This window comes from Kitasatospora cystarginea, assembly GCF_039533515.1.
GTDB lineage: Bacteria > Actinomycetota > Actinomycetes > Streptomycetales > Streptomycetaceae > Kitasatospora > Kitasatospora cystarginea.
On sequence record NZ_BAAATR010000049.1, the window covers coordinates 1 to 40645 of the forward strand.

General features: G+C 69.3%; 32 protein-coding genes and 7 pseudogenes. 24 read left to right on the forward strand and 15 right to left on the reverse strand.

The window, feature by feature from the left end; genetic code table 11:
• The first annotated feature begins 67 nt into the window (after window positions 1-67).
• The gene (locus tag ABD369_RS41310; protein WP_425557838.1) at window positions 68-427 is read left to right on the forward strand and encodes an integrase core domain-containing protein; all 360 of its coding nucleotides are present in this window, start codon (window positions 68-70) and stop codon (window positions 425-427) included.
• A pseudogene (locus tag ABD369_RS34745) lies at window positions 424-1057 on the forward strand (transposase); the annotation flags it as partial. The gene ABD369_RS41310 and the pseudogene ABD369_RS34745, both read left to right, overlap by 4 nt.
• 156 nt (window positions 1058-1213) lie before the next feature.
• Here ABD369_RS34745 and ABD369_RS34750 read toward each other — a convergent pair.
• The 3 genes and pseudogenes from ABD369_RS34750 to ABD369_RS34760 form a co-directional block, all read right to left on the reverse strand.
• Window positions 1214-1633: pseudogene (locus tag ABD369_RS34750) on the reverse strand (transposase); the annotation flags it as partial.
• 331 nt (window positions 1634-1964) lie between these two features.
• Entirely contained in the window at window positions 1965-3197 is a 1233-nt protein-coding gene (locus tag ABD369_RS34755; protein WP_344640623.1) for an acyltransferase family protein, read from the reverse strand.
• Between the two features lie 178 nt (window positions 3198-3375).
• Window positions 3376-3648: a hypothetical protein gene (locus tag ABD369_RS34760; RefSeq protein ID WP_344640624.1), complete on the reverse strand. Its 273-nt coding sequence runs from the start codon at window positions 3646-3648 to the stop codon at window positions 3376-3378.
• A gap of 748 nt (window positions 3649-4396) precedes the next feature.
• On the opposite strand from ABD369_RS34760, the gene ABD369_RS34765 reads away from it, so the two are divergent.
• Both ABD369_RS34765 and ABD369_RS34770 read left to right on the forward strand, forming a co-directional pair.
• A complete protein-coding gene (locus ABD369_RS34765) occupies window positions 4397-4552 on the forward strand; it encodes a hypothetical protein (RefSeq protein WP_344640625.1) in 156 nt (51 codons plus the stop codon).
• Window positions 4553-4916: 364 nt separating this feature from the next.
• Entirely contained in the window at window positions 4917-6296 is a 1380-nt protein-coding gene (locus tag ABD369_RS34770) for an ISL3 family transposase (RefSeq protein ID WP_344640664.1), read from the forward strand.
• Here the strand turns inward: ABD369_RS34770 and ABD369_RS34775 are convergent.
• The 3 genes and pseudogenes from ABD369_RS34775 to ABD369_RS34785 all read right to left on the reverse strand — a co-directional run.
• Window positions 6297-6461: pseudogene (locus ABD369_RS34775) on the reverse strand (NAD(P)-binding protein); the annotation flags it as partial.
• A gap of 180 nt (window positions 6462-6641) precedes the next feature.
• Window positions 6642-7001 (reverse strand): DoxX family protein, encoded by a 360-nt coding sequence (locus ABD369_RS34780; RefSeq protein ID WP_344640626.1) that lies wholly within the window; start codon window positions 6999-7001, stop codon window positions 6642-6644.
• 183 nt (window positions 7002-7184) lie between these two features.
• The gene (locus ABD369_RS34785) at window positions 7185-7679 is read right to left on the reverse strand and encodes a cupin domain-containing protein (RefSeq protein WP_344640627.1); all 495 of its coding nucleotides are present in this window, start codon (window positions 7677-7679) and stop codon (window positions 7185-7187) included.
• An 81-nt stretch (window positions 7680-7760) separates the two neighbouring features.
• Between ABD369_RS34785 and ABD369_RS34790 the strand changes: the two genes are divergently transcribed.
• The 9 genes from ABD369_RS34790 (at window position 7761) to ABD369_RS34830 (ending at window position 16385) form a co-directional block, all read left to right on the forward strand.
• A complete protein-coding gene (locus ABD369_RS34790; protein ID WP_344640628.1) occupies window positions 7761-8612 on the forward strand; it encodes a LysR family transcriptional regulator in 852 nt (283 codons plus the stop codon).
• 132 nt (window positions 8613-8744) lie between these two features.
• Complete coding sequence (locus ABD369_RS34795; protein WP_344640629.1) at window positions 8745-9371, forward strand: helicase associated domain-containing protein; 627 nt, start codon at window positions 8745-8747, stop codon at window positions 9369-9371.
• A gap of 564 nt (window positions 9372-9935) precedes the next feature.
• Window positions 9936-10481 (forward strand): TetR/AcrR family transcriptional regulator, encoded by a 546-nt coding sequence (locus ABD369_RS34800; protein ID WP_344640630.1) that lies wholly within the window; start codon window positions 9936-9938, stop codon window positions 10479-10481.
• A gap of 92 nt (window positions 10482-10573) precedes the next feature.
• On the forward strand, window positions 10574-12043 hold the full coding sequence (locus tag ABD369_RS34805; protein WP_425557840.1) for a DHA2 family efflux MFS transporter permease subunit: 1470 nt from the start codon (window positions 10574-10576) through the stop codon (window positions 12041-12043).
• Between the two features lie 284 nt (window positions 12044-12327).
• Window positions 12328-12759 carry a hypothetical protein gene (locus ABD369_RS34810; RefSeq protein ID WP_344640632.1) on the forward strand — a complete coding sequence of 144 codons (432 nt, stop codon included), beginning with the start codon at window positions 12328-12330 and terminating at the stop codon, window positions 12757-12759.
• Between the two features lie 492 nt (window positions 12760-13251).
• The gene (locus tag ABD369_RS34815; RefSeq protein ID WP_344640633.1) at window positions 13252-14307 is read left to right on the forward strand and encodes a YncE family protein; all 1056 of its coding nucleotides are present in this window, start codon (window positions 13252-13254) and stop codon (window positions 14305-14307) included.
• A 245-nt stretch (window positions 14308-14552) separates the two neighbouring features.
• On the forward strand, window positions 14553-14927 hold the full coding sequence (locus ABD369_RS34820) for a VOC family protein (protein WP_344640634.1): 375 nt from the start codon (window positions 14553-14555) through the stop codon (window positions 14925-14927).
• A gap of 367 nt (window positions 14928-15294) precedes the next feature.
• Window positions 15295-15741 carry a DUF4158 domain-containing protein gene (locus ABD369_RS34825; RefSeq protein WP_344640635.1) on the forward strand — a complete coding sequence of 149 codons (447 nt, stop codon included), beginning with the start codon at window positions 15295-15297 and terminating at the stop codon, window positions 15739-15741.
• A gap of 77 nt (window positions 15742-15818) precedes the next feature.
• Window positions 15819-16385 carry a hypothetical protein gene (locus ABD369_RS34830; protein ID WP_344640636.1) on the forward strand — a complete coding sequence of 189 codons (567 nt, stop codon included), beginning with the start codon at window positions 15819-15821 and terminating at the stop codon, window positions 16383-16385.
• Between the two features lie 100 nt (window positions 16386-16485).
• Here ABD369_RS34830 and ABD369_RS34835 read toward each other — a convergent pair whose 3' ends face one another.
• Both ABD369_RS34835 and ABD369_RS41315 read right to left on the reverse strand, forming a co-directional pair.
• Window positions 16486-17121, reverse strand: a complete 636-nt coding sequence (locus tag ABD369_RS34835) for a ribonuclease FAU-1 family protein (RefSeq protein ID WP_344640637.1) — start codon at window positions 17119-17121, stop codon at window positions 16486-16488.
• 362 nt (window positions 17122-17483) lie between these two features.
• Window positions 17484-18212, reverse strand: a pseudogene (locus tag ABD369_RS41315) (IS3 family transposase); the annotation flags it as partial.
• 217 nt (window positions 18213-18429) lie between these two features.
• On the opposite strand from ABD369_RS41315, the gene ABD369_RS34840 reads away from it, so the two are divergent.
• Window positions 18430-20493: a multicopper oxidase family protein gene (locus tag ABD369_RS34840; protein ID WP_344640638.1), complete on the forward strand. Its 2064-nt coding sequence runs from the start codon at window positions 18430-18432 to the stop codon at window positions 20491-20493.
• Window positions 20494-20604: 111 nt separating this feature from the next.
• Here the strand turns inward: ABD369_RS34840 and ABD369_RS34845 are convergent, their stop codons facing one another.
• On the reverse strand, window positions 20605-21693 hold the full coding sequence (locus tag ABD369_RS34845) for an integrase core domain-containing protein (protein ID WP_344640639.1): 1089 nt from the start codon (window positions 21691-21693) through the stop codon (window positions 20605-20607).
• Between the two features lie 81 nt (window positions 21694-21774).
• Between ABD369_RS34845 and ABD369_RS34850 the strand changes: the two are divergent.
• The 3 genes and pseudogenes from ABD369_RS34850 to ABD369_RS34860 all read left to right on the forward strand — a co-directional run.
• Window positions 21775-22272, forward strand: a pseudogene (locus tag ABD369_RS34850) (transposase); the annotation flags it as partial.
• A gap of 490 nt (window positions 22273-22762) precedes the next feature.
• Complete coding sequence (locus ABD369_RS34855) at window positions 22763-22948, forward strand: hypothetical protein (RefSeq protein ID WP_344640640.1); 186 nt, start codon at window positions 22763-22765, stop codon at window positions 22946-22948.
• A 474-nt stretch (window positions 22949-23422) separates the two neighbouring features.
• On the forward strand, window positions 23423-25207 hold the full coding sequence (locus tag ABD369_RS34860; RefSeq protein WP_344640641.1) for a hypothetical protein: 1785 nt from the start codon (window positions 23423-23425) through the stop codon (window positions 25205-25207).
• Window positions 25208-25409: 202 nt separating this feature from the next.
• On the opposite strand, the gene ABD369_RS34865 is transcribed toward ABD369_RS34860, so the two are convergent.
• Together ABD369_RS34865 and ABD369_RS34870 are read right to left on the reverse strand one after the other, a co-directional pair.
• Window positions 25410-26450 carry an alpha/beta hydrolase gene (locus ABD369_RS34865; RefSeq protein WP_344640642.1) on the reverse strand — a complete coding sequence of 347 codons (1041 nt, stop codon included), beginning with the start codon at window positions 26448-26450 and terminating at the stop codon, window positions 25410-25412.
• A 149-nt stretch (window positions 26451-26599) separates the two neighbouring features.
• Complete coding sequence (locus ABD369_RS34870; protein WP_344640643.1) at window positions 26600-27772, reverse strand: alpha/beta hydrolase; 1173 nt, start codon at window positions 27770-27772, stop codon at window positions 26600-26602.
• 146 nt (window positions 27773-27918) lie between these two features.
• On the opposite strand from ABD369_RS34870, the gene ABD369_RS34875 reads away from it, so the two are divergent.
• Window positions 27919-28290, forward strand: coding sequence for a Rossmann-fold NAD(P)-binding domain-containing protein (locus ABD369_RS34875; RefSeq protein ID WP_344640644.1), 372 nt, complete (start codon window positions 27919-27921; stop codon window positions 28288-28290).
• A gap of 200 nt (window positions 28291-28490) precedes the next feature.
• Here ABD369_RS34875 and ABD369_RS34880 read toward each other — a convergent pair whose 3' ends face one another.
• From ABD369_RS34880 to ABD369_RS34890, 3 genes are all read right to left on the reverse strand, one after another.
• Window positions 28491-29282, reverse strand: a complete 792-nt coding sequence (locus ABD369_RS34880; protein WP_344640645.1) for a hypothetical protein — start codon at window positions 29280-29282, stop codon at window positions 28491-28493.
• The gene (locus tag ABD369_RS34885; RefSeq protein WP_344640646.1) at window positions 29279-29911 is read right to left on the reverse strand and encodes an RNA polymerase sigma factor; all 633 of its coding nucleotides are present in this window, start codon (window positions 29909-29911) and stop codon (window positions 29279-29281) included. Before ABD369_RS34885 ends, ABD369_RS34880 begins: the two co-directional genes overlap by 4 nt.
• Window positions 29912-30384: 473 nt before the next feature.
• Window positions 30385-31890 (reverse strand): FAD-dependent oxidoreductase, encoded by a 1506-nt coding sequence (locus tag ABD369_RS34890; protein ID WP_344640647.1) that lies wholly within the window; start codon window positions 31888-31890, stop codon window positions 30385-30387.
• A 141-nt stretch (window positions 31891-32031) separates the two neighbouring features.
• Here ABD369_RS34890 and ABD369_RS34895 point away from each other — a divergent pair, with 141 nt between their 5' ends.
• The 3 genes and pseudogenes from ABD369_RS34895 (at window position 32032) to ABD369_RS34905 (ending at window position 35166) form a co-directional block, all read left to right on the forward strand.
• Complete coding sequence (locus ABD369_RS34895) at window positions 32032-32820, forward strand: NAD(P)H-binding protein (protein ID WP_344640648.1); 789 nt, start codon at window positions 32032-32034, stop codon at window positions 32818-32820.
• 677 nt (window positions 32821-33497) lie between these two features.
• Window positions 33498-33683 (forward strand): annotated as a pseudogene (locus ABD369_RS34900) (hypothetical protein); the annotation flags it as partial.
• 364 nt (window positions 33684-34047) lie between these two features.
• Window positions 34048-35166 carry a YVTN family beta-propeller repeat protein gene (locus ABD369_RS34905; RefSeq protein WP_344640649.1) on the forward strand — a complete coding sequence of 373 codons (1119 nt, stop codon included), beginning with the start codon at window positions 34048-34050 and terminating at the stop codon, window positions 35164-35166.
• A gap of 223 nt (window positions 35167-35389) precedes the next feature.
• Here the strand turns inward: ABD369_RS34905 and ABD369_RS34910 are convergent, their stop codons facing one another.
• Window positions 35390-36040: a hypothetical protein gene (locus ABD369_RS34910; protein WP_344640650.1), complete on the reverse strand. Its 651-nt coding sequence runs from the start codon at window positions 36038-36040 to the stop codon at window positions 35390-35392.
• Between the two features lie 463 nt (window positions 36041-36503).
• Between ABD369_RS34910 and ABD369_RS34915 the strand changes: the two genes are divergently transcribed.
• From ABD369_RS34915 to ABD369_RS34925, 3 genes and pseudogenes are all read left to right on the forward strand, one after another.
• Window positions 36504-37643, forward strand: coding sequence for a YVTN family beta-propeller repeat protein (locus ABD369_RS34915; RefSeq protein ID WP_344640651.1), 1140 nt, complete (start codon window positions 36504-36506; stop codon window positions 37641-37643).
• 1273 nt (window positions 37644-38916) lie between these two features.
• A pseudogene (locus tag ABD369_RS34920) lies at window positions 38917-39681 on the forward strand (IS1634 family transposase); the annotation flags it as partial.
• A gap of 626 nt (window positions 39682-40307) precedes the next feature.
• Window positions 40308-40645: YncE family protein (locus ABD369_RS34925; protein WP_344640653.1), on the forward strand; the 338-nt coding region annotated here is incomplete at its 3' end.

Here is a 40645-nt window from a genome sequence, read left to right on the forward strand (position 1 = left end):
AAGACCCTGGGGTGGAGGACACCCGCCGAAGTCTTCAACGAGCAGCTACTGTTGATCCAACAGGACGGTGTTGTTGCAACGACGGGTTGAACCTGGGCAATACAGTTCAGCGGCGTTCGCGAACGTCCGCGGCCGGTACGGGATACGTCGCAGCACGGGCCGAGTCGGCTCCAGCTACGACAACGCCCAGGCCGAGAGCCTGTGGCGGAGCCTCAAACGCGAAGCCCCGTACAAGACGCTCTTCTCCACGATGGAGCAGGCCCGACTGACGATCCTCCGGTGGCTCACGTACTACAACGCGCGCCGCCACAGCACCTGGCTTACCTGTCCCCGATGGAGTTCGAACAGCGGCAACGTACGACAGCTACACTCTCACTCGCGGCGTAAACCCCTGTGTCCACATTCCGGGGGGCACCTCAGCCCCTAAACACCGTCAAGCGGTACGCCCGCATGAAGGAGCCCACCGGCGACCGCCGCGCACCCTGCTACAAACCCACGCTCGTCGACCCCTACCGCGACCACCTGCGCGCCCGCCGCGCGGAAGACCCGGCCGCCCCCGTCATCCAACTCTTCCGGGAGATCAAGGAGTTGGGCTATACCGGTAGCCTCAACCTGCTCTACCGCTACATCACCCAGCGTCGTGCCGAGGGCGACAAGCCGGTCACCACCCCGCAGTGCTTCGCCCGCCTCCTGCTCTCCCACCCCGAGAACCTGCGCGACAAGGACACCGCGCTACTGCGGGAACTCACCGAAGCCTGCCCTGAGATAACCGAACTCACCCGCCTCACCGGCGAGTTCGCTCAGCTATTGACCCCAGTGGAGGCAACAACGCCAAGCTCACCGACTGGATCACCACGGTTCGAGCCGCCGACCTGCCCCCCTGCACTCCTTCGCGAACGGCCTCGAACTCGACCGCGCCGCCGTCGATGCCGGACTCACCCTCCCCTACCACAACGGCCGCACCGAGGGCGTCAACACGCGAACCAAGCGGATCATGAGGCAGATGCACGGCCGAGCCGGGTTCCCCCTACTCCGCCACCGCATCCTCCTCCAGTGACCACTACACAGCGCTACTACCGACTACGGGACAGAGCCGAATTCATGACACTCCCGCGCCGCCCGCAAGGCCCACTGGGGCGAGGGCCTGCGGGCCCGGTGGACGGTCACTGTCGGGCCGGAGCGTGGCTACGTTGCCGTTACTGACCTCGGCGCTTCAAGGTGGCACGGGTGGGAGGTCGAAAGAGAGTCCTGTCCCGGTGAGGAAGCCGTCGAGGATGTCGGAGCGGTACTGCAGTTGCTTGAGGCGGTTGCGGACGAGGGTCTCGAGTCGGTCAAGGGCGACGTTGGCGAGGTCCGCCAGACTGCGTTTGACGTGGGCCCACAGGTACTCGACCGCGTTCAGCTCGGGTGCGTATGCGGGCAGGGCGAATACCGTCAGCCAGTCCTGCGCGTCGATCAGGTCGCGCATGGCATGGGAGACGTGGGTGTTCAGTCGGTCCCACACCAGCACGATCGGCGCTTTGACCAGCTGGTGGACCCCGTCTGTCAATCCGATGTAGTCGCGCTCGGACAGGCTGCGGCGCTCGCCCTTGCGGCCGGTGCGGCGTCGCAGCCGGTGACACAGCCGGGTAAGGCCGGGCAGGGCGCGCTCGACCCAGCCGACCTGGTGGCCTTCGCCGAGTACGAGGAACACGTTCGGGTTGACGGTCCAGCCTGCCAGCGACCAGTGATCGCGACTGCCGACTCCGGTGACGGGCCGTCCGCCGTCGGCTCCGCCACCAGCGCTCTCTTCGCCGCGGTCCCACCAGTGACCGTCCGCACGGTGCGGAGAATACGCGCGAGACGCTGACAACCACTCGGACGTGGTAGCCATGACTCGCTCCCCCACAAGGTGCGGTCGGCGGCATCAGGAGTGGGACGCCAGGCTCGGCACAATCGACCTGGCAATCCCCCAGGGTCCGCTCTTACGAGCTTCCTGCCAGGATCGGCGCGGTCGCGTCGTCGGACCGTTCCCGATTTCGCGGCCCTGGCAGATCAGTGCCAGCGTTCTTGCTGCCTTGCCGCTTCGACTTCGGCTTCGGCTTCGGCTTCGGGCTGAGCAGCTTGACGAATGGTTTCTCCACCATGTCGTGCAGCATCGTGGCGAGAACCAGCGCCACCGAGAAGCAGGCGATGGTGAGGGCCAGCGCCTGCACGGTGGGAAGTCGCGGCGGGCCGTTGAACAGCTTCATCGCAGTGAAGATCACCAATTCGTGGACAAGGTAGAAGGCGAAGGAGATCTCGCCCAGACGCACCATCCGGGGGTTCCGCCAGATCGACGCGGTGCCCTCCACGTCGGCACGCGCCGCCGCCGGGATCAGCAGCACACAGCCGATGATGCCGGTCGCCGAGGCGGATATCAGCGGCTTCTCCGCCCAGAGCACGAGCTTCTGTGTGAGGAGCAGCCCGGTGACGAGCACCACTGCCGACACGGTCATGTTGGGCCCGCGCCAGCGACCGTTCCTGACCAGCAGCGCGAGAGCGATGCCGATGAGGAACTCCAACAGCCGCACCGGCGGGAACTGGTACACCAGGAACAGCGGCTGGATACCGGTCTTCTCGCCGACCCAGTCCATCAGGAAGGGCATCGCGATGACGAGTCCGGGGCCGACCGCGACGATGGCCCACCAGGCGCGGGCCCCCATCCGCGTGATCGGCGGCACCAGGAACGGAAACATGAAGTAGAAGAAGAACTCGACGCTCAGCGACCAGGAAACGCCGTTGTAGCCGTACCAGTACCGAGGGGCGAAGGCGAACCAGGACTGCGTGAGCGTCAGGTTCGCCGCCGCGACCCGGCCGCTGAGGTGCAGCCCTTCCCAGCTGAACAGGGCGACGGCGCCCAGGAAGGTGAGGAAGTGACTCGGGTAGATCCGAGCGAAGCGGCGGCGCCAGAAGGAGACGACTCGGTCCTTGGGGCGCGCCGACCACGTCAGAACGAATCCTGAAAGGACGTAGAAGAACGAGACGCCCGATCTACCACCGCAAAAGAGCCACCACATGGTGCTCTGAGCGCGCTCCTGACCGAAGAACCCTGACTCGATCATGACGTGGAAGCAGAAGATCATCATGGCCGCCGCCCACCGCATCCCGGTCAGCGACGGTAACCGCGATGTGTGGTCCGGAGAAACGCCGGCCGCACGGACGGTAGCAGTACTCATTTCGTTCGTTCCCTCCCTAGGAGCTGACGCAGCGTAGCAGCGGCCCTTCGCGGGCGAAGAGGCGGGTCGTCCTCGAATCACCTCGAAAAGCCGAAGTCAGTAGGGACGACGGACTGCAGGTGCGGGCGTGGGCCGCGCTGCCACGGCCCTGGAGTATGAGCTGGCCGCCTGGAGCGCATCACCTGACGGCATCCGCGTGGGCTACCTCACCGAACCCCCGACGCGACTTCCCGAGCAGCTCGGTATGACCGAGTCCGAACTGTGGCAGCTCCCCTCGGCGCAGGACGGCGACTACGAGGAGTTCGAACGGATCTGCGCGGACTTCGAGGCCGGTGGCCACGCCGACCAGGTCGCCAAGGCGCTCGTCGGCCTGGCCCAGGAACTGACGAGGGAGGAAGTCGAGCGGTTCTTCGCCGAGCGCGTCGCCTCCCTGAACGCTTCCGCTCCGCAACTGCCGGAGCTGGACGCGTTTCCGGTCCGCAGCGCCGACCCGTACACCTACGCCTGCGCCCACACCTGGGTCGCCCCGCGGGAGATCGTGCGAACCCCCGACCACGAGGCATGGGGAACGATCGACCGCGACGGGCCCCGCGCCGGCCATGTCTGGATCCCTGCGGCGATCCACGAGTGGATCGACCTGCCAGTCGACGATGCCCCGGCCAAGCTCCGCGAGAGCCTCCTGACCGGCGCCATCGCACTCCGCCGCTTCCCGGGCCGGCCGGCCGCTCTACGAGGTTTCCAGCAACGGCTGTCATCGCACCCATCTCTGGCGCGTCCTCGACCTGCCGAAGCTCTTCGCCTGCGTCGACGGCATCCCGCTGCCCGGCACGCTCAGCCCCTTCCACGTCCGCACCGGCGAAGTCGGACCCGACGAGGAGCAGCAGGCCGTCGCCGTCTGGAAGGGTCTGCCGGCCAAGGGCATCATCCACGGCGCCCTCGACGACCCCGACGCCATCTTCCCCAACCTGGAGATCCACCACGTGCCCGCCATGTGGCTGCTCTACCCACCGCACCTCGCCTCCGCATGGGGCCAGCGCTATGCCGAGGTCTATCCGGGGGCCTGGGAGGCCGTGGGCAGCCCGTCGGAGGTCTCGCCTCAGCGGAAAGGTGGCTGGCCTGGGCGACCGGCGAGGCAGCGAATTGAGCCTGACGTTGCCCACTCAGTTCGGCTTCACGTCCCAGCGAGCCGGGTTCCCAGCATGACCGACCGGGGGAACGGCTGGTCCGCCAACGGTGGAGTACTCGTTCACCACAAGGTTTCCTGGTGGGCTGTCATCGGCCAGATCGGCGCATTCGGCGGGGGCGGGCAGGCCCGGATCGCGGCAGCGGGCCGGGTCAGGGCCGAGGCGAGCTGATCAGCAAGCGCGTGCGCGCGGCGCTGCCCACCCGAGGTATAGGAACGTGCTCGGGCGCGGACGCTCGCAGGCCAGGGCAGCAGTGTCATCAGGTGATCGAGGACCAGACTCGTTGCCGTGAACGGGTCGGCCAGCAACGGCACGGTGATGTCACCCGCCCTGGTGAGTTCCAGCGGCTCTTCACGGTATCAGCGTTCGTGTGAAAGTGGCTCTGGCAAGATTTTCGTAGCCGGAGATCATCCCGGGCCAACGGTCGACTGGTTTGCCAGCGGGCAACCTCTGACTGTGTTCTGTTGAACTAGCCATACTGTTACCGCAGTTGGCCAATGTGCTGGTTGTCTCGGTCGATGTTTCCGATGCTGTCGTGGCAGTCCGCGCCCGCACACGGTCCGGTGTTCCAGCAGCGTGTACGGGATGCGGCCAGCTGACCGAGTGGTGCGACAGCCGCTATGTGCGGCATCTCGCCGATGTCGCGCTCGGCGGCCGGCCTCTCCGAATCGACTTATCCGTACGCCGCTTGTACTGCGAGAACTCGGCCTGCCCGAAGGTGACCCTCGCCGAGCAGGTGCCGGGACTGACCGTGCGCTACCAGCGGCGCACCCCGCTGTTGCAGCACCTGGTCGAGGCCGTCGGCGTGGTGCTGGCCGGCCGGGGTGGCGCCCGGGTGCTGCGCGTCCTCAACGTCGCGCTCTCGCGGCGCACCGTGCTCTCCCAGCTGATGCGGGTGCCACTGCCCCCGCTGGTCGCACCCCGGGTACTGGGGGTAGATGACTTCGCGCTCTACGGCGACACCTACGGCACCCTCCTGGTCGACGCCACCACCCGTCTCCCGCTGACGCTCTGGGAGGGCAGGGACGCCGAACAGCTGAGCCGATGGCTCCGCGGGCATCCCGGTGTCGAGATCGCCTGCCGCGACGGCTCGCTCACCTACCGGCAGGGCATTGCCGACGGTGCCCCCGATACTGTCCAGGTCAGCGACCGCTTCCATTTGTGGCAGGGCCTGTCCCGGCGCGTTCAGGAAGTCGCTGCATCCCACCGCGGTTGCCTGCCCGCCGCGCTCCCCGCCCCCGATCCTGCCGGGCCGGAGCCCGCTGAGGCAGTGGGCGCCGATTCCGAGCCGGTGGACACTCCCGTCGGCCGACACGTACGGCGGCTGTTCGAAGCCGTGCACGCACTGACCGATGCCGGTCGTCCTTACAACGCCGCAGCCCGTGAGCTCGGCCTGGACCGCCGCACGGTACGCAAGTACGCCCGGGCCCGCACCTGGCACGAGGTCATGCGCCGCGCTCCCCGACGCCCATCCACCCTGGATCCCTACCTCGACTACCTGCAGCAACGCTGGGACAAGGGCGAACACAACGCGAAGATCCTTCATCAGGAACTCCTGGGCAAGGGCTACCTGGGGCACTACCAGCGCGTGAAGATGGCCCTCGCACCCCTCAGGCGTGGCCTGCCCCTGGACGAGCCCCGCGAACGACCGCCTTCCCCACGCGAAGCCGCACGCTGGATCATCACCGCCCCCGACCGGCACGGCCCGCAAACCGCTGAGCGTCTGCGCCGGCTGCTCGAACACTGCCCAGCACTCCGGCGCACCCACGACCTGGTCCGCGAGTTTGCCGCGATGCTCGACACCCGCGATCCCACACCGCTGCCGGACTGGCTCGGACAACTCGCCAACAGCGGGCTGGCGCCCCTCGCCGGTATCGCCACCGCCCTACGCGAAGACCAACACCAGTCCTGCTAAGAGTTGCCCGTTGTAGTCGTGGATGTCGAGCAGCCCGCCCTGTGTGCGCTCCGTCGGGGAGGACTCGGCCTCGTAGACAGTGGCCGCGATTCCGTTAACGTGCAGGACACGGGCCAGCGTGAGGCCGCCGAGTCCGGCGCCGATGATCGTGGCGGGGGTGTGCATGATGGCTCCTCGGGTAAGGGTTCGACGAGTGGGTGATTGGGCAGGTCGGCGGATCGCCTGCGGTCGGGCGCCAGCCTCCACGGGCCCTGCACCACGAAGTTGAGCCGGAGTCTGAGAAATGACAGCGGCTGTGGGACGGCGGCCCTGTCGTCGCATCCGCCGGTCGAGGACTGTGCTCGATCACAGCCTGATGGCCAACCAGATGGTCACGGCCGCGGTAGCGGTGAGTCCGGCGTTGAGTGCGATCCGGCGGTCTTCGCCCATCAGGTGGACGGCGATCGCGCCGGTCTGCAGGAGTACGAAGCCGATGGCCGCGGCCGGCGCCAGCGAGGGAGCGATGCCGGTCAGCGGCGGCAGGATCAGGCCGGTCGCGCCGAGTATTTCGACCGCCCCCAGCGCCCTGAGGGCGCGCAAGGGTATGCGGTCGACCCAGGCCATCATCGGGCGGAGTTGATCGCGGCTGCGGATCACCTTCAGCGTGCCTGCGTAGAAGTAGAAGAGCGCGAGCAGTCCCGCGATGATCCAATAGGCGATGTTCATGGTTTCCGTTCATGGGCCACCGGTTCACGGGGACCCGTCGATTGCGTCGATTGCCGGAAGAGCCCTGGTAAAGGCCCGGTCCGTTGTTCGAGGGACCCGGACGCCCAAAGGCGGCAGCGCCACCGCCCTGCCGGTCGAAAGGCGGGTGGCCGGGCCGGGCCGGGCCGTGGCGCGCCGTCGGCTTCAGGCGAGGTCGGTGGCGGGCTCGGTCGCGTAGCGGCTCATCGCGTCGATGTTGGCCTGTGGTGTCGACGGCTGGCCGCCGGCGAGCACCTCCTGGAGGTCTCGGAAGTACTGCACGTACAGGTGGGGGGTGAATGTGCTGAGCATGACGGCGGGTTGGTCGGACAGGTTGGCGAAGGTGTGCGGGGTACCGGGCGGAACCATCACGAGCGTGCCCGTGGTGGCGTCGTGGTCCTCGTCCCCGACGGTGAACCGCACGGTGCCGGAGAGGACGTAGAAGCCCTCGTCGTGCTGGGAGTGGCGGTGCTGCGGCGGTCCCTGGGTGTGCGGGGCGAGGACGGACTCGGCGATCGCGAGGCGGTGCCCGGTGTGGCTGCCGTCCTCCAGGACGCGCATGTGCGTGGTGCCCAGAACGATCGTCTCGCCGTCGCCGGGACCCACCACCGATACGGCGGGGTCGGCCTTCGGCGCGTTGGCCTCTGCTTCTTCGGTCATGCTCACAAGTGCACCGCCGGGGGCCTACCAGTGTCCAAGACCAATCCCGCAGAGCCGATACCCCGTGGATATCGTTGCAGCGTGGAGATACGGACCTTGCGCTATTTCGTGGCCGTCGCCGAGGAACTCCACTTCGGCCGGGCAGCCACCCGACTGCACATGAGTCAGCCGCCGCTGAGCCGGGCGATCAAGCAGTTGGAGGCCGATGTCGGGGCCCTGCTCTTCGCCCGCTCACCCACCGGCGTCACGCTCACTCCGGTGGGCGCGGTGCTACTCGACGAGGCGCGGGCCCTGCTCGACCATGCCGACCGCGTCCGTGTCCGCGTGAGCGCGGCAGCCGGCGCCGCGACCATCACCGTCGGCATCCTGGGCGACGGCACCGACCCGGGACTGTCCAGGCTGGCCGCCGCCTACCGCCGAACCCACCCCGGCATCGACATCCGCATCCGCGACACCGATCTGACCGACCCGACGTGCGGGCTGCGCGCCGGACTGGTCGACGTCGCCCTGACCCGGGCGCCGTTCGACGAGACCGCCCTGACGGTGCGTGCGCTGCGAACCGATCCGGTCGGCGTGGTCCTGCGCGCCGACGATCCGCTGGCCCGCCGCGACCGGCTGCGGCTCGCCGAGCTGAGCGACCGCCGCTGGTTCCAGTTCCCGCAGGGCACCGACCCCATCTGGCAGTCCTACTGGAACGGTGGCACGCCGCGCGAGGGCCCAGTGGTGCGCGCCGTTCAGGAATGCCTGCACGCCGTGCTGTGGAACGGCACGGTCGGCCTGGCCCCGCTCGGACACGACCTGCCCGCGGAGTTGGCCGTGGTACCGCTGACCGACATGACGCCGAGCCGAGTGGTGGCGGTGTGGAACGAAGGTGACACCAACCCGTTGATCCGATCCTTCATCGAGATCGCGACAGCCGCCTACCGTCACTGAGCGCCGGCAACCGGTGCTGCCGATGCTCGTGAACAATTCGAACACAGCGGCCCTCGGAACTGCCTCCCGAAGTGGTGAACATCCCGGTCCGTCTCGGACGCCAGGTTCGAGGCCGGCCTCGACTGGGCGCGGGTGTGGGCGAGGGAGCACGGCGGCTCGCTGGCGGCACCCGCGCGGGCGGCCATCGGCGGGTACGCCATCGGGGCCTGGCTCGCCGGGCTTCGGGCCGCCGCCGAGGTGCCAGCGGGCGAACCGGGCGCCCTCGACCCGCAGCGGCGGGCCGCGCTGCAGGAGATCGACCCGTGGTGGGCGCCGCGCTGGCCGATCACCTGGCAGCGCACCTACTCGGTGGCAAGGGTGTGGTGGCTGGAGTCGGACGGCCGCGTCGACTGGGCCACCCTGCCGCTGGAGACGGCGTTCGAGGGCGAGGCGCTCCGATGGGTCCGGGCGCAGCGGGCCGGATGGGCCGAACTCGACCAGGAGCAGCAGGACCTGCTCGCGGCGCTCGACATCGCCGAGGACCAGGTCCTGGCCACTGCTCGGGCGGCGGCCGCAGCAAAGCCCAAGGTGTCCCGGGCAGACCGGTTCGGCGCCGGCCTGGCAGCGCTGGCCGCGTTCGTCGAGCGGGAGGGCCCTGCCAAGTTACCCCGCTCCCACGGGACGTCGCTGGGTACCTGGCTCAACAACCAGAAGGCCCACCGCGACAAGCTCAGCCCCGAGCAGATCGGGCAGTTGGAAGCCCTCGGCGTCGCCTGGTAGACCCGGCTGGGCGGGGGCCGACGTCCTTGCCCAGCGGTACGCTGCCGGGGCCCCGAGAAGACACTGGAGGCCGTCACCCGCTGGGGTGGCGGCCTTCCGACTTCCGTCCCGCCGGACGGATCCGGCGGCTTCGGGCACGTGGCTTGCCTGAGGTGTGGGTCTCGTCGGCGGGGGCGGTGGCGGACCTGCGGCTGGCCGCCGAGGAGAGCCCGGCCACCGCCGAACTGCTCGCCACCGTCCCGGCCGGCGCCGCCCGGATAGAGGACCTCATCCAGCGGGGCCGTCGGCCCCTGTCTGGCACCCGCTCGGTTCCCGGGGCGGGCGGCCGTGTGGCGAGCGCGTCGGTGAGGCTCTGCCACTGGTGGCTGCCGAAGCGCCACCGGATCGCGGCGTGCGGGGACCCGGTGCGGGCACGGTGGTCCAGACAGCTTCCCCCCTTGACGCCGCTCCTCCCGCCAGTTCAGGAAGAGCGGTCGGTCACACGCCGAGGTCGTCGTGGGGCCAGGGTTGACGAAATTAGTGATTGACCAATAACTTGGCGCCATGGCAAGGACGAGTATGCGTATGTCAGCGGACGAACGGCGCGAGAGTGTCATTCGCGCGGCGGTGATCGAGTTCGCCGACCGCGGCTACAACGGCACCTCAACCCAGGCAATCGCCGCCCGGGTCGGTGTGTCCCAGCCCTACCTGTTCCGGCTCTTTCCGAGCAAGCGGGCGCTGTTCGAGGCGGCCGTGCGCCGCTGCATGGAGGAGGTCAAGGCGACGTTCCTCAAGGCGGTCGAAGGCCTGGACGATCCGGCGGAGCGCGTCGCGGCCATGGGTGACGCCTATGTCGACCTGGTGGCCGACCGCAGCCTGCTGCTCCTGCAGATGCAGATGTACGCATCCACCGCCGTCGCGCAAGCGCAGGGGGACGCGGAGGTGGGGGAGGCCGTCCGGGCGTTGTGGGTCGACCTGTGGGACTCCGTGCGGGCGGCCGGTGGGATGAGCGCGCAGGAGGCCACGGACTTCTTCGCCCGCGGCATGCTGATCAACACGCTCCTCGCCATGGGCTTCCCGCCCGACCACCGCCTCTGGGAGGGGATCGGGGTCAAGGGCGGCGGCGCATAGGCCGGCTGCCCCACCGGGCGCGGCGGCCGGTTCTTCATGCCGCGCAAAGTTATTGAGCAATAACTAACTAGTTCCCGCACCACACGTACCTCATGAGGAGTTCCGTCATGCGCAGGGGTAGCCCGGCGATCTGGGCCTTCGTCATCACCAGCACCGCCGGATTCATGGCCGCGCTGGACAACCTGGTCGTCACCACCGCACTCACCGCCATCAGACAGCACCTCGGCGGTGGGATCAGCGACCTCGAGTGGACCGTCAACGCCTACACCCTCAGCTACGCCGTCCTGCTGCTGCTCGGCGCGGCGCTCGGCGACCGCCTCGGCCGCCGCCGGATCTTCACGATCGGGCTCGGCGCCTTCACGCTCGCCTCGCTCGCCGCCGCCCTGGCGCCGAACATCGACGCACTGGTCGCCGCCCGAGCCGTGCAGGGCGTCGGCGCGGCCCTGCTCACGCCGGTCAGCCTGACCCTGCTCACCGCAGCGGTCCCCGCGGCCAAGCGCGGGATGGCCTTCGGCGCGTGGGGGGCGGTCAACGGCATGGCCGTAGCCATGGGGCCGCTGATCGGCGGGACGGTGGTCGAACACCTGTCCTGGCAGTGGATATTCGCCCTGAACGTCCCGTTCGGCCTGATTCTGCTGCCGCTCGCCCGGCTGCGGCTCACCGAGAGCGTCGGCCCGAACGGCCGACTCGACATCCCCGGCACCGCCCTGGCCAGCACCGGCTTCTTCGGCATCGTCTACGCCGTCATCCGCGGCAACGACGACGGCTGGACCAGCGGGCCGGTGCTGGCCGGGCTGATCGGGGGAACGGTCCTGCTGCTCGCCTTCCTCGCCTGGGAGCGGCGCAGCCCGGCGCCGCTGCTGCCGCTGCGCCTGTTCCGCAGCCGGGCCTTCTCGGCGGTCAACGCGGCCACGGTGCTGATGTCCCTGGGCATGTTCGGGTCGATCTTCCTGCTCAGTCAGTTCCTGCAGGCGGTCCAAGGCTTCAGCCCGATGGAGGCGGGCGTGCGGATGCTGCCGTGGACCGGCATGCCGATGCTGGTCGCCCCGTTGGCCGGTCTGCTGGCCGGCCGGATCGGCGGCCGCAACGTGATCGCCGCCGGGCTCGCCCTGCAGGCGGCCGGTCTCGGCTGGTTCGCCGCGGTCGTCAGCACCCATGTCAGCTACGCCGCCCAGGCTCCCGCGCTGGTGCTCTCCGGGGTCGGTATGGCGCTCTTCTTCGCCCCGGTCGCCACCCTCCTGATGGGCTCGGTCCGCCCGCAGGAGCAGGGCGTCGCCTCGGGGACCAACAGCGCGCTGCGCGAGGTGGGCGGTGCACTCGGCGTCGCCGTCCTGACCGCGGTCTTCACAGCCCACGGGAGCTACAGCAGCGCCCAGCACTACGTCGACGGCCTCGCTCCGGCGCTCTGGGTGGGCGCTTCGGTGATCGGCGTCGCGACGTTGGCGATCCTGCTCGCACCACGACGGGACGCGGCGGACGCGGCGGGCGCGGTCATGGCCGACAGCGCCGCTGCCGGGGCGCGGGACGCGGAAGCCGAGCCGCTGGCGCAGCCCACTGCCTGAACCCGGCAGCGCAGCGGCGAACCGCTGGACCTGGAGACCACCACGCTCTGCGACGTACAGGCCATGGTCCCGGCTGCGGTCCGCATGGCCCGCAGCCAGATCGGTCCCGTCGGCGGCCTCACCTTCGACGCCGTCGGGCTGTTCCGGGCGTTCGTCGAGGCCGACCGCGGCACCATGGCCAGCGAGAAGCTCGCCTCCACGCTGATCGGCCACGACCGCTTCCACGACCACCACCCGATCCCGCCCACCTGCGGCGCACCGCCGGCGCGCAGAGCGGCCTGCCGGTGTGGCAGCAGCACTATGTGGTCTTCCCCCGGCTGCTGTTCGTCCTGGCCGACACCGGTGAGCAGGCCGCGCAGCACCGGATCCGCGACCTGCAGGCGCTCGCCGGCCTGCACTCGATGGTGGAACAGATGCTGACGACTGTTCGGGCCGGTGCGGCCCGGCTGGACGACCTGGAGCAGGACGGGCCCGGCGGGGCGGTGTGGCACACCCTCACCGCCCCCGGCGGCCACGGTGCGGGGCCTGGCAGCTGTAGGGCGCAGCGGGCGGTCCAGGGCGGGCGTCATCAAGGTGTCCGCCCCGGTCATCAAGGTATCGGCCCGGCGCGGGCGAGTGCGGATCCGGTCGCACGTACGATTCCCTGCCTGACGTCACCGTCAGCGGGTTTCTCCGGGCCGCCTCCCGAACCCGGTGTGGCACTGGGCTCTCCGTAAACCCCGTCGCGGCTGCGACGAGCACTCATCCCATGGCGGGCCAAGGAGAAGGATTGAGTTGCCCCGGTATGACGGACAGCGGTGGGTTTGCGAGTTATGCGGCTGCGTAGAGCACGCTACGGGGTGCCTCGGCGACGTGGCGGCGTTCGAACTCGGCCGGACTGATCTGCGACCGTGTGGCGGTCCGTGGCCCACTCTCATGGATTCCACAAGGTTGCCCGCTACCGTCGCCATCGTTTCGACAGATGGAGAAGGGGCGCGTTGATGGGTTTTTCGGGCAAGCGAATCTCCTCGCTGGTGCTGGCGCTGGCTGTGGGCCTGACCGCGTCGGCGTGCCAGGGGAACGGCAGCGCCCCGGGTGGCCGCGCCGGCTCACCGCCGTCCTCCGCCACAGCCCCGGCGGCAGCCGCATCCCCGTCCGGGCCCACGTGCCAGACCGGACCCGCGCCGACACAGTCCCAGCTCAACAGTGTCCGAACCACGAGTGTGACCGTGCCGGCGCGGCCCTTCGGGCTGGTCTACGCCCGGACGGGCCACGTCGCCTTCGTCGTGCTGCAATCGGAACTGGGGGTGCTGTCCACCGAGGACACCCCGCCCCGGCTCGTGCGCACGGTCCCGCTTCCGGCCGCGAGCCTGGGGAAGGAAGGCGCCACCGGAGTCGCCCTCACCCACGACGGACGTGAACTGCTGATCGCCGCCGGTAGCGGAGCGATCGTGGTGGACGCGGACAAGGCGGCGAACGGATCACCGGGGGCCGTACTGGGAACGCTCACCGGCACGGCCGGGACCAGCGCGATCGAGGTGACCGTCTCACCCGATGACCGCTATGCCTTCGTCAGCCAGGAGTACGGCGACGCGCAGACCGGCCACCGCGGCGACATCGAGGTCTTCGACCTGCGCACGGCACTCCACGACGGGTTCGGCCCAAGCACCGTCATCGGCAGCCTCCCCCTGGGCAACGCCGTGGTCGGCACCGCCCTCTCCCCCGACGGGCGCTTGCTGTACGCGACCAGCGAGGTCACCCCGGGCCAGAAGCAGGCAGCGGGCAAAGGACACGGCGAGCTCAGCGTCATCGACCTCACCACCTTGGAATCCACTCCGGACAAGGCCCTGCTGGGCAGCGTCCCCGCCGGATGCAACCCGGTGCGGGTCGCCCCGTCACCGGACGGGCGGACCGTGTGGGTCACCGCGCGGGGAAGCAACGCCCTGCTCGCCTTCGACGCCACCAGACTCACCACCGACCCCCAGCACGCCCTGCTGACCTCCGTCCAGGTCGGCACCGCCCCGGTCGGCATGATCCTCACCCGAGACGGCAGCCGCATCATCACCGCCGACTCCAACCGGTTCCACACCCCGGGCGCCGCCACCGGACTGACCGTGGTGGACACCCGGGCCGCCCTCGCCAAAAACCCGGCGGCCAGCCTCGGACGCGTCCCCACCGGAGACTTCCCCCGCGAGTTCGCCCTCAGCCCCGACGGAACCACCCTTCTCGTCTCGGACCACGACTCGAAACAGATCCAGGCAGTCGACGCCACCACGCTGCCGTAAACACTCGCAGTAAGAGGGCCCGCGTTGACGGAGTCCGCGATCGTGTGATCAAGCGGCTTGCGGGAGCTTCGCCAGGCTCGCCCAGTACGACCGGCCCGTCCCCGCTCCCGCCCCCACAGCCCGGACTGGGCTGGTCATGCACGGCACCGCCGGCGCACTGCCGCGCGTACCCGCCACGGAGGCGGGTACGACCCCTCCTGTACGGGGGAGTCGCGGAAGCGGCCGAGGAACGAGGGGTGTCGGAAATGATTCGAAAGCTGCAGGCGGTCGCGCTGGACTGCGCCGATCCGGTACGGCTCGCGGCGTTCTACGCGAATCTGCTCGGCGGCCGGGTGGTCGCGGACCTGGAGGATCCCGACTGGGTCGAGGTGCACGGGTTCGAGGGAACGCCGCTGGCCTGCCAACGGGTGGACGGCTACCGTCCGCCCGAATGGCCCGGCCAGCAGCACCCGCAGCAGCTCCACCTTGACTTCGATGTGGACGACCTCGACGGGGAGGAAGAGCGGGCGCTGGCCCTTGGCGCGACCGTGCTGGAGCGGACGGACCAGCTCCACCCGAAGGCCAACTGGAGGGTCTACGCGGACCCGGCCGGCCATCCGTTCTGCCTTTGCCTCCACTGAGTCCACCAGGCCCCCCACCACAGCCGCTGAGGCGGCGTCAGGATCAGCCACCGGGAGTGGCCTTCGACCCGCGTTCGATCGCACCACTGCCTCACCAGCGAGTATGGAAGCGACCCGAGCACCACGCCGCGCTCGCGGCCACCGTCGGCTCCGCCCGCCTGACCTCCACCCTCACGGACGTGCACCACACCGCCGGTGCGCCAGCCGCTCGGTGACAGCCCGCCAAGCCGGTGGCCGCCCTTCGGCGCGCGCGGCTGTACCAGATCGATCGGACCCGGCGGAGCGGTTCGACAGTATCCGCCACCAGTGAGTTTGGCGGTCACTATCGTCCCCGCCGACCAGCGGTCTTCGTGGGAGGGGAACACCGGTGGGGCGGGATCTTGGGCTGGACCAGGTCGTTGAGCACTTCACGCTGATCGGCGACGAGGTGACGTGGCTGCGGAACAAGACCGGGGCGACCCGGATCGGCTTCGGCGTCCAGCTCAAATTCCTGCTCTGGCGCGGCCGGTTCCCCAAGAACCGCCTGGAACTGCCGCCCGACGCCGTCGAGCACGTCGCCAAGCAGGTCGGCGTGCCTGCCGTGGAGCTCGCGTCCCACGACTTCACCTCGCGTACGGCCAAGCGGCACCGCAGCGAGATCCGGGAGCTGACCGGTTGGCGCGAGTGCAGCCGGACCGACGCCACCAAGGCCACCTCGCACCTGGTGGACCTGATCTGGCACGACGAGCGCCGCGGGGAGCAAGTCCGCGGCGAGCTGCACCGGCACCTGCGGGCCGAGCGGATCGAGCCCCCGACGACGGACCGTCTCACCTGATCGTCCGCTCGGCCCTGCACCAGACCGAGGAGCGGGCGGTCACCGAGGTCGCCCTGAAGCTGCAGGCCGCCGGCGGCTTGCCGCAGCGGCTGGACGCGCTGGTCTTCACCGACCTGCCCGGCGCCCAGGGCGAGTACGTCGCGCCCGAGGAGCCTGCTGGCGAGGGCGGTGACAGCGACCAGGACGAGGACGACATCGAGGCGGTGCCGTCGCAGATCAAGGCCCATCCCTGCAACGACAGCCTCAACTCGTTGCTGGAGGAGATATCCAAGCTCAAGCAGGTTCGTGCCGTGGGCGTCCCGGCGAAGGCGTTCACCGGGATCGGCGTGCAGGTCGTCAGCGCCTGGCGGGCGAGGGCGTCGGCCGCCTCACCGAGCCTTCTGCGGCGCTTCGACGCTGCGGTGCGTCAGGTCCTGCTGGCCGCGCTGCTGTTCCAGCGCCGGCGCGAGATCACCGACGCCCTGGTGGAGCTGCTGAACTCCACCGTGCACCGGATCAACGCCCGCGCGGAGAAGAAGGTCCCCGACGCCTTCGTCGCCGAGTTCACCAAGGTCCGCGGCAAGACCGGCCTGCTCGGACGGATCGCCGCCGCAGCACGTAGCCGGCGGCCGGGTCGGCCCACCACCAGCCGAGGGTGCTGTTGAGGACCAGGCCGAGCAGGACCGCCGCGGCCAGTAGGCCGTCGATGAGGGTGACCCGGCCCTCGGCCAGCACACACCCTCACCGGTGCCACTGCCGCTGTCGTCACCCCGCAGTCCCGGCGGCTACGTGGTCGACGCCGTCGGGCACCTCGGGCTCCGGCCACGCCGGGTCCGGTGACCAGATGGGCCACGGGTCGGCGAAGGGGCCGGAGCGGGTCTGGAGGAGGCCGCGAGCGCGCTCGCGGGCCTGCTCGACCAGGCGGTGGTCGTGGTTGGTGATGAAGCCGAGGCGGCGGCCGTGGTCGTATTCGTCTTCGTCCTTGAAGGCGTAGCCGGACAGGTCGGGCTCCACCACCAGGTCGACGAGCAGGTCGAGGGTGTCGATCCCGATCCGCGTCCGGACCGCCGGCTTCTCGAAGTTCACGTACAGGCGCAGCGGCTCCCCCGCCCGGGGCTCCTGGAAATAGTGCAGAGAGAACCACTCGCCCGTCTCGAAGCGGGACCGGACGACGGTGTGCTGCCAGGCCCAGGGGCCGAGATCCCGGGTGCCGGCCGCGAGGTTCTGCGGTCCGCTCTTGCGGATGGCGTCGTCGCCGGTGCGCAGCGCCGCGGCCCGGGTGGTCGGGGCAAGGGAGCGGATGCCCGGCCAGTAGCCGAGCTCGAGCACCGTGCCGGTGTCGGAGATCTCCCGGTGCGGCTGCGCGGACCAAACCTTGCCCGCGTGGACACGGCGGACCACCGTGGCGCCGGGCGCGAACAGTGAGTCAGGGCCGCCCTTGGCGGGGCGGTCACGGTCGGCCCCAGGTCCTGCACGCGGGCTCGTGCCAGGTCCTCCGGACGACCATCCCGCCCGGGGAGATGTGCTCGCTCGTCCACGTGCGGCAGCACCCGCTGCCCGGCCGGGCCGGCCTCACGGTGCGGACCGGGGCAGCGGGAGCGGAGACGGCGGGAGCGTCCGGACGGCGGCGGCTGGCCTGGGGTGTCGTCATGCCGAAGGCTCTGCCCGTCCCGCCGTTCCGGCGAACCCCGCCGCCACCCGGAGGGAGCAGTCTCGGTGCTGTCTGGGCCGAAACGGTCCGGCCAGATCCGGGTGCCGATCTCCTCCTTCAGGACGGCGAAGAAGCTCTCGGCGGCGGCGTTATCGTAACAGGAGCCTACTCTTCCCATCGACTGCCTCATCTTCAACTTGCGTAGCTCGGTGCGGAATTCATTCGTCGTGTAATCGCCGCAGCGGTCCGAGTGAAAGATGCAGCCGCGCTCCAGGCCGCCTCGGCCGGCCGCCATCCGAAGCGCGGCCACCGGCGGCTCGGCGCGGTGGTGGTCGGCCATCGCGTAGCCGACCACCTCGCGGGTGGCCAGGTCGATGCAGGTGGCCAGGTAGAGCCAGCCCTCCTCGGTCGGCAGGCAGGTCATGTCGCCGACCAACCGCGTCTCGGGGCGGGGCGCGGTGAAGTCGCGCCCGATCAGATCCGGGGCGAACACCAGCCTGCGGGCCTGGCGGGTCAGACCGCGGCGCCGGCGGCGGGTGACGCCCGCGATCCCGCGCTCGCGCATGATCCGCTCCACCTTCTTCCGGTTGACGGCATGCCCTTGGCGGCACAGTTGCGCATGCACGCGCGGGAGGCCGTAGGCGTCCCTGGACGCGAGGTGGATCACGGTGATCTCGGCGGCGAGCAGGTCCTCGGCCCGCTGTCGGCCGCGCCTCCGGCACGATCCGCGTGCTGGGCACCGAGCACGCCGCGAGCCCGGCCCACCTGCGAGCTTCGTGCCCTCGGCCACGATGTGACCCTCGGCCCTGCACCAGCCGGCCCATAACCGACACAGCCGCACGGGACCTCCCCCGGCTCCGCCGGGGACTGCCGCCTGCCTGGCTGGACAACCGTTTTCGGGTTTAGAGGTTCACGGGCAATGCGGGGAGATCAGCTTCGGCCACCGAAAGGAAGATCTACTACTGTAGAGATAGTCTACTGATCGAACTTTATGGGGTGGGACGTGTCGACTCGCAGAAATAACGCCACGCTCCATGTCGTGCACATATCATTCGAGCGTGATCAAGGATACCGATCCTCTGGATATTTCGCAGGCGGCCGACGTCCCCGAGAGTTCTCTGCCGAATCGACGCAACCTGCTCAGAACCACGGTTGCGGCGGTCGGTGCCGTAGGTTTCGCCAGCGCACTTGCGGGCGGGCATGCCTACGCAGTCGCTTCTTCATCCGGGTCGGGTACTCTTCGACGCGGTCGACACCACCCGCATCCTTCACGGACATCAGGAGGCACACTCGATCCGTCGTCTGTACCCAAGTACAGAACGCCGCTATTTCTTCTCGATAGAATGCCCGCCAAGGGCCGAGATTCCTACCATATCGCAATCCGTCAGTTCCGACAGCAAATGCTGCCAATCGGGATGCCGGCCACCGCGGTCTGGGGTTACGGAGCTGTTGGCCACCAGCAATCCTTTCATACGCCGGGCCTGACCATTGAAGCCCGTGTGGATCGGCCGATCTCCGTGACATGGGTAAACGACCTCGTCACCTCGCGCGGCTTCTATCTGCCCCATCTATGCGCCGTGGACCCCACGTTGCATTGGGCCAACCCTCCTGGCGGAAGAGCCGGGCGTGATTCGCGGCCCACCTTCTCAGCCACTCCCGGGCCATACACAGGACCGGTGCCCATCGTGACCCATCTGCACGGTGGGAATAGTCGAGAAGAGAGTGACGGATACCCCGAGGCATGGTACCTGCCAGCATCTCGTGATATTCCTCGTGACTATGCTCGCGTAGGCACCTATTACGATCGGTTCGCCGAGCAGTTCCGTGACCGTTACGGCGTCCGCTGGCGCACCGGGTCGGCAACGTTCACCTACAGCAATGATCAGCGTCCCACAACTCTCTGGTACCACGATCACACTCTGGGCATGACTCGGGTGAATGTCTACGCGGGCCTTGCCGGTTTCTACCTGCTGCGAGGCGGACCTGCTGATCTCCTCCCAGGAGTACTCCCTGGGCCGGCATCGGGGTGGGACGATGCCCACGGCCACCCGTACGAAATCCCCCTAGCAGTTCAGGACAAGTCCTTCAATGCGGACGGGTCGCTGTTCTTTCCCGGCAGCCGCGGATACTTCGGAGACACCCCATCGGACGGTCCGTGGATCCCCTATACCGATGTTCCGCCCATCTGGAACCCGGAGTTATTCGGCACCACGATGGTCGTCAACGGGAACACCTGGCCGGTACTCAACGTGGAACCACGGCGGTACCGCCTGCGCATCCTCAACGCAAGCAACGCCCGTACTCTCATCTTGAAGATCGTGGCTAATGCCACAGCCCCCCGCCCCGTCAGCCCCGCATTGCCCTTCTGGCAGGTCGGAAACGACCAGGGGTTCCTGCCGACCCCGGTCCAGTTGGATCAACTCCTACTGGCCCCCGCAGAGCGCGCTGACGTGGTGGTCGACTTCACCGGCACCCCAGTTGACACCGAGCTCTACTTGATCAACGAAGGCCCGGACGAGGCGTACGGCGGCGGCGCACCGGTCACCGACTTTATGCCAGCGAATATCACGACCACAGGGCAGGTCATGAAATTCACTGTCATTTCCCTTGGCTCCACCGACACCAGTGTCCCGCCGTCACAGATCGCGCTTCCTCCGATCCCGGCGCTTCCCGAAAGCCGGACGGTCCGAAAGCTATCACTCAATGAGGAGGACTCCGCGCACTTCACCGACGCGCCCACGATGGACACACTTGGCACAGTTACACCAAGTGGCTCATCTACCCCGCTCCTGTGGTCAGACCCGGTCACCGAGACGCCAATGAAAGGCGACGCCGAAATCTGGGAGCTGTACAACTTCACCAGTGACGCACATCCTATCCACATCCATCAGATCGGATTCCAGGTCCTCGACCGCCAAGCAATCACGGGCGGCGCATTGTCACCACCACAGCCAGGGGAAGGCGGATATAAGGACACCGTGATCGCATTGCCAGGTTATATCACCCGAGTCAAGGTCCGCTTTGGCATTGCGGGACGGTACGTCTGGCACTGTCACATTACGGACCATGAGGACAATGAAATGATGCGGCCGTTGCAAGTACTTGATCAGCGCAGCCATTGAGGTCTTCTCAGCGGTGATCACTCGGCGGCGGGATGAAGGGAGCGGAGCGGGAGTCTGCGACCGGCTTGAAGGGTGTCAAAACTCCTATCAGGCCGCTGAACTGGGGGTTTCCTACGGGCTGCGAGGTGACTGGCCCGGGGCGCCGTCGTACTCGTTGAGGAGTCCGCCGAGTACTCGACGGCGCCGAATGGCTGCGGTGGGCAGCGGGATGACGTTGGGTTCGTCGTCTGGGGCCCACAGCTCCAGGCTGCGGTGGGCGCGGCCGGCGTTGTAGTGCTCGGTGTACTCGGCGAGGACGGCGCGCAGATGCCGTTCGCCGGTGATGAGCAGTCGGTCGGTGCATTCGGCGCGCACTGTGCGTATCCACCGCTCCGCGAAGGCGTTCGAGCGCGGGCTCTGTGGCGGCGTCGGGATGACCTCGGTGTTGTTGCCAGCGAAGACAGCGTCGAAGGCGGCCGTGAACTTGGAATCGCGGTCCCGGATGAGGAACCGGAAGCCCCCGGCTCTGTCTCCCTGGTCCATTGGCAGGTTCCGGGCGAGCTGGGCCACCCACTCGCCGCTCGGATGGGCGGTGACGCCAAGGACGTGGGCGCGCCGGGTCTTGATCTCCATGACGAAGAAGGCGTACAGACGTTTGAGGAGCACGGTGTCGACGTGCATGAAGTCGCAGGCCAGGAACGTGTGGGCCTGCCTGCGGAGGAAGGTGTACCAGGTCTTCCGGGAGGCGCGCTGCGGTGCGGGCGGCAAGCCGGAGCGGCGCCGGATCCGGCGGATGGTGGCAGCGGCGACCCGGTGACCGAGTCGCCGCAGCTCACCCTGGATCCTGACGTACCCCCAGGTCGAATTCTCGGTGGTCAGGCGCTGAATGAGCGCGACGATCTCCTCGGAGAGTGGTGGTCGGCCGTGCCTGGCCGGTGGCTGGCGCCACTTCCAGCGGACCAGGCGCCGGTGCCAGGCCAGCAGCGTGCCCGGAGTGACCAGCCGGTGTCGGCGCAAGGCGGGCGGCAGATGGCGCGCGAGAGTGAAGAGTACGGCGCGGTCTGCCCACGACATCCGTGGCCGCCCGACCTGGCGGCGGAGGACAGCGACCTCGTGGCGTAGGGCGAGGATCTCGGCCTTGTTCGCGGCGGAGGAGCGGCCCGGCATGACGAGCCAGCCCATCAGTCGACAGAAGATCAAGTACAGCAGTCGTAGACCCACCAGCTGGGATCATGTCCGGGACACGAAGGCGCGCAAAACCCCTGATCAGCCACCCTACGGCAGTAAAGACACCCTTCAGCGCCGGTGAAGACCCTGGTCGAGCTGTCGCTGGCGGTTGAGCACCGACGCGGGCATGGTGCCCTGTACGCCGCCCTGGACCGGGGCTGGTTCGAACCAACGCGCTTGCGCCGCGCTCTGGCCGGCCTGCCGCTGAGAAGGCAGCCGACGGGCGGATCGTGTTGGCCGTGGACGTGAGCAACTGGCTCCGCCCCCAACGCTCCGACCAGCGACGAGCGGCTGTTCTGCCATGTCTACGGACGTGTCGACCGCAAGACGGGCCAGCTCGTGCCTGGCTGGCCGTACTCCTTCGTCGCCGCGCTGGAGTCCGGCCGCACCTCCTGGTGCGCGCTGCCGGACGCCGTGCGCCTGGGCCTCGCAGACGACGCGACCGCCGTCACCGCCGCCCAACTGCGCGACGTCGTCGAGCGGTTGACACAAGCCGAGCACTGGCGGCCGGGCGATCCCGAGATCCTGATCGTGATGGACTCCGGCGACGCCGCCGCCGAGGCCGCCTGGATGGACAACCCGTGTGAGGAGACCAAGGAGGCGTTCGCCTCGGTTGGCGCCGAACCGTGCTTCCACCCGTGCTGGAGGACTGTCGACAACCGGTTCGAGGCCACCGTCGGCGTACGGGAGGCGGCCCGCGCGACGGCCTGACCGTGCGATGACGGCACGTGCCGACGAGGTACGCGTCCCGGGTCCGGGGCGCGGGCGCAGCGTCCGGTGCACCGGGAGTTGCCATCTCCCGCGACCGGAAACGGCCGCCTCGCCGGATCTCTCGCGGCGCCCCGGACAGCAACCGGGAATCGGCCAGGGCGATACTTCTCACCCATGAGAGTCAGATGTCTGGAGATCATCCACCCCGACGGCGACGTCCCCGTCACGGAGTTCGACGGGATCCGGGTGGGCGATGTCTACCCGGTTCTGGAGATGGTCACCGACGACATCGATTGCCAGATCCGCGTGCTCGGCCCTGGCACCCCCGACCCCGGACTGCTCCTTCGAGACAGTGGACACCCGGATACCGCCCGGCTGGACCCTAGTCATCGCCGACGGCCGCACCCGTCTCGCCGACGCCCGCTGGCAGCGCCCCGGCTTCTGGACCGACTACGCCCACGGTGACCCGCAGGCCTTGGCCGACTACGAGCACGTGAAGCGCGAGCTCCTCACCGCCGCCCCGCCAACCGAGAACTGACCTCTTCGCCCAGGGGCCCTCCCCCGGGTCCGAACAACAGGCCAGCCCGACGGCGACGGATCAGATCAACTGACCGAGTCCGGGCTCGACTGGCGCTGACCTGGGGCCTTTCTTGTGGAGTCTTGCGGCTTGGCAAGGATCCAAGTGACAGGCGTTGAGGGATCTGGGGAACTAAGTCGGCCTGGCGTGCCTCGGAGGGCAGGATGACGGGATGGCTTATCTGCTGTGGGACGAACAGGTCGCGTGGCTGCTCGATCCGACTGGTGGGGGCTGCCTCCCCGCCCGGCTCGACGCCGCGCGTTTCTTCCAGCGGAGTTCATACCGACGTTCCGGCCAGACCGGGGATCGGTTCGGGCCAGCTCCGGGCAATCGCGGCTCCCGGACGACGGGACGGTGCTTACCGTCGACAGGACTGTTGGCGCCCGTTGTCGTCAGCCCGCATCGCGTGAAACGTCGAGGTAGGGAGTCCGCACCGTGCCGTCCTTGCTGCACTACGAGATCGTGACGAATCCGACATCGCTCCGAGCGTCGCTCACGGACGAACCGTCCCTGGGGACGATGTACGTGATCGTCTCCAACACCCACCAGTCCCCGGTGGAGTGGGACTACATCGATGTGGCCATGCCACTGCTCGCCCTGTCCTCGAACCTGACGGACGATCCCTCGGCGGTCACCGCGAGCATCGAGCGGACGTACCAGAACGCGCACGACGACGCGCTGGAGTTCGCGTGGGACAGCGGCAACGACTGCTTCCGGGCGCAGCTCTCCCGCACGCAGGTTCACACGCGCGGGAACGCGCTCCTGGACGCCCACGGGGCGCTGGTGCTGAAGCTGGAGAACATCCCGGTCTCCGAGGGCGCGGGCCTGAGCTTGCTGGAGATCCGCGAGCGGGCCGGCGGCGGCGACGACAACGTCTCCATGCGGCACGACCACTACACCACCCACCTCGGCCTGGCGAAGCAGACGCCGCGGGTCCCGCGCAACTTCCGTCCGCAGAAGTCCTTGCTGAACGGTGACGCGAACGAGCCGCTCGTGCTCCAGTGGGACGGGCCCAACGACCTCGATTACGCGATCCTCGACCAGACGGGGGCCGAGGTCCACCGCGAACCGGCGGTGCGGGGCGCGGCTCCGGCCCACCAGGAGTACTCCTGGAGCACCTCCGCCCCGAAGCGCGGCACCACCTACACCCTAGTCGCGAAGGCGCCCGGCGCCGGGCAGCAGCGCGGGTACTTCCTCACCACCACCGTCCATGCAGTCGTCCCCGAGTTCGAGAGCGGGACGCGCACCCCGTGGGTGGAGGGGACGGCGAACAGGGGCCGGGTCACCTTCGCCACGGACGGCGTGGAGGTCCGCGACCCGAAGGGGGACCTGGGCAGGGTGAGAGCCGACAAGGCCGACGTGGACAACGTCACCACCCGTCTGGTCCAGGGGCGCACCGACAGCGCCGGCTGGATCACCTTCCCGGACCGCGGCGTCAACGTCTACCACGGCCACGACAGCACTCCGGGCATCCTCACGGCCGCCCAGGTCGACGCGGAGGGCGTCAACACCAAGTGGGTGGGCAGCCGCGAGGCCGGCCAGGGCTGGATCGAGTTCACCCAGCCCGGCGCCACCCTCCACAAGGACGCCGGGCAGGAGCTCGGCGCCCTCACCGCCGACAAGGTCGACGTCAACGGCCTGAACACCACCTGGGTGGGCGATCGCGACGGCGGCAAGGGCTGGGTGGAGTTCCCGCAGTCCGGCATCAACGTCCGCAAGGACGGCGGCCAGGCCTGGGGCAACGTCGCCGCCGACAAGGCCGACCTCAACGGCATCAACACCAAGTGGGTCCAGGGCCGCGGTACCGGGGACGGCTGGATCGAGTTCCCCACCGAAGGCGTCCGCGTCCTGCGCGACGGTGGTCACGACCTCGGCGCCGTCACCGCCGACAAGGCAAACCTGAACGAGCTGCACACGGTCGAGGCCCGGGTCTCCGGCGAGGCGCACGTGCAAGGGCTGCTGACCGTGGGCGGCGGGATGAAGCTCAGCCACGACGGTGAGCGGATGTTCGTCACCCTGCCGGACCGGATCATCTTCTACGGGATCAACGAGTTCAAGAAGTGGGTGAGCCTGGAGCGGGGCATGGCGGTCTCCTTCCAGACCGGCGGCGTCTCGATGACCAAGGAGAACGGGGTGCTGTTCAGGGGCAGCGACGTCCAGATCCAGCAGGGGCAGCTCTCCATCTCCACCGGCAACCCGCCACAGGTGCGGTTCCTGTAGCGAGTGTTCGACGGCCCGCCCCGTGCAGGGACACTGCGCGGGGCGGGCCGTCCGCTGCGCGGCTGGCCGGACCCGGCGCCCGCCGAGAAGCGCTCCAGGCCGCGCATGCCCGCCGCGTTGGAGGAAACGCGGCGGCCGGGCCCGGCCTTCCTGTCCGCGCCCGGGGAAGTGCCGGGAATCGGGTGTGCTATTTCACGAGTCGTCAACTGTCGCTCTGTGGACCGGTGAGGTTCTTGGTGAGCCACTCCAGGGCCATCGGGATCAGCTTCTCGAAGTCCACGGTCTTGTGCCTGCCGCCGGGCTGCTCGTAGTACTCGACGGTGGTCGGGGGAACGGCCTTGGCGACCCAGCCCTTGACCACGTTGACCTCGTAGGAGACGCCGCCGCCGGCGGTAGCGAGCATCTTGACGTCGGCTTTGCTGGTGGCGATCAGCTTGTCGGAGCCGTTGGCGGCCTGCTCGGCCTCGTGGCCCTTCCAGAGCAAGGAGTCCGCCTTGAAGTCGCCGTCGATCGGTACGGCAGCCTTGTAGATGTCGGGGTGCTGCATGGCCAGCTTGGCGCTGCAGTCCGCACCGCTGGAGGCGCCCATCAGGCCCCAGCTGTCGGGGCCCTTGAGGGTACGGAAGTTGGCGCGGACGAAGTCCGGGATGTCCTGGGACAGCCAGGTGCCCATCCTGGGCTGGCCAGGTATGTCGGAGCAGTCCAGGGACCGGTGCTCGTCGGCCGTCAGGTTCTGCACCGGCATGATCATGATGAAGGGGTGCGCCTTCTGCTCCTGGACGAGCTGGGTGTCGATCTCCTGGATCGGCAGCTGGTTGTCCGTCCAGGTGTTGTAGCCGTTGCTCTGACCGCCTGCGTAGAGGGTGAGCACGGGGAAGCCGAACTTGGCGTACTTCGGGTCACTGTACTGCGGCGGCAGCCAGACCCAGACCTGGGCGGAGACGCCGGACTTCTTACCCGCCAGGGTGGTCATCATGATCGGCCCGGCCTTGGTGTCACGGGACTTCTTCAGGTCGGTGGTCGGACCGGTCGGCATCACGACCTTGGAGTCCTTCGTCGGCGCGCTGCTCGCCGCGGCGGATGGGGTGGACGGGGTGCCCGCCGCCGTGTTGTCGCCCACCTTGGGATCGGCGGCCGGCCTGCTGCCGCTACTGCAGGCCGCCATTGTGGCGGACAGTGCGAGCGCGGTGATACCGACCAGGACCGCACGGGTGCGGGTGGGCTGCGACTGTGGCTGCTGCATGGTGAAAATCTTCGATCGATATCACGCCCGGCCGGACGGAACCGGGCAGTGGTCCCGCGTGAGGCCACTGAGGAGGTCGCGAGCAGTGTTCCGGCGTACCGGCGGCGGGCTGCCGGGGATGCGCTCCTCCCAACCTCAGGACGGCGCCGTCAGCGGGGCGGGATGATCCCGGTCAGCCACTTGAAGGTCGGGACGACCAGCGGCTTCCAGGTCGATGTCAGGTGCGCGCCGGTGGTCTCGAACGGAGTGACGGTGGTCGGGCTCTTCGCCGCCTGCTGGAGGACGGTCGCGTCCTCCAGTCCGTCGCCCCGCTTGCCGGTCACGTAGAGCGCGACGTTCGGCGGGGTCGGGGCGTGGGTGAGGATGTAGAGCGGATTGGCGCTCTCGCGCAGCTTCGGGTCCTTGGCGGTCAGTGAGGCCGGTTCGCCGGCCGGGTCGTTGTAGCCGGACATGCTGATCGCGGCGCGGTACCGGTTCGGGTGGGCGAGCGCGAGGCGCAGGGCGCAATGCGCGCCGGCCGAGTAACCGGACAGGGCCCAGTGGTCCGCCGTGGTGTCGGCCCGGAAGTTGTCCACGATCATCTGCGGGACGTCCCGCGAGAGCCAGGTCTCGGCGTTGACCTTGCCCGGGACGTCGGCGCACCCGGTGTCGGTGTTGCCGAGGATGGTGACGCGCGGTGCGACCAGGATGAACGGCGTCACCTGGCCGGACTTCATCAGCGGTTCGAGCTGCTTCGTCGCCTCCATCGCATCGCCGAACCAGGCGCTGGACGATCCGGGGAACCCGACGAGCAGCTCGACCACCGGGAAGGTCTTGTCCTTGTAGGCCGGGTCGTCGTACTGCGGCGGGGTCCAGACCAGCACCTCGCCGTCGACTCCCGAGAGCCGGCCCTTGAGGTCGGCCTGCTTCACGCTCCTGGGCACCGCGTCCGAGTCGGGTGCGTGGAAGGCCTGCGGCACCTTCGGCGCGGGGGTGTCGGACGGGCCGGCGGGGGCGGCATGCCGGTCGCCGGCCAGGCCCTCGTCCTTCGGGGGCACGGGCACGGCCCGGACGTGGCTGGAGTTGCCCAGCAGGTCGCCCCAGCTGTCGTAGAGCTGGTTCTCGTTGTTGACGATCACGAAGACCATGGCCACGGCGGTGAACTGACAGAGGAGCACTGTGCCGAGGTACGAGAGTGCGCGCAGCGGCGTGCGCCGTCGTTGCACGGTCCGTGCCGGCCCGAAGAGGGCTACTCTGCCCAGCCATTGCGCCATGGCCAGCGCTATGGAGGCCGCGAACAGGGCGACGGTGAGGACGAGGAAGGGAGTACCGGTCAGGTTCATTGCGTTCGTGCCTTGTTTCTGTGCCGTCCGGGCCCGTGTGCCCGGTCTCATGGGGGACAGCTTGGAACAGCCGTTCGATTGCCCTTTTCTGGGAGTTTCCTGGGAGCTGTCGAGGGCGGCGGTTCGATCGTGCGCCCCCGTGCGCGGTGGGGCGCTCCCACGACCCGGACATCGCCGAGGTCGCCTTGGCGGCACTGACCGAAGACCGCCACAGCGGCCGGGTCTACGACCTGACCGGCCCACGGGCGATCAGCTTCGGCGAAGCGGCCGACCTCATCCCCCGCGCCACCGGCCGCACGATCCGTCACGTCGACATCACCCCGGAGGCCTTCGTCGAGCGACAGGTCACCGCCGGCGTCGCACCCGACATCGCCCGACTGCTCACCGGCCTCCTGGTGAACGTGGGCCACGGCGCGGGCGGCTCAGTCGGCGACGGAGTGGAGCAGGCCCTCGGCCGCCCAACCAGGTCGTTCGAGGCATTCGACACCAAGGCCGCCGCCGCAGGCCACTGGGGCTGAGCCCCGTCCCAACGATCGATCACCGAGCAGACCCGGGCTCTTGGCGGCGTCCGGTCGACAGCCAGGACGCCGCCACCGCTCGTGTCAGACCCGCGTAATGGCCACACGAACCGGCCCTGCCCCTGCCACGTGATCACCGTTGCCGACCGACCACCACCACGGTGCCCGCCCTCGCGCGGTGGGCCACCGGCCGCCCTGGCCTACCTGGGGAACAGCGAGTCCCCGGTGACGGTGCGGGTGGTGCCGTCGGCGAGGGTGAGGGTCACCGAGTCGGGCACGCCACCGTTGTCGTGGTCGGAGCCGGGCCACCAGGCGGTCCAGCGGCCGTTGTCCAGGGTGACCTCGAAGGTTCGTCCGGCGTCCTTCATGGTGACCGCCTTGACGTCGGCCCCGACGAGACCCTCGGCGTAGTTGAACGTGGCCGAGCCGCTGCCGTGGGAGCCACCCGTGTCGTAGGTGATCACATCGTGCGCGACGGGCTTCACAGCACCGATCGACATCGACAGCCCGCTGTTCTTCGAGGCGACGTAGCAGAGCATGACGGTGCCGCCGCGGGCGACCACCATGGAGGTGACCTTGCCGCGGAGGTCCGCGTTGGTGATCGTGACGGGCTCGCCGGCGCCCGGCATCCCGTCCAGGCACCACTTCAGGGTGGTGGCGCCCGGGCCCCTCGAGGTGTCCACGGGGGTCGGGTTGCTGGTCCAGCTGGAGAGCTCGGCGGAGCTCAGCGGCCCGCTGTTCGCCCTGTCGTACAGCGTCACGCCCACCACGGCCGCGCCCGCGGCGAGGGCGCCGGCGAGCATGAAGACCAGCCGACGCCGGAAGCGCGGCCTGGTGTGCGAGGTGGCGGGGGTGTCGAGGTCGATCCGGCGCATCAGGCGCTCCCGATGTAGGGCGTGGCGTCCTGGCGGGAGGTCGCGCTCGGCCGGCAGGGGCAGTTGCCCGAGCGGTTCGGCGCGCTCGACCGGATCCGGCCGCTGGTCGGCGTTCACTGGTGTGCCTCCTTGGGGGACGGGGCCGCGGTCGCGGGCCCACTCTCTATCTGGTGCGGGTCGCGGCCGAGTTCCCGCTTATTTCGGTGCGCCCGGTGGGCGGCTGCCTCCGTGAAGCGGTGCAGCTTGGCCCGGGCGCGGGAAAGCCGTGAGCGGACGGCGCCCACCGGTACGCCGAGGGCTTCGGCGGCCTCCAGGTAGTCCAGACCGGCCCACACGCACAGGGCCAGCACCTCGCGGTCGGGGCGCCGCAGCCGCGCCAACGCGTCCTGAAGGGCAGCGATCCGCGCCGCGTCGTCGATCCGCCCGGCCGCCTCCTCCGCGAAGTCGGGGACGTCCTCGGGCACGGGCGGCAGTTGGGCCATCACTTGCCGGTGTCGCCGGGCGGCCCGGCGCTGGTTGCTGACCAGGTTGGTGGCGATGCCCAGCAGCCAGGGCCGCAGTGACCCGCCCTCGGCGTTGACGCGGCCGTGCTGACGCCATGCTTTCAGGAACGTCAGCGACATCACATCCTCCGCTGTCGACCAGTCCCCGGTGAGCCGGTACGCATGGTTGTACACCGCGTGCGCGTACGCGTCGAAAAGCTGCCCGAACGCGTCCCGGTCGCCGGCCCGTATCCGAGTCCGCATGTCTGGATCTGAATAGTCCACGCCCACTATCTGGTGCGACGACTCACGCCAGTTCCCATGACGCACATCACATGGCTCCGGCGCTCACCACCTGCCCGGTCGGCCGTGTGGTCTGGTCTTCGCCGGACGGCGGGGCGAGCCGTCCAAAATCACCCGGCAGGCGTGTCGGTGGGCGTGCGACCTGCTGCAACTGATGCTGGAGGCATAACGGCGGCCGCCCCGGACTCCGGCATCTACGACCCCAACGGACCCGGACCGGATCGTCGCTCAGATGGAGGCGGCGGCCGCCACCGCCGCGCGACCGGGGCGAGTGGTCGGCAGCGCCGCACTGCGGCACGGCGCGGTTGCCGGCAGCAGCAGACAACAGCACCCTCGTCGATTGACGCCCAGCCAGGTACGGCAGTTCGGTCCGCCCGGGGTGCTGCGGAGCCGGCGGGATCCGCTTCAAAGACCGACGAGACCGGGAGACCCGCTCACGCCGCCCGGCGGTCCACCGCGCCCAGCCATAGCGTCAGGGCCTTGCGCACCTCGTCCGGGTCGGGGTCCTCGGCCGCCCACGCGGCATAGCCGTCGGGCCGGACCAGGAGGGTCGGGCGCAGGCTGGTCGCCGGGGAGGCCGTCACCAGCCGCTCCGCCCACGGCGCCGCAACCGCGGCGACATCGCGGCCCACCAGCACGAACTTGCCCTCCCGCAGCGCCTCGTAGAGCCGAGCCGGCTCCTGGGCCAGGCGGAGGTCCGGTACCCGGTGGCCGGTGAGCGGATGCGAGCCCCGGGGTGCGGGGTAGGTGATGCCGATGCCGGAGATGCCGCGTGATGCGCGTGCCTCCACCACGACCAACTGGTGCACGGCCGTGGCCAGCGCGGCCCGCAGCACGCGGATCAGAGGTGACCCGGTGGTGACGGCCGTGAGGAGTGCGTGACTGACGCGCAGGACCATCCGCCCCACCGGGTGACGCTCCGCGTGGTAGCTGTCCAGCAGGGCGTCACCGGCCCAACCGTGCACAACGGCCGCCAGTTTCCAGCCGAGGTTGGCGGCGTCCTGCAGCCCGGTGTTCATGCCCATGCCGCCGGCCGGCGAGTGGACGTGTGCGGCGTCGCCCGCCAGGAACACCCTTCCCTGCCGGTAGCGGGGCACCTGCCGCTCGTCGCTGTGGAACCGGGAGAGCCACCGCGGGTCGCGCATCCCCAGGTCACTGCCGATCGTGCGCTTCGTGATGTCCCGGACGTCCTCCAGGGTGAGCGGCGCATCGTCAGGCACCTGCCGGCGCCGGTCCCAGCCGATGATCCGGTACCAGCCGTCCCCGAACGGCGCGAAGAACGTGAAACCGTCCTCGTTCGAGGCGAAATTGAAGATTTCGTCGGGGGCGTGGTCGAGCAGCACGTCGGCCAGCATCACGGAGCTGATGGCCGACTTGCCGGGGAACGGCATGCCCAGGCTCTCCCGGACGGTGCTGCTCGCCCCGTCCGTACCGACGACGTAGCGGGCCCGGAGGGTCGCCGTGGCGCCGTCCGGATGGCGCACGTCCACGTCGACACCGTCCGGGTCCTGCCGCAGCCCGGTGGCCCGAGCCCCGCGGAGGATGCTGGCTCCCGCCTCCTCGGCCCGGCGCAGCAGGGCGCGCTCGACCTGCCACTGAGGAATGGTGAGGATGAAGGGGAAGCGCGTTCGGAGCCCGGAGAAGTCGATGCTGAGGCGGCCGAACGGATGCAGCGCCCGGGTCGGGGTTCCGATACGGAGCAGTTCGTCGGCCAGGCCCCGGGCGTCGAGCTGCTCCAGGGTTCGCGCATGGAGGCTGAAGGCGCGGCTCAGGTTGGACTCGTGATCGCGTCGCTCCAGCAGTGTGACGTCGACTCCGGACCCGGCGAGGTCACCCGCGAGCAGCAGGCCGGTCGGGCCTGCCCCGACCACCAGCACGTCCGCGTCCGGTGCCCCGCACCGGTTCGAAGAGGCACTCGGCGACAGGTCCGGTGTGTCCATGCCTCCGAGTCTCAGCCCTGTCCGAGGGGGCTGCACGACGGGACGGCGAGCGGCGGCGCACGGCAGGCGGTCGCGGTCGGCCGCCCACGTGCCACCAGCGAGTGTTACCAGCGGCTATGGCGTCCGGTGGCGAGGCCTGATGTGAAACGACGTCCGGCGCCTCGAAGCCTCCGGCCGCCCGGTCCGCGCGGCGTCCCGCACCGGCAGCGGGCCCGTTTCGACCTGGACGACCCGGCAACCTGGGCGCCGGCGCTCGACGGTGTCACCGCCGCCTACCTCGTGGAGCCGAGCCTGTCCGCGAGCACAAACCATCAGGCGCGGATCCCCCGGCTGGTGACCGAGGCGGTCACCGCGGGCGTACGCCGCCTGGTGCTGCTGTCCGCCCCACGCGCGGACGAGGACGGCCATCCCCTGCACGCCGCCGAGCAGGCCGTACGCGGCTGTGGCGTCGACTGGACCATCCTGCGCCCGCAATGGTTCGCGCAGAACTTCAGCGAAGGCCCCTGGCGACCCGGGATCCTCGCCGGAACCCTGGACCTGCCCACCGGCGACGGGCGCACGCCGTTCATCGACGCCGAGGATATCGCCGAGGTCGCCGTGGCGGCGCTGACCGAAGACCGCCACAGCGGCCGGGTCTACGACCTGACCGGCCCACGGGCGATCAGCTTCGGCGAAGCGGCCGACCTCATCCCCCGCGCCACCGGCCGTACGGTCCGTCACGTAGACATCGCCCCGGAGGCCTTCGTCGAGCGGCAGGTCACCGCCGGCGTCGCACCCGACGTCGCCCGTCTGCTCACCGGCCTCCTGGTGGACGTCGGCCACGGCGCGGGCGGCTCAGTCGGCGACGGAGTGGAGCAGGCCCTCGGCCGCCCAACCAGGTCGTTCGAGGCATTCGACACCAAGGCCGCCGCCGCAGGCCACTGGGGCTGAGGCCCCGCCTCAACGATCGATCACCGAGCAGACCCGGGCTCTTGGCGGCGTCCGGTCGACAGCCAGGACGCCGCCACCGCTCGTGTCAGACCCGCGTAATGGCCGCACGAAGTTACCGGCGATGGGTCAGGAGCGGCGCCGCCAGGAGCCGGCCTTCGGCTGGAGCGCGGGGCGGGCTGCGTTTATGGCAGCCTGGCGCTCTCGCTCAACGCGCTGCCGGTCGGGGTGACCTGCGAGCCGATCGGTCGGCGGACGATGCCGGTGATCACGATGGCGGACGAGGCTACGGTCCGGCCTGGCTGCGGGTGCGCCGGTGGACGACGCGACGCACCGTGGAGCCATTGCCGTCATCGCGTTGCTGGAGCTGATGAAGCCCGCCGACGCGCGGGTCATCCAGGCGAGCGAGGAGCCGGTCGAGCCCATGGCTGTTCGTCAGGTCCATGCGGCGCCGAGCGACCCGGACGTGCCCGGTGCCCCTGGGCCGACCACGGTGTGGGCAAACGATGATCGTGTGACTCGCTCTTCCGCCGACGTACCGATTCCGGTCGTGGCAGTCATGAGACTCACCGAGCTCAGGGACCGCCTGCCGGAAACTCCCAGGTCAGACCCCAGCCGGGGCCGCTCACCCCGTGCGGCCGGCCCACCACCGGCATGGTGATCATGGCCCAACACTCCCCCAGACCGCCAACGACCGCTCGATGCGCCTCGCGGCAAAGCTGGGGTTCACCGAGGTAGAGCGGTACCAGGCCTGGGACGCCGAACAGCGGCTCGGCCTGCGGTCCCCGGTCACACCGCCCGCGACCGAACCAACTAGGTTAAAAGGTGTCGAACAACCATATTTCGCGCAAACACACTTACTCTGACCCGCGGTGGCCTGTGGCCCTTTGGTCGGCGCGGTGGCGTGACCGCCTCGGCCAGTGAGGCGGAGCCGCGTCGGTGATGAGACGTGAGAGCACGCGGCCCGGCCGCGGACCGCGGCCGTGGGCCCAGGTGGTGGTCGCGGTCGCAGGGCCGGCCGTGACGGTCGAGCGTCATCGCACGGGCCGTTTCGGCCCGGGGCCTGCGTCGCCACCCTTTTGGGTTCTTCGAGCGAGAGGTGCGGCGATGATCGGTTGTGGGAAACGACGGCTGCCCGGCCCGGCCCAGCCGGATAAGGGCCCGAGTCGACCTCCGCGGTGGGCGGCGCGGTCACGCGCCCTGGTGACGGGGCTGGTCGTGCTGGGGGGCGTGGCACTGCCGGTGACGGCGGCCGCCCCGGCCCAGGCCGCGACGTCCGGGACCTTCGCGTACGTCACCAACGTCGGCGCGAGCAGCGTGTCGGTGATCAACCTGTCCACCAACACCGTCACCACCACCATCCCCGTCGGCAACCACCCCGCAGGAGTGGCGTTCACCCCGGACGGCACCACCGCCTACGTCGCCAACGCCTTCGCGAACAACGTGTCGGTGATCAACACCGCCACCAACACCGTCACCGCCACCATTCCCGTCGGCACCGAACCCCTGCGGGTGGCGTTCACCCCGGACGGCACCACCGCCTACGTCACCAATGTGGGCTCGAGCACCGTGTCGGTGATCAACACGGCCACCAACACCGTCACCACCACCATCCCCGTCGGCCTCGGCCCCAGCGCGGTGGCGGTCAGCCCGGACGGCACCACCGCCTACGTCACCGCCCAGGGCGCGAACGCAGTGACGGTGATCAACACCGCCACCAACACCGTCACCACCACCATCCCCGCCGGCACCCAACCCGACGGGGTGGTGTTCACCCCCGACGGCACCACCGCCTACGTCAGCAACGACCTCTCGGACAACGTGACGGTGATCAACACTGCCACCAACACCGTCACCACCACCATCCCCGTCGGCACCAACCCCGAAGCAGTGGCGATGAGCCCCGACGGCACCACCGCCTACACCGCCAACTTCACCTCGAACAACGCATCGGTGATCAACACCGCCACCAACACCGTCACCAACACCATCCCCGCCGGCACCGGCCCCATCGCGGTGGCGTTCAGCCCGGGCGGCACCCGCGCCTACGTCGCCAACGAGAACTCCAACAACGTGTCGGTGATCAACACCGCCACCGAAACCCTCATCACCACCGTCACCGTCGGCACCAACCCCTTCGGGGTGGCCACCGCCAGGGTCCCGGTCGTGGCCACCGCCACCTGCCCCACCGGTAGCAAGATCACCGGCGGCGGATACCAGCAGAGCGGCGGCGCCGTCCCACCCACCCAGGTCACCGACCGGCCCGTCGGCAACACCTGGCAGGTCCTCGCCGACAACCAGACCACCAACTACACGACCGTCACCCCCTACGCGGTCTGCACACCCTGACCCACCCGCGGCCCCGCAGCAGCCGCCGCGCCGCGGCGGGGCCACAAAAACACCACTGTTCAACCCGCTCGGTGCGCCGTTATAGCGGCTACCCCCACGGCTTCACCGATCCACGACATCATCTCTTCGGTACGAAGACGACACCACCCTTCGGCAACGCAGAGCCCAGACCAGCGCCAAACCGGAACAACACCGAAAGCAAGTGGCGCCCAGACACTGCAACCTAAATGTCGTTCACCACCCAGCACCGCCCACCACCCCAACCCACCCCCACGACGCCCGCCGGATCTGGGTCCGCCCCGGCAACGGCGGCTTCACGCCGATCCCGTGGATCCACGCCGACCACGTCCACCAGCCCTTCGGCGACCAGCTGTGGCAGCACCTCAAGGACACCGTCGCCCGGCGCAGGGAACGCGACCGGCACGAAGCCGACCTCGCCCGAGCCCTCGACGGCCTCCTGCGCCGAGCCCGACACGGGACCGCAGGACCGCGCGAACACGTCCCGATCGGCCGCCAGGCACCCGCCGCCCTCCCCCACGACACCGACGGGCCTACCAGGCCCTGCACCAAGCACAACGATGCTCTGCTCCGAGCCGAGCAGGTGGCCGAGCGCAAAGTCGATGAGCTTCGCCGCATCGCCGAGCTCGCGACGCTCAAGGCTGGTCTGATCGCCAGCCGTCGAGGCCAACTGTCCGGCCTGATTACCGTCGTAAGCCGCGAGCAACTTGTACGCCTGCAGTCGACGCAGATCTTCCAGCGGAACCCACCGGCGCCGAGCTCGCCGAACGGGCCGAAGCCGGGGCGGCGGCCCAGCCATCACCGGCTTGTAGTTCAACCACGACCAGGCATCGACGACGAGATCACGAAGGCCCAACGGGTGCCCTCCCGACACAACTTCAGACCCCACACCGATCTGAAGCGGCACGTCAGCGCAGCCCGAGCCAGATCAGCTGACGACCTCGCCCACGAGACCCACCGCTTCCTTCGCCGACGACAGCGCCAGCCCTATGTCGTCTGCGGGCACTTCAGGGCCCCGTACGTCCGCTACTCGATCGTGCAGGAAACCGAGCCATTCCAGCTCAATGTTTGATCCACACGGCGTGTTCGTTGACGCGCTGTGCCTCCCTGACGTCAAGTGAAGTGATCCCCCCTTTGACACGATCACCGGCGGCCCCGTCTCGCGCCTCCGGGAATGTGATCAAAGTGATTGAACTGACCTGACCTTCAAGGAGGGATTCATGCTCAGTGGGCGTATGTCGGCCCGAAGGACGTTTGCACGGTGGAAACCCGAGAGAGTACTTCTGCCCGGCATGTGGCGGAGGCAATCCTGGATCCGGGTGGCACTGGCGGTATTCCTGGGCGCCCTGGCCATGCCGCTTGCCGCTGCGGGACCCGCGGCCGCGGCGAGCGGAAGATTCGCCTACGTCGCCAACACCTTCTCAAACACAGTGTCGGTGATCGACGCGACCAACACGGTCATCACCAACATCCCCGTCGGCACCATCCCCATTGGGGTGGCGGTCAGCCCGGACAACACTCGCGTCTACGTCACCAACGCCAGCACGAGAACCGTGTCGGTGATCGACACGTTCACCAACACGGTCACCGCCACCATCCCCGTCGGCATTTCCCCTTTCGGAGTGGGGGTCAGTCCGGATGGCACCCGCGTCTACGTCGCCAACGCGGCCTCGAACAACGTGTCGGTGATCGACACGTCCACCAACACCGTCACCGCCACCATCACCGTCGGCTCCGACCCTCAACTGCTGGCGGTCTCCCCGGACGGCACCCACGTCTACGTCGCCAACGCGGCCTCGAACAACGTGTCGGTGATCGACACGTCCACCAACACCGTCACCGCCACCGTCACCGTCGGCCCTGGCCCCACTGGGGTGGCGGTCACCCCGGACGGCAGCCGCGTCTACGTCACCAACGGGGGCTCGAACAACGTGTCGGTGATCGACACGTCCACCAACACCGTCACCGCCACCGTCACCGTCGGCAGCAACCCTTTCGCGGTGGCGGCCAGTCCGGACAACACCCGCGTCTACGTCACCAACGACACCCCGGGCACCGTGTCCGTGATCGACACGTCCACCAACACCGTCACCGCCACCATCACCGTCGGCCCCAACCCTGACGGGGTGGCGGTCAGCCCGGGCGGCACCCGCGTCTACGTCACCAGCAACAGCGCGGGCACCACGTCGGTGATCGACGCATCCACCAACACGGTCACCGCCACCGTCACCGTCGGCAGTGGCCCCATCGGAGTGGCGACAGCCAGAGTCCCGGTGGTAGCGACGGCCACCTGCCCGGGTGGCAGCGTCATCACCGGTGGCGGATACCAACAGAGCGGCGGCGCCGTTCCGCCCACGGAGGTCACCAGTCGGCCGGTCGGCAACACCTGGCAAGTGCTTGCCGACAACCAGACCACCAACTACACCACCGTCACCCCCTACGCGGTATGCGCATCCTGAAGCAGGCACGGATTCCCCAGGACACGGCATCAGCCGTCGCCCTCATCCGGGCGGATGGCCAGACGGCCTCCGTTCACCTGTCCACAACATAGGAGACAAACACTATGAGATTTCGACCCTTAGGGCCTCTTCCCCGGCACAACCTGCACCGGACTGTCGGTAGCGCGACGGCATTGATCGCTGTGCTGCTCACCGGTGTCATCAGCCCGGAGGTCAGCGCCGTGCAGCGTCTTGACCGACCGCCAGGTCCCGGCTGCCACGGCCCGCGCTGTCCACACGACCCGCCTGGCCCGACCGGCCCGCCTGGCCGTACTGGCCCGACCGGCCCGACCGGGGCCACTGGTGCGACCGGCGTGACTGGGCCGACCGGCTCAACCGGCCCGACCGGCGCGACCGGCTCAACTGGTGCAACCGGTCCTGCTGGCAGGACCGGCCCGACCGGCGCGACCGGCTCAACTGGTGTTACCGGCGCGACCGGCCCGACCGGCTCAACCGGCCCGACCGGCCCGACCGGGCCAACCGGCTCAACTGGTGTTACCGGCGCGACCGGCGCGACCGGGCCAACCGGCTCAACTGGTGTTACCGGCGCGACCGGCGCGACCGGGCCAACCGGCTCAACCGGCGCAACCGGCCCGACCGGGCCAACCGGCTCAACCGGCTCAACCGGCCCGACCGGCCCGACCGGGCCAACCGGCTCAACCGGCCCGACCGGCCCGACCGGCCCGACCGGGCCAACCGGCTCAACCGGCCCGACCGGCCCGACCGGCCCGACCGGGCCAACCGGCTCAACCGGCCCGACCGGCGCGACCGGGCCAACCGGCTCAACCGGCCCGACCGGCGCGACCGGGCCAACCGGCTCAACCGGCGCAACCGGCCCGACCGGAGCGACCGGCTCAACTGGTGTTACCGGCCCGACCGGCGCGACCGGGGCCACAGGGCCGGGCGGCCTTGCCACTACCACCATCGTGACAGGAACCCCGGTGGTGGTCCCGCCGAACCCGGTGATCTAGCCTGCGCTTTCACTTGCGTCGGTGTCCGGATCGTGATCGGGAACGCGAAAGTGCCTTCTGAACTGGGATGATGAGGCTTGTCTAAGGTCTCCATCAGCCCAGCAGGAAGGCACTTTCTACGTACACACAGGGGGAAGCTCAAACAGGCAGACGCGACGGGCGCGCGACAGCCACCCGAAGCCAGTTCGGGGCTGTCTGGCAGCCCACCAAGCCACCACCAGGCGCTGGCGATGCCCGCCCCACCGACAGGCAGCCGTCGGACGGTGTGGCTGCTGGACGGCCTGTGGAGGTTTCTGGGCATCGCCAAGGTGCTGGACGCGCGGCAGTTCCGCACCGATGTGGAGCGGGCCCTGTTCGCGCTGGTCGCCAACCGCGCCGTCGCCCCGAGTTCCAAGCGGGCCGCCGCCGAGTGGGCCGGCAAGGACGCGGTGGTGCCCGGCATCGGGGAACTCGCCGAGCAACATGCCTATCGAGCAATGGACTCGCTGGTGGACGAGGGCACCCAAGCCGCCGTGCAGGAAGCGGTGTTCTTCGCCGCCGCGAACCTCCCCGATCTCGAGGTCGACCTGATCTTCTTCGACACCACCAGCACCTACTTCGAACGGGACGAGGCCGACGATGGCGACGACGCGCTTCGCCGTTACGGCCACTCCAAGGACCACCGCGAGGACCATCCGCAGATCGTGATCGAGCTGGCCGTCACCCGCGAGGGCATTCCGGTGCGGATCTGGACCTGGCCCGGCGACACCAACGACCAGACGGTCATCGCCCAGGTCAAGGCCGACCTGCGGGCCTGGCGGCTGGGGCGGGTGGTGACCGTCACCGACTCCGGCTTCTCCGGTGAATCCAACCTTGTCTGCCTCAAGAAGGCCGGCGGCCACTACATCACCGGCGTCAAGATGCGCGAGGGATCGACGAAGGCCACCGAGGCCCTCGCGCGCCAAGGCCGCTACCAGCAGGTCCGCGACAACCTGCGGGTCAAGGAGGTCCACCTGGACTCCGACCCCGGCCGACGCTGGATCATCTGTCGGCGTTCCGTCCCAGGTATGTGCCCACACACTGTCGAACTCGGGTCAAGCGGCGGTGAGCCAGTCGCGGTAGGCGGTGGCGAGGGCGTCGTCGCGGCGGGTTCCGCGTTCGATGCAGGAGATGACGGCCGGCCAGACGCCGAAGTCTTGGAACTGCCAAGGCAATGACGCGAGCCGGCTCCGGCAGATGAGGGCGCATCCGAGATCGCTCGGGAGCTGGACGAGGTGGTTCAGCGTGCGGCGCGCCCGATAAGTGTCGAATCGCCATATTTGACGCAGAGGCGCTTACGCTGACAGGCGGTGGCCTGAGGTCCTGTCAGCGCGGTGGCGCAACCACCCGGCCGGTGAGGCGTGGGTGCGTCGGTGATGAGGTGCGAGAGCACACGGCCCGAGGCCGCGGCCGGGGGCCTGGGCGATCGCCATGATGAGGCCCGTTGTGGCGGCCGCGCCAGCCGCCATCGCACGGCCCGTTCCACCCCAAGCCCCACGCCGCGGCCCTTCTTCCGGTTCTTCGAGTGAGAGGTACGGCAATGCCAGGTTGCGGAAGACGATGGTTGCGGGGCCTGGACCAGCCTGATACGGGCGCCGGTGGAGCCTCACGCTGTGGGGCGTGGCTGCGCGCCCTGGTGGCGGAACTGGTTGTGCTGGGAGGCCTGGCACTGCCGGTGACCGCGGCCGTCCCAGCCCAGGCCGCTTCATCGGGGACCTTCACCTACGTCGCCAACAACGGCTCGGACAACGTGTCGGTGATCAACACCACCACCAACACCGTCACTGCCACCATCACCGTCGGCACCAACCCGTTCGCCGTGGCCGTCAGCCCGGACGGCACCACCGCCTACGTCACCAACGAGGGCTCGAACAACGTGTCGGTGATCAACACCACCACCAACACCGTCACTGCCACCATCACCGTCGGCACCAACCCGTTCGCCGTGGCCGTCAGCCCGGACGGCACCACCGC

Excerpts from the sequence above, each read along its gene's own strand:
- ABD369_RS34755 (WP_344640623.1), bottom strand. The coding sequence starts at position 3,197 with ATGAGTACTGCTACCGTCCGTGCGGCCGGCGTTTCTCCGGACCACACA.
- ABD369_RS34765 (WP_344640625.1), top strand. The coding sequence starts at position 4,397 with ATGACCGACCGGGGGAACGGCTGGTCCGCCAACGGTGGAGTACTCGTT.
- ABD369_RS34780 (WP_344640626.1), bottom strand. The coding sequence starts at position 7,001 with ATGAACATCGCCTATTGGATCATCGCGGGACTGCTCGCGCTCTTCTAC.
- ABD369_RS34785 (WP_344640627.1), bottom strand. The coding sequence starts at position 7,679 with ATGACCGAAGAAGCAGAGGCCAACGCGCCGAAGGCCGACCCCGCCGTA.
- ABD369_RS34800 (WP_344640630.1), top strand. The coding sequence starts at position 9,936 with ATGTCAGCGGACGAACGGCGCGAGAGTGTCATTCGCGCGGCGGTGATC.
- ABD369_RS34805 (WP_425557840.1), top strand. The coding sequence starts at position 10,574 with ATGAGGAGTTCCGTCATGCGCAGGGGTAGCCCGGCGATCTGGGCCTTC.
- ABD369_RS34820 (WP_344640634.1), top strand. The coding sequence starts at position 14,553 with ATGATTCGAAAGCTGCAGGCGGTCGCGCTGGACTGCGCCGATCCGGTA.
- ABD369_RS34865 (WP_344640642.1), bottom strand. The coding sequence starts at position 26,450 with ATGCAGCAGCCACAGTCGCAGCCCACCCGCACCCGTGCGGTCCTGGTC.
- ABD369_RS34870 (WP_344640643.1), bottom strand. The coding sequence starts at position 27,772 with ATGAACCTGACCGGTACTCCCTTCCTCGTCCTCACCGTCGCCCTGTTC.
- ABD369_RS34885 (WP_344640646.1), bottom strand. The coding sequence starts at position 29,911 with ATGCGGACTCGGATACGGGCCGGCGACCGGGACGCGTTCGGGCAGCTT.
- ABD369_RS34890 (WP_344640647.1), bottom strand. The coding sequence starts at position 31,890 with ATGGACACACCGGACCTGTCGCCGAGTGCCTCTTCGAACCGGTGCGGG.